We start from the raw sequence: 57,671 nt of genomic DNA on the forward strand, positions 1-57,671 counted from the left end.
CGCTCGCGGAGGAGGACGAACAACCCCTAATGTTATAGAGCTATTCTTAAATAAGGGAGTAAGCATTAATGAAATTGATGCAAATGGTTTGACTCCGCTACACTATACTGCTGGTGTTGATGGGTATTTTAAAGAAATCACTGCAAGGTTTCTAATTAATAGAGGTGCCAATACTCAAGTTAAAGATAATAATGGCAAAACACCTTTAGATCTTGCTAGAGAAACTGGACGTATGGGAATTGCAAGTATGTTAAGTACTACAAAAGTGACGGATGTATCGTTACAACAGCACTCTGGATCGAGTAAATTTCCTAGTAGAGTTTGAGAAGGATAACGGGAGAAAAACTTTATCTATTTAAAGTAGAAAATTATTATAAGTTTTATATTAATTTTAAATTAATTGGTATTAAAAATTTAAGTAATCTAGCTATTTTCAACAACCAAAACCAGCTAGCGTGAGAAGAAGTTTTCTTGGGATGCGTTGGTCTACCAAGTGTACCGTTCGAACTTTTCTTTATAATAATTCTACTATACTATAAAGTCAGCTATATTAGCCTACTTTAACCAAATTTATATATGAACTAGTTTGCCTAGCTTTGTTGTAACAATTTTACGTTTTTATTTACACAACCCTATTTTTACGCAACGTGTTCTCACAAATATACGTACTTTTTTGCATTTTTGAAGAGAGTCAACAATTAAAACTTTTGTGACACTAATTGGTTTACGTTTCTGCTAAAAATATTTTTTCAAAAGTAGTTGTGTTATAAATTCATTATGGTATGCTAACTCAATATTATTTTAGGGGGTTCTTATGTTATTACCAATAGCAGCTGGAGGTGCACTAGTTGGTGGAGTTTATACTATATATAGACAAAGTACAATCATATCAAAACTAGAAGCTCAAAGTAAGCAAATATCAGAAAATCATGAAAATCAGTTAAAAGCAATTGAAGAAAAGTATTCTTCTTTACTTAAAGCAGCAGCCAAAGAGAAAGAAGAGTCAATGAAAAGATCCGAAGAAGAAAAAGAAGGGTTAGCGGTATTAGTAAAAAAGATGGATGAAGAAGGAAAAGAAACAGAGGAAAGATATCAGGAATTATTGAACAAAATGGAGCAAGAAAAAGAAGATTTAATCAAAAAAACAAACAAAGAGAAAGCAGAGCTCAAAGAATTAATTGATGCAGTCGTTCAAGACAGAAAAGAATTAATAGAAAGGTCTGAGGAAGAAAAAGAAGATTTAAAAGAATTAATAAAAAGAATGGATGAGAATAATAAAAAAACAGAAGAGAAATATCAAGAATTAATTAATAAAATGGAGCAAGAAAGAGAGGAGTTAGTTAAGCAAATGCATAAAGAGAAGCAAGGCCTCAAGGAATTAATTGAGACAATGGCTAAAGAAAAAAATGAGTTAATTGAAAGAATTGATAAGGAAAGAAATGAGGATAAGCTAGTTAATCAAGAATTACTTGCAAAGATGAATACAATTCTTTGTCTTCCTGGCGTGAATGCTGTAATACAAAAATGGGAAGAAGCAGGAAATATGTATATATCGAACCATATTCAATCTAGTAATGAAGGTGAATCAAGTAAAACTGTTTCAAAATTACAAGATGATAATAGTTCAGAATGTGAATCTAACATAGAGATAATTGAAAATCCAAGTACTGATATAGATGAAGTAAAGCTAAGCAGTAGCTGCCAAGGAATGAGTAAATAGTTTAACCGAGAAAGTAATGCTGCCTTTTTTACTTATAAGCATATTGCTTTCTCTCTTCATTCTACTACTAATCTATTGTTATTTGAAATGGAAAAGAGGAAAAGTTATGTCTGAAAATTTTGAGATTGATATTGAAGTTGATCAACAGGAGCAAGGTTCAACAGCAGTAGATCATATTACGCTCGAGGATACACTAAAGCTACTGAAGTCTGATGGGTTATTATCTGATCTTGATAATGATCTACACAAAATTCGTACGGGAAAGAAAGCTATAACAGATCATAAGGAATATTTTAAAACGCAGGTTGATAGTAAGCTTAAAAAGCTCTGCACGATATATCATCCTGACTCAGTACGAAGGCGAAATGGATCTGAAGAAGAAGTGCTGAAAGCAACAGCAGTGCAGGCAAAAATAAATCCCGTGCGAGATATACTAGGGCACTTTAATGAAAACTTTTCTCAATATGATGACTTTAAATATAGCTATTTTAGTAAAGTAGAGGTTAATTTGTTAGGTAATGAGGAAAAATTAAGACAAGTAAGCTATACTGTACTAAATAAACTAGGTGAGTTGTCTTATATCAAGCATGAGAAGTTAATACCTAATCTGAATCAATTTTTAAAATCAGGGCAAAGTAGCACGAAAGGATTTATCTCAGGTAGCTTTAATAAATTTCTTAAGGAAAGAAATAATGTTGAATTTTATTTTCGAGAATACTTATATGCTTACAAAGAATTATTCATTGATCTAAAGTCATTTTATGAGCTGTGTAAAGAAGATAATTATATGAAGCCCATTGCAGCTCAAATGTTAAATGAGTGTAGTACTCAGGGTAAAATATTGACTAAAATTGACGACTTTTTAGGTCAAAGTGAATTTCAACACAAGATGTTAATCAACGCAAACAACTTAATAAAATGTGGGTATCCTTATTGCATTAATAATCAAGAAGATTATCAAAAAGCAGATAAGTATTTTACTCTGCCATTTATAGAATATATAAATATTTTAGCTATATGCCATAAGGTTTATTTAACTCAAGAGCCTAGAAGTATAAATTTACTAGCATCATGGGTGCTATCGTTTACGACAGTTTGTAGTACCTCTAAAAATAGTGAAGTTATATGCAAAGCTAATAATGAAGTTATTGAAAATTTAAACGATCTTTTATCATTACATAGACTTTCTCATCACCTTTTGGCTTATTATTGCTATGGTAATGAAGCAAGTAGGGAATCGGCAGCTAAGTCTTTACATATTGACTCATTGAATAAAGAATATGCACTGCAGTTACTCGTTCAAGTGATCGATGTATACTCAGGCTATCTGGAAAGGGAGTTTCCGCCTGAAAAGGATTTTTATGAAAGGATTTTAGAAGTGCAGATGAATTTTTTAGAGACGATGGATAGTCTATACAACGAATTTTACAAAAAAATGGATAAACATGGTGAGCAATTTCTTAAAGAAGATTTAGAATTTCATAGACAAATCGATGGACAAGATTCAGAGCGTCGTCAGTTAGTTTCAGGACTTCTAGTAAAACGTATGGAACGTAGAAAAGCAACTTTTGCAAAAATAGAAAAAATGACAAATGGAAAAATATCTGAAAGTACTAAAGAAGAACAACAAAACAAAACCAGTTGCAGCTCACCTAGCCAACAATGTCCTAAAAATCAAGCTGGTGACCAGCTAGGTCCAGGTAGCAAATTGAGTGAAGCACAGCCAATATTGCGTAGCCATTCGCTTAACTCTTTACATTCTGATAATAGTGATATTAAAATAGACAGCAGTTCACAATGTCGTTAATCTGGCAGGCATAGCTAATTAACAAGCAGAAGCATAGCAGGCTCAGAGGTGTGCACATCAATGTCAGTGAAGTTTGTGGGAGTGTCAAGCTAAAGAATACAAAAGTTAGAAAAATTATTCTTGCATTAGCTTTTATCCGTGCTATGTATTACACATAATATTTTTGATAGATTAGAGGGAAAGCATGTTAACTAAAGGTACTGAACCTAAACAGGCTTTAGGTAATGAAACAAATCCAGGAGATGAAAAATGGTTGGAACAGGAAGAAGGGAAAACATCGCTAGAACAGGAAAAGCAGGATAAAACGGTAGAGAGTGAAAAATTTGCTAAACAGCGGCTAGAACGGGAAAAACAGTTAGAAGAGGAAGAACACCTAGAGCTGAAAAGATGGGAAGAACAGCTAAAACAGAAGGGAGGGGAAGAGTGGCTAGAATGGGAAGAACATAAAAAATGGCTGAAATGGGAAAAATTGGACGAACCGGCGAAATGGCTACTATTGCAAAATTGGCTAGAAGAAAGGAAGTGGCACCAGGAGGATAATGAGCATTATTTGATCAGAGAATGTTTCGAAATACGTCGTAATGATAATGATACTTTGATAGATTCTGCTAAAGGTTTAGGTACTATTAATTTAATGCGTGCATGGTTTTGTGATGAATCTGATTTAACAGAGAATCAAAAGAAGTTAAATACAAAATTATTAAATATTCTCAGCGGATATCCAGATACTGGTGGTAGAGGTAGTTGTAGCTATAGTATAAAAGTTTGTACATTTTTAAAAAGCAATAAGAACAATAAAGATCTGAAAACTGTTCTTAATCTTAAAAGAGGAGAATCTGGATTGACAGTATTGCATGCGGTAGTAAGTATGGCTGCAGAATATGGAGGAAGGTTAGCTGAAGAATATGTATCTGCTGCATGTTCACTCATAGAAGCAGGAGCTGATCCTAATGTACAGAATGATAGAGGGCAGACACCTTTGCATTATGCTGCTATTGGGTCTGGAGGTGATGGTATAGATCGCCTCATAGAAGCAGGGGCTGATCCTAATGCACAGGATATTGAAGGGAAAACACCTTTGTATTATGCTGCTGGCCTTGGTCATGACAGAGGTATAGAATTGCTCCTACGGAAGAAAGCTAAGTGCGATGTACTTGATAAAACAAGGAAAACCCCACTACAAGTTGCAATTGATAATCATCAATACCACGTTAAGAGACACTTCCCAACTGACAATCAAAAGAGGTTGGATAAAGAATTACGTGATATAATGTGCAAACGTTTCCCTATTAATGACAATTGGGATGAAGATGATAATCTCATTGCTGAAGCCGTTAAAAATCTAATTGCTGAAGTCGTTAAAAATCTAAAAGAGTTTTTGGATAAACATGAGGGTGACCAAGATCTAAAAGTGGTTTTAAATTTTTATGATGAAGAAGGAAAATCAATAATGTTGCAACATGCCAGAGATATTTCTTCTGTTTCTGAAGCTGCTACTGAAGTAGAAGACTTACTTTTGAAAGCAGGAGCAACTGACCAAAAAGACTATAACAGGGAAAAATGTTTGCCCAAATCCAGGACCCTATGGGATGATTTAACACCAGACCAGAAGAAGAAGCGAGATGAATTTTTTGCTAAAGTAAATCAAGCTCAAGATATGAAACAACTGGAAGAAGTCGTAGATCAAACTATACGGTCTGGAGTAAGGCTTAACTTTATTGATCCAGAGGAAGTAGCGCAACAAGATAAAGGTAGTTTTACAGATCATGTAATGAAAAAAATTAGTGCATTAAAAGAGAGTTCTGAAATTGCTAGTGGTATAATATATAAATTAGTATCAAAAGGAGCAGTGTTACATAACTTGGATAGACTGGAATCAGGATTTAAGGATCATAAAACCAATATAAAAAGAGCTCATAAAAATTATATGAATAATGCTCTAGAATTTACGAAAATTGTTAAAAATGCGGCTGCTGGTAGAGTAAAAGATGTAAAAATGGATAATTCTACTTTTTACTTAGAATACTCAGAGGACAGCACAATAAATGTTGCAAAAATTACAGATGGAGCAAGGGATTTAGGGTTAGTTCAAGGGGAAATAGAATATGGAAGAGATATAATAAAGATCGGTAAAAGTGAGGTAGAAATTATAACAGCAAATGGCATAAGGAATTACACAGACCTTGCAGATAATAGTGATATAGTATTGACTTTCCATACCAGTCAGGGGAAATTAGACGTTAGATTGTATCCTGACAAACAAGATAAAATAATAGTAGAAGTGAGTAATAAAAAGGAAATATTGGAAAAGTTCAAAAATTGTAAAGAAGAATTAGGTAAGAATTGCTCATTTGGTGGGGATTCAGTATACGATGCTATTGAACAGGGATATTTTGAAAGGTCTGGAAAATTGATGCGTTCTGAAGCAATGAGTCAATCTAATGGACAGAAAAAAGGGAGTTGGTGTGAAAGAATAAGCAGAGCCTCAAACTCAGAACAAACAACAAGCCGTGCTATGAGATAAAATGGATGGTGCTATCAGGTTAATGGCTTAAGAGATTTTCTAAGGAAATTGTCTTGATATTTATGATCTTTCAAGCATACCACTAGCTTTAAGATTTTTTAGGTCAGTTGCCTGGTGTACTACATTAATAGGAACACCTACCTCAAGTAGATTCTTCACCAACTCTTGAAATTCAGCTAACTTTAATAGACTTTAGCATAAAGAAGTTGAACATTTCTTCAGAATTGTGTATAATCATTAATGCTTTTTAGGTTAATTTCTTATGACTTTTTCTAAGTTTCTTGATCCCAAAAATGATATATCGTTCAAGCGTATCTTTGGTACTGAAAAAAATAAGGATATTCTTATTCACTTCCTCAATGATATCCTTGGCTTCACTGGTAAAAATGAAATAAAGGATATAGAGTTTTTAAGTACTATTCAAGACCCTGATATTGCTGCTAAAAAGCAAAGTATTGTTGATGTTCTCTGTAGAGATGAAAATGGACTGCAAGTAATAGTCGAAATGCAGGTCGCTAAAACTAAAGGCTTCGAGAAACGTGCTCAATACTATGCAGCTAAAGCTTATTCAAGACAAGCTGACAAGGGTGATCAATACCATGACCTTAAGGAAATTATCTTCATTGCTATAGCAGATTGTGTACTGTTTCCTAATAAATCTGAATACAAGTCAAAGCATACTATTCGAGATGAAGATACTAATGAGCATGATCTAAAAGATTTCTATTTTATATTTATTGAGTTGCCAAAATTTCCAAAGAATAAGGAAGATCAATTGGAGAATATAGTAGAAAAGTGGGCTTATTTCTTTAGGTATGCAGAGGAAACCAGTGAAGAGGAGCTGGAAAAAATAATAGGGAGTGATTTTATAATCAAAAAAGCCTATGAAGAGCTAAATAGATTTAACTGGTCAGAGAAAGAATTTATTGCCTACGAACAGGAAATAAAACGTATTCTTGATGAACAGGCTGTCCTCGCTCAAAGACTCGATGATGCTACTGAACAAGGCAAAAAAATTGGTAAAGAGGAAGGAAAAATTGAAGGAAAAATTGAAGGAAAAATTGAAGTAGCAAAAACAATGCTGGCTAATAATGTTGATGTTGACACTATTGTCAAGTTTACTGGTCTTTCTATAAGTGAGATAAAAGAATTGCAGAAAGTTTAATAACTTATAGATTCTTCTAAAGAAATTAGCTTATTTGAAATTTACTTGACGTTTTTTGAGTATGTCCTTTTATGTTGGATTCAAAGGAGATTGGATAACAGGCTGCTCCACACTTTTTACTTTCTCGAGCTTGGTGTTGGGATTTATGATATTATATAGCGCAAAACTTACACAAGCTAATCCAACTATCCCGCCAACTACCGCTATAGCGTACATTTTCAATATACAAGCTACAATGCCACAGACTAGTAATACCGCACCAACAACACTAGCCAAGATTGCTTGCCTTTGTTGCGTTGTTTTTGTTGGTGGTTTGTCTTTTTCATCTATGGTAAAACATAGTTCTATTTCAGCGGGATTTGGCTCTTGCTCATTAGTTTCTCTATCGACGGAAGTTGGTTCTACAGTGGTTTCTACTGAATCATTTTGGGCTTTTTCGCTACTTTCAAATATTGGTTGTCCCGTCTCACTATTTTTATTACATAATTTTGTGTCAGTTTCTGTAGCTTTATCAATTACGTGAGTAGTATCTTTATTTGTTACACCATATTTACATACTTCACGCACTTCCTTACTATTTTCATCTTTAGCTGTAGTAGTTTTGGTTGTAGGTGTGGTTTGCTGTTCTATGGTCGTTTTTATGCTAGGAATATCTTCTAAAATTTTTTGCCTTCTTCTCTTTTCTGTGCTGCTAGAAACACTTGGCTCTTGTTCTTTTGCGGCAGCGCTATTTTTGAATTTTTTAGCAATACTTTTCCATATTTTTTTCGGTGTTCTCATGATGTTTTTCTCCTATTTCTTTTGTAAATTAAGATCATAAAACTTTTCCAATTGCTCACTCCACAGCATTGGTATTTCCCTTAAATCAACCAACCTCAAACTACTTGGCTGCCTCCCATTTACTATGTCTTCTTTGATCTTTGGTGCTAAATAATTTAACCTTAAAATTTGTTGTATGCGCCTTGTACCTATATTAATTTTAACGCTCAGCTCTTTCACACTTCTATATTTTCCTGCCTCCAGTTGATGTTTCCACAGATGAGCCCTTACCACTGCTTTCAGTAGCGCATTATTTGTTTTCCCCTCTGGTTCTACTACCGTGCATTTATTTCCTTTCTTTTTTAAACTCATTGGTATAAATTTTTCCTCTGATTCAGAACAGACATCTATTCCATCCTCTCTCATCCATACTGTCTTTATTAATTTCTTCACCTCTTCTTTCTGTTTTCCAAAACTTAAATTTTTCCACTCTTCCGCTTTTTCTTCCAAATTTTCATATAGGCGTTCAGCTCTCTTCATCACTTCTTTTTCTACTTCTCCTGCTACTACTGTTCGGTTCACTGATCCACAATCTTTTCCTCTTAAATGGTTATTGCATATATAATATCGATACCTTTTATTTTCTTTTTTTGAGTATGTCAGCGTCATGTTTACTTTGCAGCATCTGCATCTTATCATCCCCTTTAGCAGCGCTTCCTCATATTTTACTCCTCGATATGGTTGATTCTTTATCAATTCCTGCGCTTTTTGCCATTTTTCTTCTTCTATTATTGCCTCATGCTTTCCTTTATATTGTTTCTCATAATGTCTGATTTTTCCCATATATATCGGATTTGTTATTATTCTCCTTACCGTGGCCTTTTTAAAGATATCTGATCTTGCTTTCGTTCGGTACCCTTGGCTATTTAACTCTCTTGCTAATCCTGCCATTGACTTCAACTCCATATACCTCTCAAATATATGTTTCACCGTCTTTGCTTCTTTCTCATTTATTATTAATTCTTTATCTTTCACATCATACCCTAGCGGCAAAGTTCCTCCCATCCATAACCCTTGTTCTTTCGATGTTGCTATTTTATTTTTTACTCTCTCTACTATCATTTCTCTTTCTAGTTGTGCTGCTCCTGATAACACTGTTTGCACAAATTTTCCCATTGGTGTGTTGTTATCAAATATTTGCGTCACTGCTACAAAACTTATCCGGTGCCTTCTAAAAAATGACGTTACTTCTATGCAGTCCTTTGTTTTCCTTGATAACCTATCGAGCGTATACACTACCACACAGTCCACTTCTCCTGCCTTTACATCTTCAAACAATTCCTTTATTGCTGGTCTATTTAAATTACTCCCTGAAAACCCACCGTCGTCGTACTTTTTTGCCAATGTTATCCATCCTTCTTTGCTCTTTATGTATTTTTCACATGCTACTCGCTGCGCATCTAAACTGTTAAACTTTTGTTCTAGTCCATCTTCATTTGATTTTCTTGTATATATCGCACATCTTATTTCCTCACACACTTTTTTTCTCCTTTTCACGCATGCCAAACAAGAGCGGTCCGTTGTAACTCATTCCCATTATTTTTCCTGCTACTGCTGATAATGATGTATAAAACTCTTCTCTATAGATCAAACCTGTATTTGTTACCATTACAACGTGAACTTCTTCCCCTCTCTCTAATATCAACTCTGTTCCCTCTACTGGCAGTTTATCGCTACTTATTCTTTTTCCCTTCTCTAGTCGATCTGCTAGGTATTCCAGTCTTTTTGCCCCTTTTCTTGATATTTCTCCATACGCTTTCTCCTGCATCCTATATGCTAACCTCGGTACCAGATATTTCTTTGTGTATTTAGGTGCTTCTTCCCCATATACCTTTTTCCATATTTTTCTCAGCTCTACTAATGGTTTCTCATCTAAACTCCTTACTTTTTTTTCTACTTTTTCCATGCCTCTCTCCTGAATTTTTAAAAAGGTTACAGCACTTTTTCATCCACAGTTTCTAGCTCTTCTTTTACACCAACTGCCGTGCTTTCCGATACGATTTTTATTTTTTCTATAAACTCTCTCTGTTTATTTGCCATTTTTACATTCTCTAACACTTCTTTTATCTCTTTATTATTTCTCGCATAATCCATTGGGGTTTTGCCAGATTTATCCTTTTGCTCTATATTTGCTCCGGCTTTTACTAGTTCTTCTACTATTTTTATCCCTGCCACCATGTAGCATAAGTGTTGAAAGTGCTATAAGTGGCATTATATAAGGTGGTTAATGGCATAAATTTCAATGATAATAAAATAAATCAAAAAAGCGCCTTTTTGCCTGTGGTTAGAAGGTTTAAGCGAATTTTTGACGTGGTTTATCTGCTTTCCCAACAACGAAGGTTGATATCAAGAGGAGATTTACATACCATTAATCACCTTGTGTGACTGCACTTTCAACACTTATGCACCATGCAGGCAAGGTGCAACGGAGCAAATTTGCTACTTCGTTCCACTGCGTTTACCTCCACTCCTGCCTTTATCAGCTCTTTTATATTTTCTACACGTTGCCCCATCACTGCTAGGTGTAGTGGTCTATATTTCCCGGCATCTGCTGCATCTACATCTGCTCCCTTTTGGATTAATAATCTCACTTTTTTGGGATCTGGCATTCCTACCGCGTAATGCAATATCGTCCTCCCTTTTGTGTCTTTTTTATTAATATTTTCTATTGAGTTATCTAATACTTCTTTCCACGACTTATTAAATTCTTCTCTTTCTTTCTTACTAAATTTTACCATAAGTTCCTCAGCTATTAATACAATATAAAGTGCCTCCAATTTGGCTCACTTTAGCGCTTAGTAAATCTTGTTTGTTTACTAGCTACTTTTTCACTTAGGGCTGTTTTGGCATAAAAAGCAAGTTTTTTTTTACAAAATATACACATTTTTTCAGCATATTATATTAAGATATAAATCTATATATTTAATATATTAAATAAAAGCCACTTGCTTCTTCCTATTTCTCTTCCAGTAGTAAGGATTCTTTTTCTATTAATTCCACTACTTCCTTAAAACTCATCACTTCTCCCTCCGGGCCTTTATTACACCTTTCCATTATTTCTTCTATTGCCTTGTTTGCTTCTCCATTCATCACTTCTACATCTCTCATATTCACTCCCTTCTTTTCTAGATAACTTGTCACCCTCGGATAAATTTTTGCATAGTTTAGTGGGCTGCATTCAAACCTATCTATTGCATTCATATCTCCTCCTGCTTTTATCAGTTCTTCTATTGTCCTTATTCTTCCTGCTAAACTTGCAAAATGTAGTGGCACTGCTTTGTTATTAGACCTTGCATTTACTTCGCCTCCGTTCTTTATCAGGGCTCTCACATTTTTTCTACGCCCTAAAAATGCTGCTAGATGCAACGGCGTTTCATTTCTATTATTTCTCTCGTTAACGTTTGCTCCTTTTTTTATTAATAGCTCTACTATTTCTGGCTCTGACACTTGTGCTGCTCGGTGCAATATTGTACAACCTTCTGTGTCTTTCTCATTTATTTGTTGAAACTCGTTTACTGATATTGCTTTCAATAACTCTTCAAAAGCATTTTTTGTTTCTTTGTTAAACTTTACCATAATATACCTCAACTATCTATCTTTCATCAAATTCTTTAATCATAGTGTTCATCTTGCCCACCACCCTGCTTATTACTTTGTTAAAATCTTCTATTATTAGCGACTCATCTCTTTTTCTTATTTCTTCTAAACTTACCACCTTCCCTTTTAACTTCGGTAAAAATTTTCTACTCCATACATCTACCATTTCTCCAACTGATTCCACTACTTCATCGCATATTTTTGGTGTATCTCTTACTATACCTCCTTGCTTTTCCAGGAATTTCCTTGCCTCTTTATTCTTTTCATTGGCCATTAGCCAATACATCGGTGTATTACCAAATTTATCCGGCTGATTAACGGCCGCTCCTGCTTTTACTAGCTCTTTTATTATCCTTTCTGCCCATACCATACACGCAAGATGCAGTGGCGTATATTTGCTAATTCCTTCAGTAGCATTTACTTCCGCTCCTGATCTTATCAGCTCTTTTACGTTCTCTAGACGTTTCGCCGATACTGCCCAATGGAGCGGTGTAAAACCTCTGTTATCTCTTGCATTGACGTCCGCTCCTTTCCTGACTAGAAAACTTACTTTTTTTCCTGTCGACATTCTTGCTGCCTTGTGCAGTATTGTTTCTCCTTTTTCATCTTTTTCGTTAATATTCTTAAACGAGTTGTCTAATAATTCATAAAATGACTTATTAAAAGCTTTTCTTTTTTCCTCACTGAACTTCATACATACCTCACTATAAAAACATACGCCAATTTGGCTTTCTTTAGTGCAAGATCATTTTTTTTTGTTTACTTGCTACTATTTAAGTTATGCGTGTTTTAGTATAAAAAGGCAAGTCTTTTTTCACGTAGTACACCTTTTTTAACTAAATACTAATATAGTATATGAAGATATAAATATATATGTTTGGTATATTAAGCATATGGGCTGTTTTTCTTCCCAAGACCTGTTCAAATGTCGATGTTCGTGCCACGTTAGTACACCCGGGTAAAACACTAAAATGTAATTTTCCGGTTCACGTGTTGAATCTTTTTGCTTTGAATCTAAATCGTTTTCATAGTAGAAAATGTGTTCTGCTAAACCATATCTTATAACTTTCTGGTTGGTAAAATCTTCTACCTTGTAGTGGTGAGTAACGCTAAACCTTTCTAAAATTGGCTTGTACTTTAAGTTCCACAGTTGTTCAGACAGTTTACTACTTCCTAGTAAAAATTTACTTCCTTCTTCTTCCACACTACCAACCGGAAAACATGCGTTTATTTCTCCTAAGTTCCAGCTATCTGATAATACTATCTGCGCTTTAGCAAACTTAATCTCAGGTAATAAGCTCTGTGGTAGCGGATATAGCGTTTTTAAATTATTCCACTGATGACTTCTTTCATAAATACCGTTATAATTCTTTGTGTGAGGCTCGGTTTCTCCAAGGATTGCTACATCCAAGCGATATATGTCATTGCTTAAAGCTCGTTCATAATGATCGCGTAGATAGTTTTCTATAATCCTAATAACTGGACCATGAGACCTGAAAAAATTTACTCTTCCAAATGACAACACTGGTCCATCTTTTTCGACCTTTGTACCAGAGTAGTCTGATAATAAGCTGCCAAAAAAACTTTCGTCTAAAATAAACCTATCAACATTGTAATAATCGTTAAAAATTCTCATTAGCCTCGATCTTGCAGGTAGTGATAGTTTTGCTAGTTCTACTACTGCATCTACAAAGAAATCATTTGGTACGTCTCTTATCCCTACCTGCAACTCAAAAAAGTGTTTACCGGGTGGCTCTTCAATAATTGTAATATCTTCTATATTTGCCCACTTTAATGCTATTTTAAGTGACGCTGGTGTTCCTCTTAAACGCTGAAATTTTACTCCTTCTTTTATCGCCTTTCCTTTCCAGCGTAGAATTTCCCCCAATCCATATTCTTCAACCAACCACGGTAATATTTTTTCCCCTAGGCTAAATTTAAATCCTTTTACACAGCTTGGGTCTACTTTGTAATCTATTGCATCAACCAGCGCTTTTTCTTGTTTTGTTGCATTTGGCGGTAATAGCATTAATTCAACTCAACATTTAAACTTCTTAAGGCAGCGCACTCATTCCCCAGTACCACAACATCCTCTTTTGGCTCGATTAATTCCACGTTTTCTACTCCCTCCACAAACAGGTTGGCTATAATCCATGATTTCGTTACTTTCCATCCCAATCTTTTCGTTGATTCAAATTTTTCTATAAATTTCTTCTTCACTGTTTCAACAATATCTGGTCTTTTAATACTAATTCTGCTGTGGATATTTATTTCTATAATATTGCAACCAACTACTGTTATCGTATCTGTTAATACCCTTATATCATCCCTGGTGACTTGCTTTCTTACAATATCAAGTAGTTCTTCAGACGCTATGCCATTTGTGGATAACTCCGTGGATAAAATCGAGATCTCTACACTCCCTGGCACTTTTGATTCAACCAATGCATCCTTTACTCTTCTATCTGCTGAGAGTGCATGATATCGATAATGTTCTTTACTCCCTCCGGTACTCCAGCCAACTATCTTTGCTTTAATTCTTTTTCTGAAACGTTCATCATCTTCCCCTTTTTCCCTTTCTACTCCATAAAACTCAGCTAAATTATCTAGGTCTTCTCCTCCTGCAAACTTCAGTACATTACTTTTTACTGCCTCATTTACTCTTTCTCTCAGCAAAAGTTCTCTCCAGGCTGCTACTTCTAATATCTTCATCGCTGGGTCACTTTCTACTAATGCCGTAAAACTTGCATCATGCTTCACTAATTCTTCTTTCATCCGAGAAAAAATCTCTTCAAAGTTCAGTGGTTCGATAATATTTGGCTGCTCCATCTTTATACCACAACCCCGTCAAAGCGAATTTTTTCTCCTTTTGGTAGATAAATCCCATCCAAAGAAATTGTGACTTTCCCTTCTTTTACTTCTGTGATTTTTACTTTCTCGAGTTTGAACCTTGTTTCCCATTTTTCTAGTGCTTCCGCTGTTGCCGCATAAATTTCTAACGTAAAATCTCTATTTATTGGCCGATCAATTAACTCAAGTAATCTTGACCCATAGTTCCTACGCATGATTCTGCTGCCTATCGGCGTGGTCAGTATGTCAACTATCGATTGCTTTAGATGGTTTAATCCTTCCAATTCCTTTCCCGTGCTAGCATTCATGCCTCTCATTTCTTAACTTGTAAATACATTTTTGCTAACGCTCATCACATGAAAACCACACGATACCAAGTCACCTGTTCTTGTTATTCCCATATCATTAATAAATACGCTGTTTGATCCTTGCATTAGTTTCTCCCCTAGAGTTAAGATATCTCCTTTTCGACACACAGATCTACCGTTTACAAAAACATCGCTGCTTCCACTCATACAAACATGTGCTGGTATTCCACTGCAATAATCTCCTACACAAACGATTGCTTTACCCATATACTAGTTTAGATCTATTCTTTTTCCTTTGAGTTTTATTCCCTTTTTTGTCATTTCTATACTTGATTCCCCAACTTTTAGCGTTATTTTATCTATTACATCTATCTCTAAATGATGTTTATCTTTATCGTACGATAACTTTGTCCCATCTTGAAATTTTGCACTATTTATTTCCTTTTTATTCTCCGGAGGCGGATATTTCTCCTGATAAATTGCCGGTAGCACCACCCCTAATGACAACTCTCCATATGGCGATAATACTATTACTTGCTCATCAATATTCGGCGCAAACCAACTTCTATCTTCTCCTGCTCTTGCCGTTACCCATGGAAGCCAATCGGTTATAAATTCTCCTACTTTTACCCGCACTCTTGCCTTTTCATGGTCTATTTCTTTAACTAGACCTATACGAATAATGTTTACTAGCCTTCTATTTAGCTCTGCAATCGCAAAATTATGGTCTAACATTTTCCCCCACACTGATAATATGCGGTATAATACCAGTTTCTAACCACATTGATTGACCTGTATGTAGCTCGTGAACCCATTCTACCAACCACACTAAATATGCATCCAACTCTGGTTTAAAATTGTCTACTTCCGCTGATAAAAATTCTCCCGGCAAAACATTTTCCACGTTCCAAGTATTTTTATTCACTACTCTTGCAACTTCTGCTGCCAGTAACCTTACAACCACCGAGGAATCCTCGACTGTTCCATCAACTACAATTCTTGCTTCAAATCTTGCTCTCAGCGCAAACTCCTCTGTCCCAGGATCTTTTCCCGCTTCTAAACTCACAAGCTCTACAAATAACGCTGGCGCTAATAATTCTTTTCTTATCGTTGGATACACTTCACATGTCTGTATCGCTGGTATTTCTTCCTTTAGCATTGTACAAATCTTCTGATGTAGATCTCTCCAAAACATACATTATGATCCTCTTAAAATAAAATTAAGTTCATGGTCGAAATACTTCTCAAATACTCTTTCTACTTCATTTTCAGCTAACTCTTTCATTATTTCCCGAGCTTGCGTGTTTACTTTAATTTCATCTATTGGTAACGGTGTCATGTACCTTCTTTTGAATATTCCTATATGACCATTTTTCATTGTTGCTATAAATGCTCCTTCATACATACGGCTTCCTACCTTTGCTCCTATCTTTGTCTGTTTTATACTCCCAAGTTTTGCTACTCCTATCCACTGCGAACTAAGCTTTATTATAGACCACAAACGCTTTCTATTTGCTTTATCCACACTTAACTTTTTTCTCATTGCTTTTTTTGGTATTTGTTTTTCTTCGCTAACTTGTTTGACTGTTTGCGATCTTACCCATAGTGCTGTTTTGTTTAGTGCCCTCACCGCTGCTTTTTCCACTTTCGCTTTCTCTGCATCTATGCTTTGCATAACTTCTTTGATGCTACCGCTAACTTCAACGTTAATACGCATTTGACGCTTGAATTTTCCAGATCATTCCAGAGTTATCTCTGAGTGGCGGTGAGTGTACTTTGTATCTACGGTCACCAATAATAAAGATATCTCCTACTACTGGCTGCAATACATCAAAGACACTCACCTCCAAAATCAATATCTCCCCTACAAATTGTCCTTCACCGATACCATAGAGTTTGTCTGGTTGCTGTTTTAATATCTGCACCATGTACGACTTATCCTTTGACTCATACAAAGCTTGCTCTCCTAAATGTGTAAAACAATCTGCAAATAATCTTTTAATATCTCTAAACATAATTTTTTAGTTGCTTTTTATTCTTTAGTTGATATAATGCTTCCTGTTCGGGGTATTAAAAACAATCTGCACTTAGCTTTACCTCACCTGTTATGCAGCAAGTTTTACAAGTATACCTGGGCGATGGCACATTGGTAGAGGGTTTGATTGGGTATGAAGGTCAGTCCCTCTATCAAATCTTCTTGGCTCTTGTTTTGCATATAACGGTTGCCCTAGTGTATTTACCGTCTCATTAAAGTCCGCTGGCGCAAAGTAAGTAGTAAATGTATTAGCTGTACCAAGTGGAAAACAGTGTCCCGCATCTTTTTCTATAAATCTTCTCACAATTCCTTCAGGATCAGTTGCTTGCCCTCTGTACTCCTCAAATGTTATTCCACAGAACGTAAATCCTGATCTCATGTCGTTCCGGAGTGCTGCTCCTTCTTGCCATCTCTCATATGCCTCTTTTACTTTGGCATGCGAAGTTAGTGCATCAAAAAACTCTGGACTTACCAGCGCATGAATCCCGGTCATGTATTCACCACTTAAGTTGTCCTCAACATGCCTCAATACTTCCAGACACTTACGCTTTACATCGGTGGTTGCTATTCCCAGTGCAAAATTTACTACTTTTGGTGTAATTTCAAATTCGTTATACAGATTTAATAACTCTGACCCATCTGCGTCTAAAATTATTCCTTTGAGCGCCCCCATTCGCAGATGCTCTAACGTTATCGCGTGTTTGTTTCTCATCAACTCCAGATGATCTGTTACCACGTTAGCCAACGCTTTCAATTCATTCTCTGACCCAAATGCCCTTATTCCTTGCACTTCCTCAGGTAACACTACGTCATCATGGGGAATATGTGGTATCGTAAATGTTCTTATTTTTCGTTTTCCGCGTTTTCCCACTGTTGCTGGTGCTCCGGGAACTTGCGTTGGTAATAAACTCAATACTCCGTTTTGCTCTTCTATCGTAATATGTCGGAATCTTACCGATCTACTTGGAAATAAATTTAAGCTTTCTGTTCGACCATAATTTATCGGCAATATGTTTATTGCTTTAGTTATAGCTCTTCTCATAATAGTCGGAACAAATCATAAAAAAGCAGAATCAACAGCTTGACGGAAAGACTGAAAAATAGGGATATTTTTTCTAGCTCTGTTCTTTATAGCAAACCAATGATGCTCAATTTCGTTAAAGTCTGGAGAATATGGAGGAAGATAAAGAATTTCAGCACCTACTCCTTTAGCAAGATCATCGATTTTTTTAGATTTATGGAAAGCAGCGTTATCAAGAATTACAGTTTGGCCAGACCTTAAAATTGGAGTCAAAAACTGCTCAAACCAAGCCTCAAAAACATCCTTGTTGCAGTATCCCTCAAAGGTCAATGGAGCAATGATTTTCTTTTTATTTAGAGCTGCAATCATACTGACGCGCTGAGTTTTTTTACCTGATTTTAGTGAATGAAACCTCTCTCCTTTTCTGCAATATCCGTATGGGTAGTCTTCTGTATTGTCTATCCCAGATTCGTCAATATATACAAGATTTTCAGGATATTTTGTTGCTATAACCTTTGCAAATTGAGCTCGCCTTTCTTCATTTCTTTCTTTATATCCGTAGATCTTTTTTTCTTGTAAAGCCAATATTTTTAAGTGCGCGGTGAATCGTTTGTCGACTGATATTGCCCCAGAGTTTAGCCATCTCTGACTGAGTTTTGCCACCATGGTTTTTTGCAAATTCGGTGAAGACATTCCAGTCGGTAATTTTATGGTTATATCCTACGCTTCCAGGCTTTTTTGACTGAAAATCTCCTGTTTCCTCGCGCCTTTTCTGCCACTCATATAAAGTCGTTTTTCCAATTTTAAATCTCTTGGCAACAGTTGCTCTACTTTCTCCCTCATCCAATGCTTCCATTGCTTTTTTCCTTAAGTCATAACTATACGCTGCTGGCATACAAACCCCACTACCATAAATCCATATCTTACCTTATTTGGATTATTATGAGAAGAGCTATAATTCCGTCATACTAAATGCTGGATTTGTAAATGGATTTTGCATGTTTTTCCCCTTTAGTGTTTTAAGTTGGTTTTGCTCTTCAGTTGAGCAGTTTTAAACTCCCTTACGAATGATGATGCCCCGTGCTTCAAGTTGCTTTATTGCTGCAGCTTTTTGCTCCTCAGTGATATTTCCTGGCCACACCACTGCATGATCTGCTAGCATCGCTATACGTGTAATGATTACTGCTTTGGTGGTTTCCGTTGCATTTACATCACTTGTTATTACACCTATTGCTGTTTGCGTGCCATCTGTCGCTGCTAAGTTTATAATCTTAATTAGATCATCTTTATCACGACCAACAATTGTACCAAGCTTAAGATTCTGCCCTTTTGCTACTGTTATTTGGTCTCTTGAATATAGATTTGATGCCTCATACTTTAATAGGTCACCAAGGTTATTTTGTTCAGTTATACAACTCATAAATGTTTCTCCTTAATTGTTTTACCGCCGCTTTTGTTAGTGTTATATATGGCGGTTGTTTTACCGCGGCGTTTATTATTGCTATATTCCGCGGTAAAAGATAGATTGCTTATAATTGGCTATTCTGGCGTGTTTTGGCTACCTGCATCATTAAATCTTCTGATGAACTTTGTGGTATTGTGCTCAGTATCTCCGTCTTCTTCGTTCTCTCCGCCAGTATCGACATTAATATCTCTTGCGCTTGTTTGGCATTTACATCCTGCTCAATAAATTCTCCTATTTTCTCTGGCATCTTTGATAAATTACATAATCTTATTACCTCTAATACTTCCTTGCGGCAGCTCTCGTACCCTAAACATCTTCCTTGTTCAATTAGATCATCAATATCTATTGCTTGTTCTTTTATCTCAACTTTGTTCATACTATTACTCCTATAATTATCAATAAATTCTGAAAACGTTGTAATTCCATCAGCAAGACCTATCTCCATTGCTTTCTCACCAAAATATAGCCCTGCTTCCGTTGATTTGATTTTTTCCGTGGACAAATTTCTGTTTCGTGCTACGAGCTGGACAAACATCTCATATAGGCGATCTACTTCCTCTTGTAAGCTTTCCAGACTTTCTGATGTTATTGGCTCATGTGGGTTTAAATCGTTTTTTCGACTTCCTGCAAATACTGTGGTATATTTTATTCCCTGTTTTTCATCAAACCCACTTTGATCTATATGACTTGCTATTACTCCTATACTTCCAACTCCTGAAGTTCTCGTTACCAATACTTTTTCAGCACTTGACGCTATCGCATACGCTGCAGAATATGCATCATCATTTGCTATCGCCACAATTCTCTTTTTTGTCCTTGCTTCGTAAATAAAGTCCGAAAGGTCGAATAAACCGTTTACTTCTCCTCCAGGGCTGTCTATATCTAAAATTATTGTTTCTACTTCTTCATCTATTAAAGCTTCTTCTATCTCTTCACGTATCTTCTCATATGATGTCATTCCTAAAATATCGTCAAAAGCTTCTGAATTCTTCGTTAAGATTCCATGTATTGGTATGACTGCTATTCCCTTTTTATTATTTCTTACTGCGTGTTTTATGTTTTTAAACGTGGGATGCTTTCCGGCATGTAATGACAATAGATCAAAACTTCTTTGCTCCATCATTACCGGTCTATTCAGCCACATTGCTTGTTGTTTCATGTCATTTCCGCAAAACTACTTTGTACATCAGAATCAAAACTTAAGCCCAATTCACTCGCACGTCTTTGATCTTCGGCAATTTCTTGGTCTATTTCCTCTACATCATAACCCAGTTCTGAAACCACTTCTGACCTGCTCTTAAACCCATTCCTTACCGCCATTTGCTGTGCTTGCTGGTCTTTTAGCGGATCTACGTAAGCACACCCTTGCGGTATCCATTTTACCTCTTTTGCTGTTTCTTTTGCCCAATTTTCACCTATGTCCAGTTCTCCAGATAGTATTGCTAATTCTAGCCACCTATTCCATACTGGCCGGCAAAGCTGAAATACTACCACGTTATGCTGTAACATCGCGCACTTCCTACGAAACTCTATTAACCCAGCTCTTATTGATGAATAATTGACACCACTTAGATCTCCTGTTAGCTGCTCGTAAGTTATCCCTGTGCCTACTGCTATTGCCCTGAGTTGCTGTTTCATGAATGCTTCATAACTTCCCCCAACGTCTGATGGTTCCGAGAACTTAATATCTTCTCCGGGATCAAGTAATTGCATAGTCCCAGGTTCTAAGCCTGACAGCGCTACTCCATGTTCATTACTCTCTCCTTCTCCCATGATGTTCGCTTCAGGATCAAGTCTGGTAATAAACCCTGCAAACATTGCTGCTGTCTTTTTTCGTACTAATTCTGCATCATCATATTGATCTAGTTCATAGAGCTTTAACAGTACACTGGACAACCATGGTACTCCTCGAATCTGCCCAGGTCTTAGTGGTCTATAGATATGTAAAACATCGTTTGCTGGTACTCTAACTGACTCTCCAAATGATCCTTCACCCGGATGTTCTCGAAAAAGGTAATACGCTTCTCTTTGCCCAAGTCGGTTAAATTCAATCCCGTTTCTAATTACATTACCATTGGCAAGGGTTTGATTGCTCTTATTGTCTAAATGCTCTGACTCAAGTACTTGTAATTGCAACGGCACACAAAGACCATCTTCTCGTTTTCTTGTCCGGAGTCTTACAAAACATTCTCCTCCTTGTATCTTGAAAAAAGCATCTAATGTTTTAAGCTTAAGCGTTAGGTGGAGAAGGGAAGAACTCTGTTCTCCTCCTTAGATATAAAATCTGTACTGAAGATAAGAGTTCCCTTCTCAAAAGTAAAGCAGTTGTGTTAAAAGTCAATAGAAAAATGAAAAATATCAAAGAAATTTAGCCCGTTAAATATAATGTGCTCTTCAATGTATTTTTACATAATATAAGCTATAACTCTTAATTGATGTAGCTGTGTATAAGTACTTATAGTTTATGTGGGCGTACTTATCCACAGCTACACTAACTTACTAGAGAAGTAGACTTAGGGCTATATTCCTCAGTGAACACTCTACCGTCTCTTACCAAGGAGTTAGCAAGTAAAAGTAACTTTCTCATAGCAGCGGTAGAAGCAACTTTATATGGTTTTTTATATTGATTATACAACCTATCAAAAAAAGTTTTTATGTAAGAATTCCATTCCCGCGCACTAAGAATACACATATACAAAACTGTTCTAATTTGTGACCTACCGCCTTGAATACACCTTTTTCCTTTACTAAAACCACTGTCTCGATTAAAAGGTGCAACCCCGGCAAGGCTGGATATTTGCTTTTCTTGAAGCGTCCCTAGTTCTGGTAGATAACAAATCATAGTAATAGCTGTGATTTTACTTGCACCTGGTATACTAGTTATTGATATGTATTTTCTTTTAAGCTCTTGACTTTGATCAATCAACTCCATCATCTCATCTTCTAAGGCTTGGATTTGATTTTGTAAAATGGCAAGTAGCTCTTCCATTTGTTTTATTATGGATATATCAGTTACCTGGTAAGCTTGGGTTTTTTGTATTTTTGCTATTTCTACAAGTTGATTTCTACGAGATAGCTTTTGCCTCAAACAATCAACATTACTAACTTTTAAAGGAGTAACACGCATATCTGTATTATTAATATAACGTGAGATGATACTACAGTCTATTTTATCGGTTTTAGTAGCAACGCCAAGGCTTTTTGCATAATCTCTAACCCATCTAGGTTGAATAACATATACCTCAAAACCATTGCTTAGTAAAGTATAGGCACATAATTTTTCATATCCACCTGTTGCTTCAAGACCAACTTTGCTTACATTATGCAAACGTAAAAAGTCGAGTATTTGATCAATAGCTTGCACGTTATTTTCAAATACTTTATGATATCCAAGTGGATGGATATGAATATCAAGTTTAGCTTTGCTAACATCAATGCCAGCAATAATATTTGATGAATTCATAATTCCTCCGTAAATGTTGATAAACAATATATACTGTATTTTCCACCCTTATATACGAGTCTAAAAACTCAATCAGTTGTTCGGAACTTCAGTATAAACCAGAGAAGAAAACCTTGCTATACTACGGTCCTTATGACCAAGACTGGACACGGTTCCTCTTCTCTGTATGTCTTTACATTACTACTTTGTAGTACTTATAAAAACCTATTTTTAACATATAAGACTATAAGTTAAATGCAGGAAATGTTGATTGGTCATTACCTGGCAAAGAACCAGCTCCTGGAAGTAGTTATCAAATCACTTACCGCTGTCGCACTCATGTAAGCCCTGAAGATATAAGTGAAGAGGGATGTAAAGTAAGAGGTGCCGTTGATAACAGCTTGGTTCTGATTGATTACACCTGGAAAATGCCCCGCTTTGATTTAATTACTATAGATGCAAAAGGCGCAATAAGAAGGATAAAAGGCATAGCTCACCCTTGGCGACCATCGATGCCTAAAGCACCTTCTGGACAACTTTTGCTCTGCTACATTCATCAGACGTGGAAAAAAGGCGAAGGGGTAAAAATAGTGAATAATGCTATTCATGCTGTACCGATGAATGAGCTTGAAGCAATGAAAAAAGGAATAAATGATCTTTATGCACTTGTTGCACAGGAGCGTTTACGCAATGATGCAAATTCAAGAGAACCTACCACCAAAAAAGGAGTATTTGTTGATTCATTCTTTGATGATGATATGCGTGATCAAGGAATTTCGCAGTCTGCAGCGATAGTAAACAAGGAATTAATTTTACCTATAGATGTGGAAATTATTGATGTTGAAAGAGGTAAAGAACCTCATTTGTTGCCGTATGAACTTGAGCCGGTACTAGAACAGCTCTTACAGACTAAAGGAGAAAGAATTAATCCGTATCAAGCTTTTGATCCAGTTCCGGCACAAATTACTCTAAATAAAAATATAGACCACTGGACGGAGGTTACCACGAATTGGAAAAGTCCAATAACCAGAGCATTTAATGTTAAAGAAACAACAGAGCTGATGTCAAGTACTTCATATGAAGCTGAATTTATGAGAGAAGCAGTACAGAATTTTGAAATTGAAGGTTTTGAGCCAGGTGAAAGGCTTAAGGAGGTAAAGTTTGATGGTGTTGTCATTCAGCCTACTGCATAAGAGGTAAAAAAATATGCTCACAACTAACAACCAGGGAAAATTAAAGGGAAAGATAAAAATCCCAGCAAATATTCCAGCAGGTACTAAATTAGTACAGTTTTACGGGGATAAAGGAAGCTATGGAGAAGCAACGTATACTGGTAAAAAAACAATTACCATAGAGGAAAGAAGAAGAGTTATCGCAGCAAGAAGAGTTGATCCTTTAGCGCAAACATTTACTCTAAATGAAAGTAGGCACATAGAAGGCGTGGAGCTATGGTTTGTAAATAAAGGCAAAAAACGTGTTGTTGTGCAGATTAGAGAAACAGCAGTGGGAATGCCCTCGCAAACTGTCATTGCTGAAAGTTATATTGAGCCGAAAGATATAAAAGTAGATGGCACAGCAACACGTATAGAATGGCCACCAGTGTTTTGCCATGCAGGACAAGAGTATGCAATAGTACTGCTTACTGATGATCCTTGTACTGAAATAAAGGTAGCAGAGCTTGGCAAATATGATGCAGTAAATAGCCGTTGGGTAACAAGTCAGCCATATCAAGTAGGAGTATTACTTTCATCTAGCAATGCAAGCACCTGGACTCCACATCAAAATTTAGATTTAACGTTTCGACTACTAGCTGCAAAATTTAGCGAAAATTCTCACGTTATTGATCTTGGCAAAGTTACAGCAACCAATACTTCAGATTTAATTGTTTTGACAAACGTCGAAAAAGTAGCATTTGATACCAATGTAGAATTTATCTTAATAGATGAAGAGGGAAAAGAAAATTTTCTATCTGATAACTTGCCGCTCGCGCTGCGTGAAAGACTATCTGGAGAGTTAACAGTAAAGGCAAATTTAAAAGGGTCAAAAGAAAGAAGTCCTGTTCTCTATCCTGGGTTACAGCTAGTTCTAGGTAATCTTTCAGAGTCTGGAGATTATGTTACAAGAAGCATTACAGCAGGAGCTAACACTAAAATTACCATAACGTATGATGCGCTAATACCTGGCACTGCAGATGTAAAAGCATATGTAGAACAAAGCGCCAAAGGATGGCAATTAGTAAATTTAACATCAGGAAAACCAATAGGGGAAAATTGGGTAGAGAGAACTCATGTGCTATCAAACTTTAACGCCAATGAGACAAGGATAAAATTGGTTTTAAGTGGAACAGTTGTCTATCGGCCAAAAGTCAAAAATCTACGAATCATTGTCACGTAGCAGAATGTCAGATGATAAAACAAGCAGAGGATATCCTTTGCCACACCCAGAGAATATTGCAGTGGAAGATGTAGTACGTATTCGCAAAGCGATAGAAAAAATAGATGAAGATATGAGTGAGAGAGAAAATGAACTTAAGAGTAATTTTGAGCGGTTTAACTTTGAAACTTTTTTAAATTTTTGGGAATGAAAGAAGCAATAGAAGTATTACACCAAAGGATAAAGGATTTAGCAGTAAGTAGCACACCTGATCAACTGGCATATCTTGCAAAATCACTGGAATTGATAGCAGATAAAAAAGCTATTTCTGACATTGTGCAAATGACTGAAGTAAAAGGAATAATTGATGCACTACAAAAAAGACTTAAGGATTTAGCAGCAAATAGTACACCAGATCAGCTTGCATATCTTGCTAAAGCATTGGAATCAATAGTCGACAAAAGTGCGGTTTCTGAAATTGTGCAGATGACTGATGGTAAGCTAAAAGAACTTCTTGATAGTGCAAAAAAACACCTAAATGATATAAACAGCAATAAAACAAACTCAATATCAGCAATAACTGCAGTAAAAACAGAGTCTGTTAATGAAATCAACAAGCTTAGGGATAATTCCTTAAATACTTTAAAAGCATCATCAGATTCACATATATCGCTACTTGATACGAGAAAGAATGCCAATATTGCAGCAATAAATAGCATTAGTAATAGTCATAAAGATGGTCTTAAAGGTTTAGTAGAAGATTTTCGTGCTGTTAATAATGTACCATCTGGCTCATCAATTATTAGGGAAATAGAAACTCATGATAACCAATTAAAAACATCCCTTATAAACGAGATAAAAACTAGAGATGATGAGCTGAAAGTGTCGCTTACACAAGAAATAAGAAAGCGCAATATGGTTGAACCAGGGTCATTACCTTTCTTATTTGGTGTACTTGGCAGAAAAAATAATTACTTTGGCCACGGAACTTTTACAACAGAGCTTGGAAGGTGGAGTAGTGATATAACAAAAACCGACTATATGTTGCAATTACTAGCAGGTAGCCATACATACGATACAGATTACGTTAGTTTTTATCGGCCAAGACAACTAAGTTTTATAGAGGGAAGTAAAGGAACATTTATTTACGGAGAGTTATGCACAAAAAGTTTTTCGGGTAGTTATGATGAGATATACTATTACCCATATGCTGCACTTGGAGTAGTATTTATAAAAAATACAACGAATATGAACATAAATAAAACAATAGAATTTGTTGGATCATCATACTCTAGTACGGAGTATGGGGGTGCAGGACTATTTGTGGGAACACCAGATAATACCAATTCTAATAAATCAAGAATTTCAAGAATAATATGGAAAAATGTTTACCAATACACGAGTTCTGATAGCAAGTTAGCTGGATCTGGTAATGTGGAAATTCCAGCAGGAAAAACAGTTGCAACATTACTTTACACATCATCTTACCTATGTTCCAGAACACAAGTCAGTCAAGGTATGCTTGCATCAAATTATGTATACAACTATGGTCAATTTATCCAGTGGGGAATATATAACATACGTAGCAATTTTCTAACCACAGGGCTTGAGGTGGATGTAGAGAGAACACTAAAGGCTTGGCAATGTCCAGGATTATCTGAAACTTATGAGCTCTGGAGGTAGCAAAGAATGCCAATTTATATTAGATTTGAAAATAACAAACAGATAGAAGTAACAGTACTTGAAAATAAGCCAACTGGGAATGATTGGTATGAAGCACCAAAGAATTTCGACTGGCAAAAAAGTTATTGTTTAACAGAAGGAGGAGAAATTGCTCAGTGTACTAAGGAGTTGCTGGATAATGCGAAGCTTTGTGCATTTGATAGTATGCGTTTTTATTATGATAGCTATATTAACCAATATGCAGGGAATTCTCACCAAAAAGCTAAATCTTATGAGATTCAAGCAGAAGCCGCAAAAAACATTCTAGCAGCACCAGAATCTATAAATAAAAAAGATGCAGCAATTATAGAGCCTTTAGCAAGAGTGAGAGGAATTTCAGTAGTAGAGATGGCAAAAATAATTCAAGAGAAGGCAAAAAAAGCAGTAAAAGAAATAATGAAATGTGAAGAATTGGAAGACATCGCCAAGAAGAAAATTAAAGAAGTCAAAAGTGAAGAAGAGCTACAGACTTTGCTCGATGATTTCAGGAAAAAAATGCAAGAAAGTTAAAAAGGGAAGAAATGCCAGAAGAATTTTTACACGGAGTAAAGGTTATTGAGGTAACCTCAGGAGCAAGATCAGTACGTACAGCTAAATCATCAGTGATAGGTGTAATTGGTACTGCCCCTGAAGCTGATGAGCAAAAATTTCCACTCAATAGTCCAGTATTAATAGCAGGAAGCTTAAAGGAAGCAGCAAAGCTTGGGAAAAGTGGAACACTACCTTCTGCAATAAACGGAATATTTTCCCAAATTGGTGCAACAGTAGTAGTTATTCGAGTTGAAGAAAGTGAAGCTATTCAAAATATAATTGGTGGAGTTGATGAAGAGACTGGAAAATATCAGGGAATTCAAGCATTCCTCAGCAGTGAAAGCATAATACATGTTGCCCCAAGAATACTAATTGCACCTCAGTTTACTCATCAATTGCCTGAATCTGAAAATCCTAAAAACCCAGTAGTAGCAGCTTTGATAGGAGTAGCAGAAAAGCTAAGGGCAATAATAGTTGCAGATGGACCAAATACCAATGATGAAGAAGCCATAAAATGGAGAAAAAGTGTAGGTAGCTCAAGAGTTTACGTTGTTGACCCATGGGTTAAGGTGTTTATTGAAGGAAAAGAAGAAATTTTGCCGTCTAGCCCATTTGTAGCTGGTTTAATAGCGAAAGTAGATAGCGAACAAGGATTTTGGCATTCACCTTCAAATAAAGAAATAAACGGTATTGTTGGCACAAGCAGGCCTATTGATTTTACGCTCGGTAATACAAATTGTAGAGCAAACCACTTAAATGAAAATGAAGTAACAACGATAATTCATCAAAATGGCTATAGGCTTTGGGGAAATAGAACATGTTCAAATGACTCAAAATGGGCTTTTCTGTCAGTGAGAAGGACTGCAGATTTAATCAACGATAGTCTACTTCGAGCTCATTTATGGGCAGTTGATCGCAATATTACCAAAACTTATATAGATGATGTGATTGAGGGGGTAAATTCTTATCTTGCAAATTTAAAAGCGCAAGGGGCGATTATTAGCGGAAAGTGTTATGCAACTCCAGAGCTCAATACACCAACAAATATTGCAAGCGGAAAAGTGTCTTTTGATTTTGAGTTCACGCCACCATATCCAGCTGAACAGATTACTTTCAGGTCACACCTTGTGAGTGGCGCAATATTGTAAAAGGAGAAAGAGAGATGCTACCAAAGATCCTAAAGAATTTTAACGTATTTGTTGATGGTCGTGGTTATGCAGGAAAAATAGATGAAGTAACCTTGCCAAAACTTACCATAAAAACAGAAGAATACAGAGCTGGTGGTATGGATATTCCAATAAATATTGATATGGGCATGGAAAAGCTTGAAGCAGATTTCACTTTTTCTGAATATGACTCTGAGCTCTTTAGACTTTTCGGATTGATAAACAATAATGCTGTTTCTCTTACTTTACGGGGAGGATTACATAACCATCCTGGAGGAAGTTTAGAACCATCAGAAGAAGATCAAGCAGTAACGAAGAGCTTAGCAGCAGCATGTAGTACTGTAAGCGTTAGATTATTTGATCATATTATCATCACAAGTAGTGGCTATTTTAGTTTTAGAGAAAACGGATTGTTATAGCAGAAAGTATTTGCAAATCTACTCACTATAATTTATAATGAGTAATAGAATGTATAATAACAAAGTTTATTGTACACTTAAAAAGTATTTTTAATATGAGGTTTATATGACTAGTAAAGATCAGAATAAAAAGACTAATGTTAATCACAAGAAAATATTTGGTGCTCTTGAAAGCGTTGATATAGAGCAGTCTAAATTTGTGAGTAAAATTAATCACCAGAAGGAGATAAACCGGGAGACTTCCCCTAGCAGAAACATTCAAATCAACTACGGGAAAAGCCTTGACTATGTTTATGGAACAAAACCTTTAAATGATCAAGCAGAAGATTTAAATCCATTTGCTTCAGCTTTGCAAAAAATAAAGCCAAGTGCAGAAAAGTTGAGCTGGCTTAAAAGTGCTGTGGTAAGAGCAAAAAGTCCAAATGAACTGCACAAGGTTGTAGACGAAGCACTAGCTGCTGGAGCAAGGCTAAATGCATGTAATGATGGGGAATGGAGTTTCGCAGAGTATGTAGTATTAGGTACACATTTTCATAAATTTGATAAGGTTGATCGTAAAAAGCTAATACGTAAATTAATGCTAAGCGGTGCAGAGTTTCATGATACTTTATTGGAGAATAAATTGATAGGTGAAATCTATAATGAGCTACAGCCAGAAGTTCAGCCACAGATAGATAGGCAACTAGAAGAACTGGAAAAAGCTGGCGAAAGTGCTGTTCAAGAAGGAGAATTAATAGATATCGAGATAGACAATACAACATCGTATATAGAGTTCTCTGAAAATAGTAAGATAGAAGTAGCCAAAATACTAGAAGCAAACAGAAAGTTAGGAAGTAATATTTTAAAAATTGGTAATGATGCAGTTGAGGTTAAAAGCGAGAAGGGAGGTACAAGAAATTACGTTGATGTATCAGGTGGAGGCTCTATTGTATTAGAATTTCCTACGAGCACTGGTAAGCTTAATATCATATTGTGCCATGATGTAAAAAAATATGATCAAGTACAAGTCAGAGTAGAAAACAAGGAAATGTGGGCTGAATTACAACAAATAGGGGAAGAAATTGGAAAAAATTGCCTTTTCGGGGGAGTAAAACTTAAAGAAGCAGTAGAGAAAGGTAGTTTCACTAGATGTGGCATATGGAGTGAAAAGCAGAAGGAAGTAAGTGAAAAATTGTTTTCATGGGTAGACAAAGTACGTGAAAATAGTAAAGAAACTTGTAGGGCACTTTAATTTAAAGGTTCCAGAGTCTGGCTATTATATCTGGAGCCTTTGAGCTATAATAGAAAATATTATATGCAAGGTTCTTTTTGTGGAAAAAAGTCTAGATTATAAAGTGGGAGAAAAATTAAAAAGCTGGAGGTTAGAGCGAGGGTACACTCAGAAAGATTTAGCAGAGAAAATTGGTGTAAAATACTGGGTGATATTGCAAAAGGAGCTTACTGGAATAGGAGCATGGAAAGTGGTAGTTTCTCTACCATGCCATACAATACGTATCTGCAAGCAATCACGCATGATTCGGTGTGCTACTACCTTATCAATCAGACAACGAACAAAAGATTTTCTTTGCTGACGTGACAGAACTGACTTATGCCAAATTTCTGGTAGTTTCTTACCTACATCTAAAAATATTGTTTTCAGTTCCTCGGATAATTGAGGAGTAGGTTTACTTGGATACTGACGTTCAAATGTAATTTCCGCTTGCTTGAGTTCATTCAATGCCTGTTCCCAACGTCTTTCAAGTTCTGCAGCTACAAGACGATTGTCAGGATCAACTTGATTAAATTGTCGTTCTGCCAATCTTACTTGGTATCTTAAGCGTTCTAATTGTTGTAAATGAGCTTTATTAATTTCTTGTTCAGATTGTAGCTGCGAGTTAATAGCCTTAGTATAAGCATCTAGCTCAATTTGACTAAGTGCTGCAAAAAATTTAGGAATTACTTCATTATCAATAATATCAGCAGGTAAAAACTGACATGAAGGGGAAAGATCACGTTGATGTTGGTAACTGCATTTATAATGATTTCCTCCTTTATACTGTACTATCATTTTGTGTCCACATTCTCCACAATAGATTATTCCATGTAATAATGCTGCACCTGGTCTAGCTATTCCACGTGTTCTACAGCGACGGTAATCCGCATGATTATCTTTAAGTATGATCTGAATCTTTGTAAAGGTTTCCCAATCTATGTAAGCTGGGTATTTATCTTTAATTAGAACTTTCCATTCTTCCATTGGTAGTCTTTTTGTTGTTTTATTAGCAGAAGATAGTTTGTGACGCGTAGTACAAGAACGACCATAAGCAAATGCTCCAGCATAAGCAGGGTTTTTGAGCATTGAGATAATTGCGTCAAAAGTTGGTTTTTTCCAATGCACTTCTTTAAAATTGTCATACCTAGGAATGGTAAGTTGGTTATTGTTAAAATACCTTACAACTTGTGCTGCTGTTCGTTTTTCTAGAAAAGTGTCAAAAACAAGCTTAATATGCTGCTGAACTTCAAGGTTAGGATCCTTACTCACGGAATCATCAATGTTACGAACGAAACCCACTGGAAGAGATAAGGCTAAATCTCCTCTGGTTGCCTTATTTACTAGTCCAGCATTTAGTCTGGCTCTTATAGTAGATAACTCCATTTCAGCAAGCTGTCCTTTCAGACCAAGTAACAACCGACCATTAATAGTACCAGGGTCATACACACCATCCCGATCAGCTATCAAACACTGTTTATAGCCACATATATCCAATAACGGATACCAATCAGAACAATTACGTGACAAACGAGTCACATCGTAGGATAGGATAATCCCTACCTTTGATAAAGTGACTTTAGCGAGAATCTCTTTATACCCTTCACGCTTTTCAGCACTAGCACCTGTTAAGCCGAGATCATTATCAATAACAACAATATTATCAGCTTTCCACCCAAGATCAATAGCTCTTTGTTTCAGCGCATACTGTAACTCCAAACTTTCTTGATTGCTCAGTGCTTGATGAGGTGTTGATTGTCTTATGTAAATTATCGCTTCGCGTGTTAAATGTTGTGCTGTAATTAGCTCTGATGTATTCATGGATGACCTCTTTGGACACTAATAATATGTTTTCTAAAATTTCTGATTTGAGACATTGCGGCATTTTTTTCCACACTCTATTTGGTTTACATGGCATAATTTATACTCCTTTGCTAAAGAAACAAATTCGTATAATGAATCCCATGTTAATTTACTTGTGAGAAAATCTTGCTTACTGGCTAAGTTGGTAGCAAGAAACGGGATACGCAGAATTATGTTATTACGATGAATAACAAATACATTACTACTACAATGGGCTCTTGAACTGATAAAGGATATAGGAAAAGTTCTGCCAAATAGCGGATGAGTTGGATCTGTAACTGTAATCTCTTTTTGGTTGTTGAATGGGGTATTAAGGTGGTTGATCGTGTGAAATTGCAACAGATGCTGCGTCAATCAGTAACCCTTGCTTTATTATTTCCCTCACATATAGAGGTACTCTATCTATAGTTCCACAATCTTGAATATACTCATATATTAAATGACCACTTCGATCTAAGTATACCACTCGTAAGCTTTCCTTTCTTGACTGCCCTATTGCTGCTTTAAAGTATTTTAATAGCTCCTCTCTGTTATCAAGAATCGACAGCTTTTTCAGCTTACCTTTTAATATCCTATCAAAAATCTCTTTCAGGCAAAAGATACTTGCTATTGCTCCATCGTCCATTCCTGTAACATTTTTTAGTTCATGAAAATCAGCATTAATTACCCTTCCTAAACTACTAAAGAGCTCCATTAGCCTTTTGGCAACTTCTCTTCCTTCTGTACACGCAGATAGATTATTCTCCAGTAGCTCATGGTCAAGCAAAGATCTACCTCTGCTTGATAGAATACGAGTTTCTAATTTCTCTCTTCTCTCACTATTATTCATAAAAACCTCCAAGATCAACATTATATACAAATTCAACGCCAGCTTTCTGACGCAGCAGTTCTCGAGGAATAACCCTTTTGAACTCTAAATTTGCAATGTTGTCCTTGTTGCTTGGGCACTGGGATGACACCGTCTGTTACGCAAATTACCTGCTAATTGCAATGTTCGTACAGCTGTGCGTCAGCTACTTGGATGACAGGAGAAAAAGGCACTGGGATGACAAGAGAATGAGGTACTAGATTCCAGCGTCACGCGCTGGAATGACACCATTTGCTGTACTTACAGCTCAACAATTTCAAAAAAATCTATCAAAAAGGAGGATTATCATGTCTACAATAGTTTTATCATCAATTTTTGGTCAAGTCGGCAGCATTTTTGGTCCAATTGGCCAGATTATCGGCTCAGAACTCGGTGCTCTTCTTGGTGCACAGCTAGATGGGGCAATGTTCGGCCTTGATGCCGAGCAAAAAGTAACGCATGGGGCGAGACTAAAAAATCTGCAAGTGCAAACCTCAACCTACGGTAGAACGATCCCAATTATCTATGGTACTGCTCGTGTTGCAGGGAACATTATTTGGTCACAGCCAATAAAAGAAGAGGCGATAACCACCAAAAGTAAAATTGGAAGAGGTATGAACGTTACATATAATTACTATGCAACGCTTGCAATTGCGATCTGCAAGGGGAAAGTAGAAAAATTAAACAGAATCTGGGCAGATACAACATCACTTAGCTTTGATGAAATAGATTATACTTTTTACCGCGGTACAGAAGACCAAAATCCTGATCCATTTATGTCGTCAATCGAAGGTGTGCCGGCTTATAGGGGAATATCTTACATAGTCATCAAGAATTTTCCTTTAGCAGACTATAATAACCGCGTTCCGGTATTCACATTTGAAGTGCAGACTATATTAAAGCCTAGCGGATTTTCAGTAGTAGAAAATATTCAGAATATCAATATAATACCAGGCTCAGGAGAGTTTGTATATGATACAAAAATACAGAAGAAAATCGCGCAAGAGAAAATAAGCAGCAACCAATATATCCCATATGGGCTGGCACAAAGGGTAAATCATAACAACCACACTAAAAAGAGCGATGCAGTGCTTTCTTTGGATCAATTAAAGGGAGATTTACCAAATGTTGAGTGGGTATCGGTAGTAGTCAATTGGTTTGTGAATGATCTGAACATTAAAGATTGTAAAATATACCCTGCAGTTGAATTTCAAGATGATTCCGCAATATTACCTGATGATTGGCAAGTAGGGGGTGTAACCAGAGATAATGCTCAGCTAATTTCAAAAGATGCGAGTGGAAACCCAAGGTATGGTGGCACAGTTAGTGATGCAGCGTTGATAAGATATATAGAAGAGTTACGCAGCAGAGGCTACAAGGTGATGCTCTATCCAATGCCCTTGCTTGACACAAAGAACAAAGAGTGGCGAGGAAAATTGAGCGGGACTCCTGGGGATATAAGTGATTTTTTTGAGAATCAATATAACAAATTTATAGAGCATTATGCAAGCATTGCCAAACAAACTAAAGTGGAAGGGTTTATCATCGGTTCTGAACTTGTGCGGCTTACCAAAATTAGAGATGAACAAGGTAATTACCCTGCCGTTATAGAGCTAGTTAAGCTTGCAAAGCGAATAAAACTTGATCTTGGAAAAGAAGTAACAGTTACCTACGCCGCAGATTGGAGCGAATACCATTCATATGATGGTTGGTATAATATGGATGAACTGTGGTCTTCACAGTTCATCGACGTTGTTGGCATAGATGCTTATTTTCCACTGACTGATGGTCCAGAGCCTCCTTTTGGTTATTCCGCGGAAGATGTAATGGGTGGTTGGAGCAGTGGAGTGGGGTATGATTATTTCTATGATTACTCAAAGATTGAGCCTGAAAAAGTAAAGTATAACGACAGCAGGTATGCGTGGAAAAATATAGAGAAATGGTGGAGTGAAGCTCACATAAACCCCGGTGGTAGTAAAACAAAATGGCAACCAAAAATGAAAAAAATATGGTTTACCGAGTATGGATTTCCCAGTATGAACGGCTGCACTAATGAGCCAAATGTGTTTGTTGACAAAGGCAGCATAGAGAGCAAATATCCACGATATTCAAACGGAGAGGTAAGCTTTCTTTCACAGAAAATTGCAATTGAAGGAACGCTAAAGAAGTGGCAAAGCTCAGAAATGGTAGAAAAAATGTTTCTCTGGGCATGGGATGCAAGGCCATTTCCTTACTTTCCCAATTTATGTGATGTGTGGGCTGACTGCCATAACTGGCAGACAGGACATTGGATTCAGGGAAAGCTTTTACAGCTTAATATTTCCGATGTTTTATCGGATCTATTACAAAAAGCAGGTTTAAAGAGCGATCAGTTTGATACAGGTGGCGTCAAAGGGTTATTGTCTGGATATGTGATAAACGACCAGCAACCCGTACGTTCTATTATTAAAATGCTGCAAAGTTGCTATTTTTTTGATGTGGTTGAACAGGACTCTAAACTGAAATTTATCCAAAAGGGCAGGGCAGTTACGACTGGAATACCAATTGGTGAAATGGTTTTCAATAACAGTTCAAAGTCGATGCAACTTGTTAATATTAGTCAGCTGGATTTAAACAATAAAGTTAACGTCGTTTATTTTAATCGCAATTTTGGCTATCCAATTGATGTTAAATATGCTAAGTTGCCAAAGCAAGGCACTGCTATAACAGTTGAAATACCGCTCATTATGGAGGAGGGGGAGGCGCAAAATATAGCTGAGGTTTTACTTTATTCTTCGTGGCAAGAGAGAAATATATACAATTTCAAGCTGCCGATAAAATATGCGTGGCTTGCGCCAAGTGATGTCATAACGATTTTAGACGGTGAGAAAAAGCATACGGTGAGAATTATAAAAACAAAATTTGAAAGCATGTCCATTCAAGTAATTGGCGTTGGTTATGATCACTCTATATATAAGCTTTCTTTTCCTTCAACAAGGTCACTTATGCTGAAGGAATACCCTCCTTCTCACATCAGCAAAACCATCGTAGAAATGATAGATTTACCGCATGTTAAAGGTAATAGCGCAAGCTTTACTTTAATTAATGAGGAAAAGAATTGGAAAGGAGCAACACTCTTTATTTCGTACAACGATAAGGATTATAAGCCTATCGCAAGCACAAATAAGCAGTCTACTTACGGATATGTAATGGAATCTACCGATGAGGGGCTTGTAATAGTATTACGTTTTGGTAAGCTGCTAGGAATTATCGATTCAAATTCAGCATTAATCGGAAAAGAGATAGTGAAATTCCAGAATGCTGAACTCATAGATAAAAATAAATACAAATTGAGTGATCTTACCAGAGGACAAAAAGGCACTAAAGATGCCACAGGTGAAAAATTTGTTCTACTTGATGATTCAATAATATCTTTCGAAGTGCAACCAGGAAAACAACTTTTCCTTAAAGCAGTGACTTATGGTGATTCATTAGATAACACGGAGGCAAAGGTCCTGAACAATTGATGCTCAGTATTTAAACTTAAACTTGAATAATTGAAGATAAGATATTGAAATTCAGGCTTTTTATGATTTTAGCTTAAGATTCCAGTGTCAAAGCACACAACTGTACGAACATTGTGATTTGAATCCATAAGGGAGGATGTCATCCAAGTAGCTCCTTTCTCGTCATCCAAGTAGCCTCCTTCTCCTGTCATCCCAGTGCCCTGACTACTTGGATCCAGAAAATTTAACTTTAAATAAGTGGCTGCATGCATAATAAAGACTAGATCCCAGTGTCTGGGCACTACCCTACTGGATAGAACCTTCACAGGCTTTTTCTCGAATAGCTACCCTTAATTTCAGTAGTTAAATTAATATACTAATGAAAAAAATATATTATAATTAATTATATTTAATCCAGTAAATCATTAAGTGAAAACAGCTCTTTCGCAAAATATCATCTCTCTTATTATGATATTGTCTGTAGCAATTGTCGATATGGCAACAGACCTATACTCAGTTGCACTACCAAGCATTGCCAATTATTTTAAAGTAGAAGGCAGTGTAGTGCAGCTTACAATTAGCTTGAATCTCGTTGGATTTGCGGTATCTGGATTAATTTATGGGCCATTGTCAGACCATTATGGTAGGCGTCCAATGATGCTGATTGGTATGACAATTTTTACTTTGGCAAGTATCATGTGTTATATAGCCGACAGTATTGCGCTCTTGATACTAATTCGCTTCATACAAGGAGCAGGGGCTGGTGTTGCAGGTGTTGTTGGGTATGCAGCAATAAGGGATATGTACTCGGGTAGTGAATACTCGAGAGTAATTTCAAAGTTAAATATGGTAGTGGCACCCTCACCTGGAATAGCTCCAGTGGTGGGCGGTTATATAATTTCACATGGGTATAGTTGGAAATTTTTGTTTTTTATTATGTCACTTGCGGCAATTGCTATGCTTATTTTTATTTACTTTAAGTTACAAGAAACACTCACTGTGAATAAAAATGAAACCAGTATAATTACTAATATCTTCAAGCAATATATATCAATATTTAGAAATTATCGTTTCCTTGGGTTTTCAGCCATTCATGGATTAACTTTCATGTGGCTTTGGGCATATGTTGCTAACTACCCGTTCATATTTGAATCAATGGGCATTGAAGTACAGTATTTTGGCTACCTCATATCGATCATAGTCATATTTTACATAATTGGAACTTTAATTAATAGAAGGTATGTACCAAAAGTAGGGGTGAGCAAAATGCTAATAATAGGTTTGGTGTTACCGATAATATCCGATAGTTTATTGGTATATTTTTATTTCGCGGACAAGTTAAATATATTAATTCTTCAAGTTGCCTGGATTCCAGCCAATATTGGGCTTGCATTAATAATCAGCAATAACGTAACTTCTGCTTTAGAAACGATCAAAGGTATAGGGCTTGGTAGTGCAGTCCTCTCCTTCTGCAATATGATGTTTGGGGCTATTGGAATATATATAGTAGGAAAATTTTTTCGCTATGGTATTTTACCAAATTTACTATTAACAATAGCATGCTCTACAATTGCAATTCTTATGTACAGCCGGCTCAAATGTACTGAAAAACACGGGCATTATTTGCGTGATCCAGGAACATAGAGTTCATGAATTATTAACGCCTTTATCATAACAATATAGTTTTTTTTACAGAGAGGTGTGGGATGAGTAATGTAAATGAAGATAATGAAGATAATGAAGATATAAATGCTGATTTATTTCAGGCTGCTAAAGAGGGTAATATTGATGAAGTAAAACGTCTAATAAGTGAAGGAGCAGATGTTAATGCAACAGATCAATATGGAAAAACTCCTTTACATGGGGCTGCTCAAAATGGCTATAAGGATATAGTAAATGCTCTAATAGAAGCAAAAGCAAATGTTAATGCAGAAGCATTTTTTAATATGACTCCTTTACTTTTTGCTGCTCAAAATGGCCATAAAGATATAGTAGAAATTCTATTAAATAAAGGAGCAGGTGTTAATGCAGTAGAAAGTTTTAAAGGAATGACTTCTTTATGGCTGGCTGCTCAAAATGGCCATGAAGGTGTGGTAGAAGTGCTATTAACAGCAAAAGAAATTGATGTTAATACATATCCTCAGGCATTACGTTCTGCTGCTAGAAATGACCATGAAGGTGTAGTAAAAGTGTTATTAACAAAAGAAAAAGAAATAGATGTTAAAACTCTTTCTGAGGAATTACGTTTTGCTGCTAAAAATGGTCATGAAGGTGTAGTAAAAGCGCTACTAACAGCAGAACAAATCGATGTTAATGAATTTTTTTGGGCATTATATTTGGCTGCTCAAAATGGCCATGAAGGTGTAGTAAAAGCGCTACTAACAGCAGAAAAGATTAGTGTTTCAGCAAAAGATAATCTTGGAAAAACTACTTTGCATTGGGCTGCTGAAAAGGGCTATGTAGAGATAGTAAACACTCTGTTAGGTAAAAAAGCAGAGGTTAATGCAAGAAATGATAGGGGAGAGACTCCTCTATATTTAGCTCTTAAATACAGTCATGTAGATGTAGCAAAAGTTCTTTCAGAAGCAAAAGGGATCAATATTAACATAGCAGACAAAGATGGAAAAACTCCTTTAGATTTTGCTATTGAGAATCAACACAAAGATATAGTGCAGCTTCTATTAAATAAGTTGACAGATGTTGATCTGGCAGATGAAGATGGAAGGACTCTTTTACATTGGGCTGCTGAAAAGGGCTATACGGATATAGTAAACACTCTGTTAGGAAAAGGAGCAGATGTTAATGCAAAAAATGATAAGGGAGAGACTCCTCTATATTTGGCTGTTGAATACGTTCGTGTAGATGTAGTAAAAGCTCTAATAGACGGAGGAGCAGATGTTAATAAAGCACGTGGATTCACTAATTTAAATGATGAAACATACGCTCTACTAAAAAATGCTGCTTTACTTGAGGCTGCTAAAAATGGTGATATTACTGAAGTAAAACGTCTAATAACTATAGGAACAAGTGTTAACACACAAGATAAAGATGGAAGTACTCCTTTACATTTGGCTGCTGCAAATGGTCATACAAAGATAGTAAGTGCTCTAATAAAAAGAGAAGGAATTAATGTTTATGCAAAAGATAACAAAAACAATGCTCCTTTAGATCTTGCTCGTCAAAATAATTACAACGAGGTAGTAAAAGTTCTAGAACAAGCACGAAAAAACATCGAAGCTTTGTGCTCAGTTGTCAAAAATGGTAATGCGCAGGAGGTAGAAACGCTGTTACAAAGTCTATTACAAGGGCTACTTGGTGATAATCCATCTATAGGAGCAAATGTTGATATAGTAGATGAGGATGGAAATACTCCCTTACATTTGGCTGCTTTACTTAATAAAACAGAAGTGGTAGAAATTCTAATAGAATACTCAAAAGATGTTAACATACAAGATAAGGATGGAAGGACTGCTTTACATTTGGCTGCTGTAAATGGCAATAAAGATGTAGTAAAAGCCCTATTGGATGAAGGGGCAAATATTAATGTAAAAGATAAAGATGGGAAAACTCCTTTTGATTTAGCTAAAACAGAAGAAATAAAAGCTCTATTAAAAAAAGCCGCAGAAAAACCTGACGATGGTTCAGTTGATGAGCCATCGAAAGATAGTGAAGGGGATCAAGAAGAAGATGCTGGTACACAACAGAAAGAAAAACAAGAAGGTAATGCTCAACCAGAATCAGATATTATAGGACAAGATTCAGACAATAACAAAGAAGAGGAAAAAATCAACACCACCAGTGCAGGACAAGGAACTGATGTAAAAACCGGAAGTGCACAGCCTGTTGTTCCTACACAAACAGAAGAACAGCCGAGCTCTTTTTTTGGTAGTTTGTTTAGTATACTTATGAAGCCTTTTTCATTAATTGCATCATTTTTTGGTGGGGTTTTTTCATGGTTGTTTGGGTCTGATGAGCCAACACAATCATCATCTGAATCTGACCAACCAGTTGTATTAGAATCACCAAGTGATTCAGGAGACAATGACATAATATAGCTAAAGGTTTACTAGATTCCAGCGTCACGCGCTGGAATGACATCCTCTCTAAGTAGCCTCCTTCTCCTGTCATCCCAGTGCGTGACACTGGGATCTCATTTTACTTTATGATGATGTCATGAAAGTAGCTGACACTGGTTTCCATCCAAGAGGGCAGTGCCCAGACACTGGTTCCTTTATGACGGTGTCATCCCAGTGCCCAGACACTGGAATCCAGAAAACTTAACTTTATACCAGGTAATAAGCCAGTGTCTGGGCACTGGGATGACATCCTCCTAGTAGAAATCACTTTTGTAATTGCAACATTCGTGCAATCTTTAGCCACAAACATTAAGAAATTTACCAAACGAAAAAAAAGGCAAAAGAAGCCCCGTGGTTGGCTAATTACTTACATTATACTTTCAAGTATGGCGTTTTTTTATTCTAAACACTTAATAACCGCGATTCAGTTGCTTTTAAACCGCAACTAATCTAAATTATAAACGTTAAGAAATTTACTAAACAGAAAAAAAGGCAAAAGAAACCCTAGGGTAGCTAGTTATTCACTATCCATTTTTTAAGTTGGCGTTTTTTTATGTTTTAAACGCTTTATAAGCGCGTTTCAGCTTATGTAGGTAGAAGTTTGATAAGACATAAGGTGCACATAGTGCAAAAAATTAAACATGAGACGCCAGATACGTGAGTTTTTTTGTCATTTAATCTGTACAGAGAAGATAAATAAATAGCTTCAGTTTCATGATAAGGGGACTGGCGGAGTTTGTCAAGGAAGTTTTTTCGTTTCTATTGAATGACAGTTGTGACCTATGCAAGAAGTCTATTGACTTTGAGCGCACTTTAGCCTATACAATTTCAATATCTTAAACTGTCAAACATGCCCGATCTAAAGACAATGATGTTAAATTTTGGCCCTCAGCACCCAGCTGCACATGGAGTGTTGCGCCTTGTTTTAGAGATGGACGGCGAAGTGGTTGAGAGAGCTGATCCTCATATTGGGCTTTTGCACCGCGGTACTGAAAAATTAATAGAACATAAAACGTATCTTCAGGCCTTGCCATATTTTGATCGCCTTGACTATGTGTCACCAATGTCACAAGAGCATGCGTATTCACTATGTGTAGAGAAATTGTTGCAATGCGAAATTCCGATCAGGGCAAAGTATTTACGTGTCTTGTTTTGTGAACTGACAAGAATACTAAATCATTTACTGAACGTTTCTTCTCAAGCGCTTGATGTTGGAGCAATGACCCCTCTTTTATGGCTCTTTGAAGAAAGAGAAAAAATACTGGAATTTTACGAAAGAGCTTCAGGCGCAAGGTTTCACGCAGCTTACATCAGACCAGGTGGAGTTGCAGCAGATGTTCCAGAAGGCTTGATTGAGGATATTGCAAAGTTTATAGAGCAATTTCCAAAGTATATAGACGATGTTGATGAACTTTTAACAGAAAATAGGATATGGAAGCAACGCACTGTAGGAATCAGTGAAATATCAATTAAACAGGCACTTGACTGGGGCTTTAGTGGACCAATGCTGCGTGCTGCTGGGCTTGCTTGGGATTTGCGAAAAAGCCAGCCATATGAAATATATGATCAGCTAGATTTTGATATACCTATTGGCCAAAATGGCGATTGTTATGACCGTTATCTAGTTAGAATGGCAGAGATTAGGCAGTCTGTTAGCTTGGTGAAGCAGTGTATAGAGAAAATGCCTGGAGGCCCAATAAAAACTGAAGATAGAAAAATTTCTCCACCGCCAAGAGCAGAGATGAAAAAATCTATGGAAGCTCTGATTCACCATTTTAAACTTTACTCAGAAGGATATCACGTACCAAAAGGTGAAGCTTACACAGCTGTTGAGGCACCAAAAGGTGAGTTTGGAGTGTATATAGTTTCAGATGGTACCAATAGACCTTATAGATGCCGAATAAGAGCACCTGGCTTTGCACATTTACAAGCTTTGGATTTTATGGCAAAAGGACACATGCTTGCCGACGTTGCAGCAATTATTGGCTCACTCGATATAGTTTTTGGTGAGATTGATAGGTAATTATTGTAAAATAGTAACTCAACTAATGGTCAATACATCTTCTATTAAAAATTGTACAAATTCATTGCCATTCCAGTAATTCATAGAGATTTTACCCAAAATGGCTTTAACATTACCCTGCATGATAGCAGAGCCAAGGTGAGTATTTGCAGAGCGAAATGCAATAGCTCTTATCATAACATTATCATCAGCAATAAAACATTTTATATGGTCAACTCCTATAACTTCAGGCTTTCTTATCTTTGCTCCCTGAATGATAAACCTTGGTTCATGATTCCCAACTCCAAATGGTCCCAAGCGTTGCAGTTGGTTCCACAGAGATAAGTTTATTGCTTTAGCAGTTACTATACTATCAGCTTTTAAAGTTTTCTCATTTATAGAGTTTGAAAATCTTTCAGTAAAAAAATCATGCAAATCATTTATTTTGTCTTCTTTAATTGAAAATCCTGCCGCCATACTATGGCCACCACCTTCAATAATCAAATTTATAAACTTTGCGGAAAGGACTGCAGCACCGATATCAACTCCCAAAATTGATCTACAGCTTGCTTTTCCTATTCCGTTATTTAAAGATATCACTACTGTTGGCAAGTGAAACTGCTCCTTTAGCCTTGATGCAATTATACCAATTATTCCCTGGTGCCAGTTGCCGCTTATCATTATAAAATTCGCACCTGATTGGGTAGACTTTTCCGCTTGTGCTGTAGCTTCCAAGAGAGCCTCATTTTCTAACACTTTCCTTGCATTATTCAAATCTATTAATTTTAGCGCGATTGAATGTGCCTCTTCATCATCATCGGTGGAAAGCAACCTTGCACCGAGCGATGCTTCTCCAATTCTTCCTCCAGCATTTATGCATGGCCCAATACTAAACCCTAATCGTGAAACACTTGGTTTTTCAAGGATCCCCAAAGCATCAAATAAAACACGTAAGCCAACGTTTTTTCTTGCTGACATAACTTTTAATCCTTGTGAGACAAATGCTCTATTGAGGCCTGTAATCTGCATAACATCACAGACAGTTCCCAGGGCAACTAAATCCAGCAGATCAAATAAATCTGGTTCTTTTTTGTTGGTAAAAAATCCTTGCTCACGTAGGCTTTTATTAAGAGCAATAATCAGCAGAAATGACACTCCAACTGCTGCAAGGTTAGTATAAGGAGAGCTTTCATCAAGGCGGTTTGGGTTAACAACTGCTATGGCGCTTGGTAACTTTTCCGTACCAAGATGATGATCGACAACTATAATATCAAGACCAAAGACCTTTGCATCTTCTATTGGTTGATATGCAAGCGTACCGCAATCAACGGAAATACATAAATCGATCCCGTTTTTTTTAAGTTGTAATAAAGCATCTGTGTTTAATCCATAGCCCTCATCAACACGATCTGGAATGTAGATTATAGAGTGTATATCGATTGCTCTCAGGTACCTGTTAATCAATGCTGACGACGTTGCACCATCAACATCATAGTCACCAAATATTGCAATGTTTTCATTATTTTTTATTGCCCGTATTATACGAGAAACAGCTTTATCCATATCAAGAAGGTGAAAGGGATCTGGTAATAGCGATCTGATTAGTGGATATAAGAAGTCGCTTGCATTTTCTATATTAACACCACGAGTAACTAATATTCTTGCTAGTACTTCTGGTAACTCAAATCTCTGTATAAGAGTTAAGATTTCCCTTTGATCTGCTTCTTGCAACTTCCACAATGCATTTGTTATGCTGCGCTTTTCAATTTCAAGTAGCATATTCTTTGTAAATAAAACTACTTTACCAGAACTTTTAAGTTTGTTCTATAATTGTATTAGACTTCTGCATAACCTAAACTAAGCAGAAAAAAGATACAAGGATGATGTCATGAGTGCGCCAAGCAAAGTGCGTAAAGTCCAGTTGGTGAAAATCCAGGCAAAGCCTAGCCAGCAGCCTGGAACAAACCACTATGCTGCGCAAGGTAACGAGCGTAGTAAAGCTAGTGGAATGGACAACGCAGGGTACAACGAAAGTGAAGGTAATGAGTCCCGAAATTCTCGATGAAATAGAGGTCGACACTTTTCATGTAGTGGAAGACAGCAAGAAGGGTAACAATAAGGCAAGTTATCACTCACTCTATCGGGATCTGAGGCCGTATCATGTGTTGAGATGGAGTTTTCGTAAACTTGGGAGATCCTTTGCATTCCTATTAAGGTACGTTGGAACAAAGGCGAGGACTGACGGAAGATGCAAAGGAAGTCGGACTGACTGATAGTACTCAGAGTGTCACATACAAGGGGAAGCGGTCAGCAATATAGTGACTGGTTTAGGGATTGCTATGCCAATACAACAGAGGTTGGAATAACGTGCAAGGAAAACTAAAACAGATAGCAGTAAGAGCCAGGCAAGATAAACGATTGAAATTTACATCGTTAATTCATCTGATAAACGCAGAGAATCTTGCTGAATGTTATAAAGAACTAAAGCATAACAAGGCATGTGGTATAGACCAGGTGACAATAGAAGCGTATGGAGAAAATCTCGAAGAGAAGCTTAGAACTCTGGTGGATAGTATGAAGAGGAAGCAATATCAACTGCAACCAGTGAAAAGAGTATATATACCAAAAGCTGGAAGCAAAGAGAAACGCGGTCTCGGGGTACCATCAACAGAAGATAAGTTGGATGCTGAAGAAGATATTAGAAAATATTTATATAGCGATAAAACTTAATCAGGAGGATTTAAAACTATGACTTCTACCAAACAAGACTGGAGGCTAGCAAGAGGACAATTTTTACCACTTTTCTTTTTCCTTATGCTACTTTCCCTTAACTTGACGCGTATGGTCGGTCGTACACGCCCGCTATTCCTATAGTGAGTAGAGTTATCTTCCCTCTTGTTTCTTTTATAACATATTTTTAACTTACAACTGCCGCGGTATCTCTAGATCCCGCTAACAAGTAGCGGGATGACGAGGTTATCGTCATACCACCGCGAACCGTCATACCGCCGCGGTATCTCAGCCGCTAACAAGTAGCGGTATGACGGTTGTCGTTTAGCCATAAATATTTAAGAAATTTACCAAGTGAAAAAAAAGGCAAAAGAAGCCCTAGCCATTGTCTATTTTCAGTATTGGCGTTTTTTAAGTCTTAAACACTGCAATTTAGCTGCTTTTAAGTGCAACTAACCTTAGCTTAAATGTTTAAGAAATTTACTAAGCAGAAAAAAAGGCAAAAGAAACCCCGTGGTAATTAGTGTTCATTTCCTAATCCTGCAAATTGGCGTACTATACTGTCTTAAACGACTTATAAGCGCGTTTCAGCTTGTGTAGGTAAAAACCTAGAAATATTGTGAAGACATAAGGTGCACATAGTGCAAAAAATTAAAAATAAGACGCCAACTACGTTGTTTTCTTGCTGTTTAATCTGCACAGATGAAGATAACTGAATACCTTCAGTTTCATGATAAGGGGGCTGGCGGAGTTTGTCAAGTGATTTTTGCATTTCCATGCTACTTGGATGACGAGGAAGGAGCACTTACATATTTATGGCAACCTCATTACCTGCGCTCAAACAGTTTTTCAATATCACTCAATTTCATTTCTATATAAGTTGGTCTTCCGTGGTTGCATTGCCCGGAATATGGGGTTTTTTCCATTTGTCTTAACAACTCATTCATCTCCTCTAACCTCATTTTCCTGCCTGCTCTAATTGATCCATGACAAGCGATAGTTGCCAATATTTTGTTCACTTTATCTTCTACTGGCAATGTATCTTCTATTTCCGTTAATCTATCGACTATATTAATTAGCATCTCTTTTACATCTATTGCTCCCAAAATTGCAGGGATTTCTTTTACTATCACTTTATTTTCTGGTTTGATTTCAATATCAAAACCCATTTCAAATAACTTATCTTTATAGATTTCAATCATCTCCATTCCAGCTTGATTTTTGATTTCAACCGTTTCAGGAAGAAGTAGTTTTTGTCTTTTTATACTTGATTTTTGTTTTAAGCATTCATATACTAATCTCTCGTGGGCTGCATGCTGATCAACTATAATCAATTTGTCTCTTACCTCGGCAATAATGTAAGTATTATAGACCTGACAGCGTGCAAACCCGAGTGGGTGGCTCTCTATCAAATCAACTTGCTCTAACACCTTTTTTTCTAGAACCATAGTCTCCGTTTGTGATGGGAATTTCTGTATGCCGGTATAATCAAACGATTTTGACTGTTCTGATAAGCCTTTTGCTTTTTCATTTGGAGAAGCAAATTCTTTTATTAGTTGATTTTCAAAAGGGCTTGGCCTCCTTTCGTAAAATTCTTTTTGAACATTAGACTTATCAAAAGGATCTGATAATGAACCTTTCAAAAAACCCTCTATCGTATTAGTAGTTTTCTGGTCACTAGCTGGAATGACATCAAAGGTGCCTATCCTTCTTGACAATGCTTTGATTAATCCTCTTGTCACTATCTCATATATGAGCTTCTTATTCTGAAACCTTACTTCTGATTTATTTGGATGCACATTTACATCTACTTGATCATAAGGTATCTCTAAATGTAACGCTGCAAAAGGATATCTATCGCTTGGAATAAAATCATGATATGCATACCTAACTGCACCAATAAGTAGATTATCTTTAATTGGCCTTTCATTAACAAATGTATAGATCTGGGTTGACTTACCACGATTGACGGTCGGCTTACAGATGTGTCCCGTAAGTTTAATGCCGTCTTCTTCTTCATTGACCTCCAAAGAATTGCCCTGAAATTCTTCTTCTACTTCACACAATCTGTGAAATAACGAAGTCTGCTTAGCGTATTTTAAGAGCTTTTTATTACCTGAAGTGAGAGTAAACCCTATATGATAGTTAATCATTGCTAGGTTATTTACAATATCAACAATGCTTTGAGTTTCTGCTCTTTCGGTTTTTAGAAATTTTAGTCTATTTGGGGTAGCGAAAAACAAATCTCGTACTTCAATATGTGTCCCTTGTGATAAAGAGTAGGGAATAAGCTCCCCCATCTTTTCTCCACCCTCATAACTTATAGACCATGCTTCACTTGCTTCTCTTGCCTTAGACGATAATTTTATCCTACTTACTGCTGCAATTGAAGGCAGAGCTTCTCCTCTAAAGCCAAGATGCTTGATTTCTATCAACTCACTGTCGCTTAATTTTGAAGTAGCATGGCGCATAAACGCAAGTTCTAAATCGTTTTTTTCTACTCCGTTACCATCATCTGTCACAATAATAAGGTTACGCCCACCACTTTCTATTTTGATCTCTATTTCTAAACTTCCAGCATCTATTGCATTTTCCACTAATTCCTTTACTACACTTGCTGGCCTTTCTATCACCTCCCCCGCTGCTATACGGTTTATGGTTTTTGTGTCTAAAAGAATTATTGCCATAGATTTATTATGAAACTGGTTTTTCTTTTACTTCTTTGGTCTGTCTCTCTCTCCACTTTTTTAACCTACCTGCAATTTCACTGTTGGAAATTGACAATATAGATACGGCGGTAATGGCAGCATTATATGCTCCATTTTCTCCTATAGACATGGTTGCAACTGGAACACCCTTTGGCATTTGAACTATAGAGAGTAGACCGTCCAGCCCATTTAATTGTTTACTATGCACAGGAACGCCGATAACTGGTAAACAAGTTAATGACGCAACCATACCAGGTAAATGAGCTGCACCTCCTGCACCAGCTATAATAACCTTAAAACCTTCTTCTTGTGCAGATTTAGCAAAATTGAAGAGCCTTTCTGGTGTTCTATGTGCAGATATTATGAATATGTCATGTGAAACTTCTAATGCTTTTAACATATCGACGGTATGGACCATAGTGGTGTAATCTGACTCACTTCCCATAATAACAGCAACATCTTTTTTTATTTTTGTCATATTCAACACAATTTTACTTACTAACTAAATAATGTTCCAGCTAAAAAGCAACAAATATTTAAGTCATATTATAAATAGAATATATAGAATTCTCGTTAAAATAGAAATTTTAAAAATTTAAATAAATATCTATATTAAGATATAGAGTATAAACTTCTTATGTAAGATAAATTTATAAAATAATTATTTTTGTATTTCAAGCTTTGTAATTTTAGCTTGTTCTTTCTATAAATGGTTTTTTCAGATAGGCTGATGGTAAAATAGTAATTTAAAATTACTAGAAACTTGATGAAAATATTAATATATAATCAACTTAAAGTTTTAAATATTGATATCATATAATTATTGACAAGTTATATGATATTAATATCTTGATATATTAAATATTATGTTATAATGTTTAATAAAGTTAATTGATATGTGAGTGTAAAAATTATGGAAATAATATCGTTAAATAACTTAGACAGTGCAGGAATAAAAACAAAGTTGCTTTATATAATAAATAAAATTATAGAAAAAAATGCTTGGACTCAGGCTTTTGCAGCTGAGAAACTTGGTATTGATCAGCCAAAGGTATCGCAAATTAAAAATGGTAAAATAGATGGTTTTTCTTTAGAGCGATTGTTAGGATTTCTAAAAAAACTTGATCATGAAATAACAATCACGATGACAGAAAGCCAAGAAATAAAATCTGAGGCAGAAAAAGTAAAACATGAAGTTGAATCGCAATAGATACAAAGTTGACAACTTGTTTTTTGTGATATAGTATAAAACTTATTAAGGTAGTATCTTATGGCTGAGTCTATTGTAGAAAAGTGTACAGAACAGGTAAGTAACCGTTTCAAATTGGTTCTATTGGCAAGTCAAAGAACACATGATTTAAATACAGGGGCAAGTAATCCAGTTCAAACAGCTCAGTTTAAAGACCATAAAAATACCATAGTTTCCTTACATGAAATAGCAGAAAAACAGGTGGATACTCATGAGCTGTTTAACCTTTTGGTAGGTAGATGCAAGGAGTACATGAAAGGAAATATGAATAATGTTTACAGCAGTAATACAAGTAAGCTAGCGAATTTATTAAATTTTTCTGATAACACAGATCTTGATGCAAGTCAAGAAAGCCAAGATTATGAAGTGGATGGTGAAATAGATGATGAAATAAATGATCAAGATGGCGATGAAGAAGTATCCGTTTAGAAATCTACTGAAGTTACATAGTCTTTAAATGATTCACATTGCTATCTATACACTGTTGTTCTGTATGAGTGTAATGTTGTGCCGCATAGTGTCTAAGTCAAGTGATGTGTACAATAAGGTTTTAGCGTTCAATAATTTCTCAACGCAAGTAGTTGTGCTCATAACAGCAATATCAATCATTCTGAATAATTTTTTTTTAATTGATATAGCATTGTTGTATGCTAGCGTTAGCTTTATATCAACTATAGCACTAATGAGATTAATGTTGTTTTAATAATTTATGATAGGATCCGTTCTTATATTTTTAGGCATTTGTTTAGTAATCATTTCAAGTGTGGGAGTAATTAGATTTCCTGATTTCTATACTAGGTTACATGCAGCAGGTATTACAGATTCTAGCGGTGCAACGTTATTGTTAATTGGTTTTGCTTTGCAGAATGGATTTTCAATCAATACTGTTAAAATAATATTATTAATTCTTATAATATGGGTAGCTAGCTCAACTAATGGCTATATTTTAGCGCGCACTTATTATAAAGTTAAGAAAAAAACTGTTAAAGAAGGTTAAGGTGTTAGAAATATTAAATGTAGTGCTACTTTTGTTGTTACTAACAGTTACGGTTTTTATAGTCTTCTCGCGACATTTAGTCGTAAGTGCTGTTCTAATGTGTGTATTTAGTTCACTTATTGCGCTTATATACTTAATTATGAATGCACCTGATGTTGCAATTACTGAAGCTTCTGTTGGTGCGGGGCTCAGTACGGTTTTTACGTTTGCAGCACTCTCCTTGATAAAGAATCATAAAGTAAATCTATCTCATAACCCTATAACGCTTTTTTTTATGTTATTTCTGGCTGTATGTTTGTCATATTTTATGATTCAATTGCCAGATTTTGGCAGCCACAATGCTCCGATCCACTTGCATGTTGCTCCTTATTATGTGGAAAATACCGAAAAAGTTACCGGTATTCCTAATATAGTGACAGCTGTTTTGGCAAGCTTTCGTGGTTATGACACGTTTGGAGAAACTATAGTAGTTTTTACTGCTGCACTTTGTATAACGTTGATATTAAAAGAAGAAAAAGAAAATGATTAAAGATCCGATATTAAATGCAGTAACATTTTTGATGATACCTTTTATCATTTTATTTGGTTTATACATACAATTTCATGGTGATTACACTCCGGGTGGAGGTTTTCAAGCAGGAATAATTATTGCCTCCGGGATAATATTATATTCAATGCTATTTGGTGTATCTACAACTCTAAAAGCAATACCTTATTCTGTGATTAGATTGATTAACGTGTTAGGTATTTTAATTTATGGAGGAACGGGCGTTGCAACAACTTTACTTGGCCAAAATTTTTTATCTTACGATATCTTGTCAGCCAATAATAGAACCGGTCAAAAATTGGGTATTTTTTTGGTGGAATTAGGTGTAGTATTTACTGTCTGCTCCTCTATGTTAATTATATATATAAATTTTGCTCGTAGGAAAAAACAATGACTTTATATAATTATACAATTATTATTATATTAATGGTGCTAGGTTTATATATTATTATAAACGATAAAAATTTAATCAAGAAAATGATAGGGGTAAGCGTCTTCCAAGCATCTGTTTTGTTGTTTTATATATCTCTAGGGTATATAAAAAGTTCTTTGCCTCCTATATTGGTTTCAAATTTTTATTCATATAGCAATCCTATACCCCATGTTTTAATGCTTACTGCTATAGTGGTTGGAATTGCAACATTTTCAGTTGGATTGTCCATAGCAGTAAAAATGGAAGAAAAGTATGGAACAATTGATCAAGACAAGTGTACATAAATTAACAGTATCTTAAACTATATGAAGTAACAAATAGCCACAAGTTAAAAGTAAAATTATAGACTTGCTCGTTGTAAGTTTATTTGTTAATAAGAAATAAAATTATAAACTATAAAGGTAATGATGTCAACTATTAATGATGCAGAAGATAAGAAAAAAATTATCAGAGATCTTGTAACTAAAAGTATAAAAAAAGGTGGTTTGATCACCTTTGATGATATAAATGATAAATTATCAGATGAAAATTTTTCGTCTGACTTTATAGATGATGCTATATCTTTATTGCAGGACTCCGGAATTAATGTGCTTGAAAGTAGCGAAGATGAAGAAGATATTCCTTCCAACAGTGATGATAGTAAACTTGATGATGATGACACATCGCCAAATGTTACTGCAACTTTAGTACAAAATGATGATCCAGTGAGGATTTATTTACAAGACATGAGCTCTGTAAAGCTTTTGTCAAGGGCAGATGAAATCGAGATAGCAAAAAAAATTGAATCTGAAAAGCATAACATGTTACGTGCAATAATTGAAACATCAGTAACATTAAAGGTGATAAAAGTATGGCGTGATGATTTAAGTAGTGGAGCTCTCTTACTGAGAGAAATTATAGATCTAGATGCAATTTATAACTCTGATTTTAATGTGGTACCCAAAGAAGAGAGTGAAGAAAGTGCTGAAGATGTTGAGGATTCTGAGGATGTTTCTGAAGATGCTGAGTGCTGTAGTGATGATGAGAAAGATAGTAAAAAAAGTGATGATGAGAAAGACGGTGATAATGAAGATATAAATTCAGCGAATTTAAATGTTTCTATTCTTGAAATGGAAAGTGACTTATTGCCAAAGGTCATAGTTGCATTGGATGAGATAATTACTTTAACAAATGAAGCATTGGTATTAAGAAAAAATTCTAAAGATTCCTCTGATGAACTAGAGAATTTATATAATCAAATATGGTCTATAGCATTACAAATTAAGTTAAGTGCTGCTGCTGTTGCCAGAATTACACAAGAACTTTATAAGATAAATAGATCCATCACGCTTGAAGAGGCTAATTTTATTGCTGAGGCTAGAAAATACGATATTGATAGAGAAAGTTTCTATAAAGTTTATGATGACGTGCTTTTAAAGCACGAATTGAAAAAGATAAGTCTTTTAAAGATCAATGAAAATCAGTCCTCTTTTACAGGTGAATTAAAAAACAAATTTTTAAGGTTTATAGACGATAACTCTGAACATATAGCTAGTACCTTGAACGGTATTAAGCAGCATATACAAGAAGATAACGTGCAAGAATTTAAGGAGCTAATCAGGAGAATACAAAAACACGAACGAGAAGTCTCTGAAGCAAAGCAAGAGATGATTAAGGCTAACTTAAGGCTAGTAGTTTCCATTGCTAAGAAGTATTCAAAAAGAGGCCTTGATCTGCTTGATTTGATACAAGAAGGCAATATTGGTCTTATGAAGGCCGTGGATAAGTTTGATTACAAACGTGGATATAAATTTTCAACTTATGGCACTTGGTGGGTAAGACAATCAATCACTAGGGCAATACCTGAGCAGTCTAAAGTAGTTAGAATACCAGTTCATATGGTGGAAATTATCAGTAAAATCAACAGAGCATTAAGAAAAATGACTCATGAGATGGGAAGAGAGCCGACGTTAGAGGAATTGAGTGTAGAACTGACAATGCCACTGGAAAGAATACGCAAAGTTATGAAAATAGCAAGGGACCCAGTAAGTCTTGAAGCTCCAACAGGAAAAGATGATAGTAGTACCTTCGGTGATTGTATAGAAGATAAGCGCGTTTCCAGACCAGAGGATGCTGCAATACTTGCTGACTTGCGTGGCATTACAACCAATGTTCTTGCAACTTTAACACCAAAGGAAGAAAGAATTCTAAGAATGCGTTTTGGCCTTGGTAAAGATGGGAAGGAACATACCTTAGAAGAAGTAGGAAAAATTTTTAATGTAACACGTGAGAGAATTAGGCAAATAGAGGCAAAAGCACTGCGCAAGTTGAAACATCCAAGCCGCGCTAGAAAACTTAGAGGGTTCTTTTAAGTATACGTGTCAAGTTAAGAAGAAACTGATTTTGCCCGGAAAAAGTGGAGAAAAAGTCAGAGCGTTTTTAAAATAAAACGTTTTTTCAAAAAGGTATGATATGAAGGAAATACACAATAAAGTTTAAAATGGGGGTTATAAAAAAGTTGCACCGCTATTTTTTTTTATGAATCTAATGAAACAACATGCTAATCTACGGTAAATATTATGACAAACAAAAATGACAATTCTAATTCAAAGTATAGAAATTTTTATGTTCTGGGTGATAGTTTATCTGATAATGGCGCAATCATTGGAATTTTAAATAACTTATCCTTTGCAAAAAGCGTAAAGTTTGATGACCCTTTTTATCAAGGAGGATCTTTTAGCAATGGCCCTACTGCTGTTGAATATGTAGCAAAATATTTAGATTTAGACGAATTTAAACCTGGGTGGAGTTATTCATTTTTTGGTAGATGCCACGAACAGCAAGGTCAAAACTATGCAGTTTCATGTGCAACAGCGTCTGAAATTTTTGACCCTATTTTTTCTTATTTCTTCAATAAATTTCGTTTAGCTAACCAGCTAGATGCGGTAATTAAACATCATCCAGATATAGGTAAAGAAGATTTGTTTTGCATCATGATCGGCGGAAATGATGTTATGGTTGCCACTGCTTATGACGATACTAAAGCGGAAGAAGTGTTGGAACAAGCAGTGAGTGAAATATGTAATGCACTTAAGGTTCTAAATGAACATGGTGTTAAGCATGTAGTTGTTGCAAACGCACCTGAAGTTGGCTCAATACCAGCTTTTAATAGAGATGAAGAAGCAAGGGAACTAGCTACAAAGCTCACAGAGAGTTTTAATGCAAAATTGGCTAATGGCTTAGATTGTATGAAGAAAAGTACAGATCTTGAAATCAAAGCATTTGATCTTAACTCTAAAATGAAAAATATGCTTGGCGAATACAAGAGCAAAGGTTTAAATTGTCAAGATGCATGCACATCGAACATTGCAGACCAAATTGGGAGATTTAAAAAAAATATAAAAATACTCTTAAAGTTGATATTTAAAGGGGAACTTGACGTTCACTATAACCCTGGGTGTAGCGAAGAAACACTAAAGGATTATTTCTTTTTTGATTATTTCCATCCAACTGCAGAACTTCATCATGAAGTTGGTAATGAAGTGTATGAGTTGATTTGACACAGTTTTTTGAACATTCCCTAGATCCCAGTGTCCCTATGATGTCATCCCAGTGCTTGACACTGGGAACCAGAAAAGTTTGCTTGTTCACAAGCAAACTAGCACAGAAAGTGATTACAACATTTTCGATGAGATTATATGGAAAACTGGATCCCAGTGTCTGGGCACTGGGATGACATCGTTTACTATGTGCCATATTGCAATGTTCGTACAGCTGTGAGTCACGCACTTTGCTTCAATATTTGCACATTAGCCACTCCTCTGAACAGATACAGTCAGTTTAGCTATAATTTCCTAAGTCTGCTCACAATCTCTTGACTTGACACATATGTTTTTTTCCCAAATGTTACTATCTTCCTCCTTTTCCTTTCTCAATTTGTGCAACCATTTCCTTAACACTTACTTGTGTGGAAGGAGGATTTTTGCTGACATGAGATTTTGGATCAGATTTTGCTGTTATGTGTTTCGTTGCAGATCTTTTATTTTCTGTTGGAAATGAATGAGATTGTTTTTTCTTCACACCGATATCCGCTTGTGCTGCTGGGGTGGTTTTGCTTTCAGCAAGCCGTACATTAGCATTTCCTTTTACTTGATTTTGCTCAAATTTTTCTTTTAATGCCTTTACTTTACTGCCCATCTCGCGATTAGCTCCTCCTTTCATAGTAGCTGCTGCTACTTTTGGTATCGCCTTACCAGCAGCTTTTTGTGCTGATTTCCTATTGTCTTGATTTTCAGATTTTAGTGGTACTCTTTCAGCTGATTTTTTAAGAATTACTTCTACTACTTTTGGCTCTGTGTTTACTTTTTGGCTTAGATTTTTAGGCTTTGGCAGTACTGCAGGTTTATCTTTGACTACCACTTTCGATTCTTGTCTAACTTCTTGACCAGTAGTAAACATTTTTTTTGGCACTTGCGGTGGTTTTGGTGGTTTTGGTAGTACGAGGGATTGAGGTTGTTGTTTCTGCTTACGTTTTCTTTTTGCTTCTATATGTTCTTTAGAAACTGTTGCATAAATTGGCTCTTCTTTGGGCGATTTTGAACTCTGCGAATTTTCTATTAAAATTTTACTCTTCTTCTCTTGATAATTTGATATGTCTTCATATTCATGCTCTTCATTTAATGAACTTCCATAGCCTGAATCTCCTGCTTGTAGCCCATATAAAGGATTTTCTTCTTGCTTTGACGCTGTTCTATCCTCTAAGTTCACTCCATACAATCTATGTTCCTCCTGATTTTTTTTACTTTGCTCTAAATCTGAAATTTTCTTTAAAACATTTAGGTATTCGAATGTTATTTTTTCAGCAAGACTGGGCAATTTATCATTAGCAAAATTTCTTATATCGTTATCCTGAATTGAAGCATCTTTTCCCAAGATTTTATTAAATGTTTCCTTGAATATTCCAAAAAACCCTGATGGCTTTTTGTTCACCGGTTCTATATAATTACTCAAGTCACTACATATAACAAACTTAGCTACATCTTCTGCTTTATCTGTAAAACTCTCTAATGTCTGGGATAAATCCCTCACTGTTTTATTATATTGTTCACCAATGTTTTTCAGCTTTATAGCTTCTATCAAGGAGTCGAGATTTTTTTTATAGTTCTCACTTTTAAATGGATCATTCATACTAATTACAGCTCATTATTTATTAAAATATAGATCTAAAATATTAAGATCTAGTAAATATTACTTTTGTAATTCATGTAGAACTATAGCTATAATAAGTAAGATTTCCCTACGTCATACCGCCGCGGTATCTCCAGATCCCGCTAACACGCAGTGAGATGACGAGGTTATCGTCATGCCGCCGCGAACCGTCATACCGCCGCGGTATTTCTTAGCATAGATCCCGCTAACAAGTAGTGGGATGACGGTTCTTCAAATTGTCAAGGTGTCATCCCAGTGCCCCTATGATGTCATCCCAGTGCCCAGACACTGGGATCCAGGAAACTTAACTCTACACCAAGTAAATGTACAATAAGAACTAGATTCCAGACTGGAATGACATCATCTTGGATAGCGTCACGCACTGCCCAGTTCATGTTAGCCATAAATATTTAAGAAATTTACCAAACGAAAAAAAAGGCAAAAGAAGCCCTGGGGTTATTATCTGCTTTAAAATATTGGCGTTTTTTATGTTTTAAACGCTTGACAAGCAAGATTTAGCTGCTTTTAATTGCAACTAACCTACGCTGCAAATGTTTAAGAAATTTACTAAGCAGAAAAAAAGACAAAGAATCCCCGAGTTAGGTGTGCAGTAGAGACACAAAGAATGTTCAAGTAAGAGCAAACTAAGTGCAAAAGCTACGCAATAGATGAGGGTGGGCCCCTCGAACCGGTTTGCAAGAGCAGGCTTCAAACAGCCATAAGCTGCTTTGGTAAGGTAGTGAGCGTTATGGAAAAGGCACAATTATGTGTCATGTGTGAAATAGAGAGACGAACGCAAGTGAACCACTGATGAAGTGTCGAAAGCGTAGAGACGACGTCAAAACCAGGGGGTAGTCGTTAACCTGGTACCGGGAGCTTGTTTACTGGGTAGCGGCATAGAGGTGGCGTGAATCTATTTTAGGCTATTGCATGGAACTACGGGAACCTGTCGTTTCGATGATAAGGGAGAAGTCCAAAGAGCTGATCTCTGAGGATGAGAGTACCGATGCGAAAAACAGGGGCGCGTAGTAGCGAAGGAGTTTCTGTAATGGAAATGGAGTGAAGGGATTTAGTTTTAATTGTTTTGTTAACCGTAATGGGAGGAATTAATGAATAAAACAAAGTCTTTTGATATACCAAAGCAACTGATTTGGAAAGCTTATAAACAAGTATCCAAAAATAAAGGTGCGGCAGGTGTAGATGAGGTCTCGATAACAAAGTTTGAGGAAAATCTAAAAGACAATCTATACAAACTATGGAATCGGATGTCATCCGGAAGTTATTTTCCAGAGCCTGTAAAAGCTGTAGCAGTACCGAAAGATACGGGAGGAGGA

Annotated in this window: 58 protein-coding genes and 3 pseudogenes (2 of these 61 running past the window's edge); 31 read left to right on the forward strand and 30 right to left on the reverse strand. The window is 36.1% G+C overall.

Translation table 11 applies throughout. The features are described from left to right. The 5 genes from ABWU58_RS01360 to ABWU58_RS01380 form a co-directional block, all read left to right on the forward strand. Positions 1–325: the 3' portion of an ankyrin repeat domain-containing protein gene (locus ABWU58_RS01360; protein ID WP_353283370.1), read on the forward strand. It extends 920 nt beyond the left edge of the window; only the last 325 of its 1,245 coding nucleotides appear in the window; the start codon falls outside the window, past its left edge; the stop codon is at positions 323–325. A gap of 489 nt (positions 326–814) precedes the next feature. Then, positions 815–1,720 (forward strand): hypothetical protein, encoded by a 906-nt coding sequence (locus tag ABWU58_RS01365; protein ID WP_265016118.1) that lies wholly within the window; start codon positions 815–817, stop codon positions 1,718–1,720. A 106-nt stretch (positions 1,721–1,826) separates the two neighbouring features. Next, entirely contained in the window at positions 1,827–3,527 is a 1,701-nt protein-coding gene (locus tag ABWU58_RS01370) for a hypothetical protein (protein WP_353283371.1), read from the forward strand. 184 nt (positions 3,528–3,711) lie between these two features. Further along, positions 3,712–6,051, forward strand: coding sequence for an ankyrin repeat domain-containing protein (locus ABWU58_RS01375; protein ID WP_353283372.1), 2,340 nt, complete (start codon positions 3,712–3,714; stop codon positions 6,049–6,051). 262 nt (positions 6,052–6,313) lie between these two features. After that, positions 6,314–7,216 (forward strand): Rpn family recombination-promoting nuclease/putative transposase, encoded by a 903-nt coding sequence (locus tag ABWU58_RS01380; RefSeq protein WP_265016110.1) that lies wholly within the window; start codon positions 6,314–6,316, stop codon positions 7,214–7,216. Between the two features lie 69 nt (positions 7,217–7,285). Here the strand turns inward: ABWU58_RS01380 and ABWU58_RS01385 are convergent, their stop codons facing one another. The 21 genes and pseudogenes from ABWU58_RS01385 to ABWU58_RS01485 form a co-directional block, all read right to left on the reverse strand. Then, positions 7,286–7,996 (reverse strand): hypothetical protein, encoded by a 711-nt coding sequence (locus tag ABWU58_RS01385; RefSeq protein WP_341816933.1) that lies wholly within the window; start codon positions 7,994–7,996, stop codon positions 7,286–7,288. Positions 7,997–8,008: 12 nt separating this feature from the next. Beyond that, positions 8,009–9,514 carry a recombinase family protein gene (locus ABWU58_RS01390; protein WP_353283373.1) on the reverse strand — a complete coding sequence of 502 codons (1,506 nt, stop codon included), beginning with the start codon at positions 9,512–9,514 and terminating at the stop codon, positions 8,009–8,011. Next, the gene (locus tag ABWU58_RS01395) at positions 9,507–9,941 is read right to left on the reverse strand and encodes a DUF2924 domain-containing protein (protein ID WP_265031282.1); all 435 of its coding nucleotides are present in this window, start codon (positions 9,939–9,941) and stop codon (positions 9,507–9,509) included. Before ABWU58_RS01395 ends, ABWU58_RS01390 begins: the two co-directional genes overlap by 8 nt. 26 nt (positions 9,942–9,967) lie before the next feature. Beyond that, a complete protein-coding gene (locus ABWU58_RS01400; RefSeq protein ID WP_410542045.1) occupies positions 9,968–10,213 on the reverse strand; it encodes a hypothetical protein in 246 nt (81 codons plus the stop codon). A gap of 215 nt (positions 10,214–10,428) precedes the next feature. Then, a complete protein-coding gene (locus ABWU58_RS01405) occupies positions 10,429–10,812 on the reverse strand; it encodes an ankyrin repeat domain-containing protein (RefSeq protein WP_353283374.1) in 384 nt (127 codons plus the stop codon). A gap of 178 nt (positions 10,813–10,990) precedes the next feature. Beyond that, positions 10,991–11,611, reverse strand: coding sequence for an ankyrin repeat domain-containing protein (locus ABWU58_RS01410; RefSeq protein WP_341823706.1), 621 nt, complete (start codon positions 11,609–11,611; stop codon positions 10,991–10,993). A 16-nt stretch (positions 11,612–11,627) separates the two neighbouring features. Continuing rightward, positions 11,628–12,326 carry an ankyrin repeat domain-containing protein gene (locus tag ABWU58_RS01415; protein ID WP_341823705.1) on the reverse strand — a complete coding sequence of 233 codons (699 nt, stop codon included), beginning with the start codon at positions 12,324–12,326 and terminating at the stop codon, positions 11,628–11,630. A 138-nt stretch (positions 12,327–12,464) separates the two neighbouring features. After that, a complete protein-coding gene (locus ABWU58_RS01420; protein WP_265031286.1) occupies positions 12,465–13,661 on the reverse strand; it encodes a phage tail protein in 1,197 nt (398 codons plus the stop codon). Beyond that, a complete protein-coding gene (locus tag ABWU58_RS01425) occupies positions 13,661–14,461 on the reverse strand; it encodes a baseplate J/gp47 family protein (RefSeq protein ID WP_265031287.1) in 801 nt (266 codons plus the stop codon). Before ABWU58_RS01425 ends, ABWU58_RS01420 begins: the two co-directional genes overlap by 1 nt. Positions 14,462–14,463: 2 nt before the next feature. Further along, positions 14,464–14,799: a GPW/gp25 family protein gene (locus ABWU58_RS01430; RefSeq protein ID WP_265031288.1), complete on the reverse strand. Its 336-nt coding sequence runs from the start codon at positions 14,797–14,799 to the stop codon at positions 14,464–14,466. Between the two features lie 3 nt (positions 14,800–14,802). Continuing rightward, positions 14,803–15,057, reverse strand: coding sequence for a PAAR domain-containing protein (locus ABWU58_RS01435; protein ID WP_265031289.1), 255 nt, complete (start codon positions 15,055–15,057; stop codon positions 14,803–14,805). 3 nt (positions 15,058–15,060) lie between these two features. Further along, on the reverse strand, positions 15,061–15,525 hold the full coding sequence (locus ABWU58_RS01440) for a phage baseplate assembly protein V (protein WP_353283375.1): 465 nt from the start codon (positions 15,523–15,525) through the stop codon (positions 15,061–15,063). Continuing rightward, complete coding sequence (locus ABWU58_RS01445; RefSeq protein ID WP_353283376.1) at positions 15,512–15,985, reverse strand: hypothetical protein; 474 nt, start codon at positions 15,983–15,985, stop codon at positions 15,512–15,514. The genes ABWU58_RS01440 and ABWU58_RS01445 overlap by 14 nt, the downstream gene beginning before the upstream one ends. A gap of 3 nt (positions 15,986–15,988) precedes the next feature. Beyond that, a complete protein-coding gene (locus ABWU58_RS01450) occupies positions 15,989–16,507 on the reverse strand; it encodes a phage tail protein (RefSeq protein ID WP_353283377.1) in 519 nt (172 codons plus the stop codon). After that, positions 16,497–16,805 (reverse strand): hypothetical protein, encoded by a 309-nt coding sequence (locus ABWU58_RS01455; RefSeq protein WP_353283378.1) that lies wholly within the window; start codon positions 16,803–16,805, stop codon positions 16,497–16,499. The genes ABWU58_RS01450 and ABWU58_RS01455 overlap by 11 nt, the downstream gene beginning before the upstream one ends. Before the next feature lie 90 nt (positions 16,806–16,895). Further along, a complete protein-coding gene (locus tag ABWU58_RS01460) occupies positions 16,896–17,867 on the reverse strand; it encodes a major capsid protein (RefSeq protein WP_353283379.1) in 972 nt (323 codons plus the stop codon). A gap of 15 nt (positions 17,868–17,882) precedes the next feature. Then, positions 17,883–18,741, reverse strand: a protein-coding gene (locus tag ABWU58_RS01465) for an IS630 family transposase (RefSeq protein ID WP_353283380.1) whose coding sequence is annotated in 2 segments (ribosomal slippage) — positions 17,883–18,417 and positions 18,416–18,741 — 861 coding nt in all. Because the reading frame shifts where the segments join, the coding sequence is not laid out codon by codon here. Between the two features lie 156 nt (positions 18,742–18,897). After that, positions 18,898–19,266 carry a head decoration protein gene (locus tag ABWU58_RS01470; protein ID WP_341816895.1) on the reverse strand — a complete coding sequence of 123 codons (369 nt, stop codon included), beginning with the start codon at positions 19,264–19,266 and terminating at the stop codon, positions 18,898–18,900. Positions 19,267–19,375: 109 nt separating this feature from the next. Continuing rightward, entirely contained in the window at positions 19,376–20,470 is a 1,095-nt protein-coding gene (locus tag ABWU58_RS01475; protein WP_353283381.1) for a S49 family peptidase, read from the reverse strand. Next, positions 20,467–21,513, reverse strand: a pseudogene (locus ABWU58_RS01480) (phage portal protein); the annotation flags it as partial. The pseudogene ABWU58_RS01480 and the gene ABWU58_RS01475, both read right to left, overlap by 4 nt. Before the next feature lie 289 nt (positions 21,514–21,802). Further along, positions 21,803–22,774: an IS110 family transposase gene (locus ABWU58_RS01485; protein ID WP_353282680.1), complete on the reverse strand. Its 972-nt coding sequence runs from the start codon at positions 22,772–22,774 to the stop codon at positions 21,803–21,805. Positions 22,775–22,995: 221 nt separating this feature from the next. Between ABWU58_RS01485 and ABWU58_RS01490 the strand changes: the two are divergent. The 9 genes and pseudogenes from ABWU58_RS01490 to ABWU58_RS01530 form a co-directional block, all read left to right on the forward strand. After that, positions 22,996–23,946, forward strand: a pseudogene (locus tag ABWU58_RS01490) (DUF4815 domain-containing protein); the annotation flags it as partial. Positions 23,947–23,959: 13 nt separating this feature from the next. Further along, entirely contained in the window at positions 23,960–25,147 is a 1,188-nt protein-coding gene (locus tag ABWU58_RS01495; RefSeq protein WP_353283382.1) for a hypothetical protein, read from the forward strand. A gap of 4 nt (positions 25,148–25,151) precedes the next feature. After that, positions 25,152–25,337, forward strand: a complete 186-nt coding sequence (locus ABWU58_RS01500) for a hypothetical protein (RefSeq protein WP_015588504.1) — start codon at positions 25,152–25,154, stop codon at positions 25,335–25,337. Then, positions 25,334–26,809, forward strand: a complete 1,476-nt coding sequence (locus tag ABWU58_RS01505) for a hypothetical protein (protein WP_353283383.1) — start codon at positions 25,334–25,336, stop codon at positions 26,807–26,809. Before ABWU58_RS01500 ends, ABWU58_RS01505 begins: the two co-directional genes overlap by 4 nt. A gap of 6 nt (positions 26,810–26,815) precedes the next feature. Continuing rightward, a complete protein-coding gene (locus ABWU58_RS01510; RefSeq protein ID WP_353283384.1) occupies positions 26,816–27,358 on the forward strand; it encodes a hypothetical protein in 543 nt (180 codons plus the stop codon). Between the two features lie 11 nt (positions 27,359–27,369). After that, positions 27,370–28,527, forward strand: a complete 1,158-nt coding sequence (locus ABWU58_RS01515) for a phage tail sheath subtilisin-like domain-containing protein (RefSeq protein WP_353283385.1) — start codon at positions 27,370–27,372, stop codon at positions 28,525–28,527. Positions 28,528–28,541: 14 nt separating this feature from the next. Then, a complete protein-coding gene (locus ABWU58_RS01520; protein ID WP_353283386.1) occupies positions 28,542–28,964 on the forward strand; it encodes a phage major tail tube protein in 423 nt (140 codons plus the stop codon). 106 nt (positions 28,965–29,070) lie between these two features. Beyond that, positions 29,071–30,195 (forward strand): hypothetical protein, encoded by a 1,125-nt coding sequence (locus tag ABWU58_RS01525; RefSeq protein ID WP_353283387.1) that lies wholly within the window; start codon positions 29,071–29,073, stop codon positions 30,193–30,195. A 79-nt stretch (positions 30,196–30,274) separates the two neighbouring features. Then, a pseudogene (locus ABWU58_RS01530) lies at positions 30,275–30,400 on the forward strand (helix-turn-helix domain-containing protein); the annotation flags it as partial. Here ABWU58_RS01530 and ABWU58_RS01535 read toward each other — a convergent pair. Both ABWU58_RS01535 and ABWU58_RS01540 read right to left on the reverse strand, forming a co-directional pair. Beyond that, complete coding sequence (locus ABWU58_RS01535) at positions 30,343–32,034, reverse strand: recombinase family protein (protein ID WP_353283388.1); 1,692 nt, start codon at positions 32,032–32,034, stop codon at positions 30,343–30,345. The pseudogene ABWU58_RS01530 and the gene ABWU58_RS01535 sit on opposite strands and share 58 nt — an antisense overlap. A gap of 352 nt (positions 32,035–32,386) precedes the next feature. After that, on the reverse strand, positions 32,387–32,905 hold the full coding sequence (locus ABWU58_RS01540) for a JAB domain-containing protein (RefSeq protein ID WP_353283389.1): 519 nt from the start codon (positions 32,903–32,905) through the stop codon (positions 32,387–32,389). Positions 32,906–33,231: 326 nt separating this feature from the next. On the opposite strand from ABWU58_RS01540, the gene ABWU58_RS01545 reads away from it, so the two are divergent. Further along, positions 33,232–36,429: a glycoside hydrolase TIM-barrel-like domain-containing protein gene (locus ABWU58_RS01545; RefSeq protein WP_353283390.1), complete on the forward strand. Its 3,198-nt coding sequence runs from the start codon at positions 33,232–33,234 to the stop codon at positions 36,427–36,429. A 68-nt stretch (positions 36,430–36,497) separates the two neighbouring features. Here ABWU58_RS01545 and ABWU58_RS01550 read toward each other — a convergent pair whose 3' ends face one another. Continuing rightward, on the reverse strand, positions 36,498–36,680 hold the full coding sequence (locus ABWU58_RS01550) for a hypothetical protein (protein WP_353283391.1): 183 nt from the start codon (positions 36,678–36,680) through the stop codon (positions 36,498–36,500). Positions 36,681–36,876: 196 nt separating this feature from the next. Between ABWU58_RS01550 and ABWU58_RS01555 the strand changes: the two genes are divergently transcribed. After that, positions 36,877–38,052, forward strand: a complete 1,176-nt coding sequence (locus ABWU58_RS01555; RefSeq protein WP_353283686.1) for a multidrug effflux MFS transporter — start codon at positions 36,877–36,879, stop codon at positions 38,050–38,052. A 62-nt stretch (positions 38,053–38,114) separates the two neighbouring features. Further along, complete coding sequence (locus ABWU58_RS01560; protein ID WP_353283392.1) at positions 38,115–40,463, forward strand: ankyrin repeat domain-containing protein; 2,349 nt, start codon at positions 38,115–38,117, stop codon at positions 40,461–40,463. Between the two features lie 187 nt (positions 40,464–40,650). Here the strand turns inward: ABWU58_RS01560 and ABWU58_RS01570 are convergent, their stop codons facing one another. Further along, complete coding sequence (locus ABWU58_RS01570) at positions 40,651–40,794, reverse strand: hypothetical protein (RefSeq protein WP_353283394.1); 144 nt, start codon at positions 40,792–40,794, stop codon at positions 40,651–40,653. 540 nt (positions 40,795–41,334) lie between these two features. Between ABWU58_RS01570 and ABWU58_RS01575 the strand changes: the two genes are divergently transcribed. Continuing rightward, complete coding sequence (locus ABWU58_RS01575; RefSeq protein WP_353283395.1) at positions 41,335–42,507, forward strand: NADH-quinone oxidoreductase subunit D; 1,173 nt, start codon at positions 41,335–41,337, stop codon at positions 42,505–42,507. Positions 42,508–42,525: 18 nt separating this feature from the next. Here ABWU58_RS01575 and recJ read toward each other — a convergent pair whose 3' ends face one another. Beyond that, complete coding sequence (recJ, locus tag ABWU58_RS01580; RefSeq protein WP_353283396.1) at positions 42,526–44,265, reverse strand: single-stranded-DNA-specific exonuclease RecJ; 1,740 nt, start codon at positions 44,263–44,265, stop codon at positions 42,526–42,528. Positions 44,266–44,374: 109 nt separating this feature from the next. Here recJ and ABWU58_RS01585 point away from each other — a divergent pair, with 109 nt between their 5' ends. Both ABWU58_RS01585 and ABWU58_RS01590 read left to right on the forward strand, forming a co-directional pair. Further along, on the forward strand, positions 44,375–44,551 hold the full coding sequence (locus ABWU58_RS01585; protein ID WP_353283397.1) for a hypothetical protein: 177 nt from the start codon (positions 44,375–44,377) through the stop codon (positions 44,549–44,551). A gap of 302 nt (positions 44,552–44,853) precedes the next feature. Then, on the forward strand, positions 44,854–45,216 hold the full coding sequence (locus ABWU58_RS01590; RefSeq protein WP_353283398.1) for a hypothetical protein: 363 nt from the start codon (positions 44,854–44,856) through the stop codon (positions 45,214–45,216). An 827-nt stretch (positions 45,217–46,043) separates the two neighbouring features. On the opposite strand, the gene mutL is transcribed toward ABWU58_RS01590, so the two are convergent. Together mutL and purE are read right to left on the reverse strand one after the other, a co-directional pair. Further along, positions 46,044–47,903 (reverse strand): DNA mismatch repair endonuclease MutL, encoded by a 1,860-nt coding sequence (gene mutL, locus ABWU58_RS01595; protein ID WP_353283399.1) that lies wholly within the window; start codon positions 47,901–47,903, stop codon positions 46,044–46,046. Between the two features lie 7 nt (positions 47,904–47,910). Further along, positions 47,911–48,402, reverse strand: a complete 492-nt coding sequence (gene purE / locus ABWU58_RS01600; RefSeq protein ID WP_353283400.1) for a 5-(carboxyamino)imidazole ribonucleotide mutase — start codon at positions 48,400–48,402, stop codon at positions 47,911–47,913. 435 nt (positions 48,403–48,837) lie between these two features. On the opposite strand from purE, the gene ABWU58_RS01605 reads away from it, so the two are divergent. The 10 genes from ABWU58_RS01605 to ABWU58_RS01650 all read left to right on the forward strand — a co-directional run bounded on the left by ABWU58_RS01605 (position 48,838) and on the right by ABWU58_RS01650 (position 54,865). Continuing rightward, on the forward strand, positions 48,838–49,134 hold the full coding sequence (locus tag ABWU58_RS01605; RefSeq protein WP_010081926.1) for a helix-turn-helix domain-containing protein: 297 nt from the start codon (positions 48,838–48,840) through the stop codon (positions 49,132–49,134). A gap of 60 nt (positions 49,135–49,194) precedes the next feature. Continuing rightward, positions 49,195–49,602, forward strand: a complete 408-nt coding sequence (rpoZ, locus tag ABWU58_RS01610) for a DNA-directed RNA polymerase subunit omega (protein ID WP_353283401.1) — start codon at positions 49,195–49,197, stop codon at positions 49,600–49,602. A 28-nt stretch (positions 49,603–49,630) separates the two neighbouring features. Continuing rightward, positions 49,631–49,876 (forward strand): monovalent cation/H+ antiporter complex subunit F, encoded by a 246-nt coding sequence (locus tag ABWU58_RS01615; RefSeq protein ID WP_320109922.1) that lies wholly within the window; start codon positions 49,631–49,633, stop codon positions 49,874–49,876. 6 nt (positions 49,877–49,882) lie between these two features. Further along, positions 49,883–50,170: a monovalent cation/H(+) antiporter subunit G gene (mnhG, locus tag ABWU58_RS01620; protein ID WP_265026105.1), complete on the forward strand. Its 288-nt coding sequence runs from the start codon at positions 49,883–49,885 to the stop codon at positions 50,168–50,170. A gap of 1 nt (position 50,171) precedes the next feature. Next, positions 50,172–50,699 carry a DUF4040 domain-containing protein gene (locus ABWU58_RS01625; protein WP_353283402.1) on the forward strand — a complete coding sequence of 176 codons (528 nt, stop codon included), beginning with the start codon at positions 50,172–50,174 and terminating at the stop codon, positions 50,697–50,699. Further along, positions 50,692–51,111: a Na(+)/H(+) antiporter subunit B gene (locus ABWU58_RS01630; protein ID WP_353283403.1), complete on the forward strand. Its 420-nt coding sequence runs from the start codon at positions 50,692–50,694 to the stop codon at positions 51,109–51,111. Before ABWU58_RS01625 ends, ABWU58_RS01630 begins: the two co-directional genes overlap by 8 nt. After that, positions 51,108–51,434, forward strand: a complete 327-nt coding sequence (locus ABWU58_RS01635; RefSeq protein ID WP_353283404.1) for a cation:proton antiporter subunit C — start codon at positions 51,108–51,110, stop codon at positions 51,432–51,434. Before ABWU58_RS01630 ends, ABWU58_RS01635 begins: the two co-directional genes overlap by 4 nt. Before the next feature lie 123 nt (positions 51,435–51,557). Beyond that, complete coding sequence (gene rpoD, locus ABWU58_RS01640; RefSeq protein WP_353283405.1) at positions 51,558–53,501, forward strand: RNA polymerase sigma factor RpoD; 1,944 nt, start codon at positions 51,558–51,560, stop codon at positions 53,499–53,501. 207 nt (positions 53,502–53,708) lie between these two features. Next, complete coding sequence (locus ABWU58_RS01645) at positions 53,709–54,689, forward strand: SGNH/GDSL hydrolase family protein (RefSeq protein WP_353283406.1); 981 nt, start codon at positions 53,709–53,711, stop codon at positions 54,687–54,689. Then, positions 54,686–54,865, forward strand: a complete 180-nt coding sequence (locus tag ABWU58_RS01650) for a hypothetical protein (RefSeq protein ID WP_353283407.1) — start codon at positions 54,686–54,688, stop codon at positions 54,863–54,865. The genes ABWU58_RS01645 and ABWU58_RS01650 overlap by 4 nt, the downstream gene beginning before the upstream one ends. A gap of 173 nt (positions 54,866–55,038) precedes the next feature. Here the strand turns inward: ABWU58_RS01650 and ABWU58_RS01655 are convergent, their stop codons facing one another. Then, a complete protein-coding gene (locus ABWU58_RS01655) occupies positions 55,039–56,316 on the reverse strand; it encodes a hypothetical protein (RefSeq protein ID WP_353283408.1) in 1,278 nt (425 codons plus the stop codon). 290 nt (positions 56,317–56,606) lie between these two features. Further along, a complete protein-coding gene (locus tag ABWU58_RS01660; RefSeq protein ID WP_353283409.1) occupies positions 56,607–56,741 on the reverse strand; it encodes a hypothetical protein in 135 nt (44 codons plus the stop codon). Positions 56,742–57,446: 705 nt separating this feature from the next. On the opposite strand from ABWU58_RS01660, the gene ltrA reads away from it, so the two are divergent. Further along, a protein-coding gene (ltrA, locus tag ABWU58_RS01665) for a group II intron reverse transcriptase/maturase (RefSeq protein ID WP_353283410.1) crosses the window boundary here: on the forward strand, positions 57,447–57,671 show its 5' end (the start). It continues 885 nt past the right edge of the window; the window shows 225 of its 1,110 coding nt (coding positions 1–225); the start codon lies at positions 57,447–57,449; its stop codon lies beyond the right edge, outside the window.

It is taken from the genome of Wolbachia endosymbiont (group A) of Pogonocherus hispidulus, assembly GCF_964028195.1.
In the GTDB taxonomy this organism is placed as follows: domain Bacteria; phylum Pseudomonadota; class Alphaproteobacteria; order Rickettsiales; family Anaplasmataceae; genus Wolbachia.

Coding starts and splice junctions, on each gene's coding strand:
- ABWU58_RS01365 (WP_265016118.1), top strand. CDS start 815: ATGTTATTACCAATAGCAGCTGGAGGTGCACTAGTTGGTGGAGTTTAT.
- ABWU58_RS01370 (WP_353283371.1), top strand. CDS start 1,827: ATGTCTGAAAATTTTGAGATTGATATTGAAGTTGATCAACAGGAGCAA.
- ABWU58_RS01375 (WP_353283372.1), top strand. CDS start 3,712: ATGTTAACTAAAGGTACTGAACCTAAACAGGCTTTAGGTAATGAAACA.
- ABWU58_RS01380 (WP_265016110.1), top strand. CDS start 6,314: ATGACTTTTTCTAAGTTTCTTGATCCCAAAAATGATATATCGTTCAAG.
- ABWU58_RS01385 (WP_341816933.1), bottom strand. CDS start 7,996: ATGAGAACACCGAAAAAAATATGGAAAAGTATTGCTAAAAAATTCAAA.
- ABWU58_RS01395 (WP_265031282.1), bottom strand. CDS start 9,941: ATGGAAAAAGTAGAAAAAAAAGTAAGGAGTTTAGATGAGAAACCATTA.
- ABWU58_RS01400 (WP_410542045.1), bottom strand. CDS start 10,213: ATGGTGGCAGGGATAAAAATAGTAGAAGAACTAGTAAAAGCCGGAGCA.
- ABWU58_RS01410 (WP_341823706.1), bottom strand. CDS start 11,611: ATGGTAAAGTTTAACAAAGAAACAAAAAATGCTTTTGAAGAGTTATTG.
- ABWU58_RS01415 (WP_341823705.1), bottom strand. CDS start 12,326: ATGAAGTTCAGTGAGGAAAAAAGAAAAGCTTTTAATAAGTCATTTTAT.
- ABWU58_RS01420 (WP_265031286.1), bottom strand. CDS start 13,661: ATGCTATTACCGCCAAATGCAACAAAACAAGAAAAAGCGCTGGTTGAT.
- ABWU58_RS01425 (WP_265031287.1), bottom strand. CDS start 14,461: ATGGAGCAGCCAAATATTATCGAACCACTGAACTTTGAAGAGATTTTT.
- ABWU58_RS01430 (WP_265031288.1), bottom strand. CDS start 14,799: ATGAGAGGCATGAATGCTAGCACGGGAAAGGAATTGGAAGGATTAAAC.
- ABWU58_RS01435 (WP_265031289.1), bottom strand. CDS start 15,057: ATGGGTAAAGCAATCGTTTGTGTAGGAGATTATTGCAGTGGAATACCA.
- ABWU58_RS01440 (WP_353283375.1), bottom strand. CDS start 15,525: ATGTTAGACCATAATTTTGCGATTGCAGAGCTAAATAGAAGGCTAGTA.
- ABWU58_RS01445 (WP_353283376.1), bottom strand. CDS start 15,985: ATGTTTTGGAGAGATCTACATCAGAAGATTTGTACAATGCTAAAGGAA.
- ABWU58_RS01450 (WP_353283377.1), bottom strand. CDS start 16,507: ATGCGTATTAACGTTGAAGTTAGCGGTAGCATCAAAGAAGTTATGCAA.
- ABWU58_RS01455 (WP_353283378.1), bottom strand. CDS start 16,805: ATGTTTAGAGATATTAAAAGATTATTTGCAGATTGTTTTACACATTTA.
- ABWU58_RS01460 (WP_353283379.1), bottom strand. CDS start 17,867: ATGAGAAGAGCTATAACTAAAGCAATAAACATATTGCCGATAAATTAT.
- ABWU58_RS01470 (WP_341816895.1), bottom strand. CDS start 19,266: ATGAGTTGTATAACTGAACAAAATAACCTTGGTGACCTATTAAAGTAT.
- ABWU58_RS01475 (WP_353283381.1), bottom strand. CDS start 20,470: ATGAAACAACAAGCAATGTGGCTGAATAGACCGGTAATGATGGAGCAA.
- ABWU58_RS01485 (WP_353282680.1), bottom strand. CDS start 22,774: ATGAATTCATCAAATATTATTGCTGGCATTGATGTTAGCAAAGCTAAA.
- ABWU58_RS01495 (WP_353283382.1), top strand. CDS start 23,960: ATGCTCACAACTAACAACCAGGGAAAATTAAAGGGAAAGATAAAAATC.
- ABWU58_RS01500 (WP_015588504.1), top strand. CDS start 25,152: ATGTCAGATGATAAAACAAGCAGAGGATATCCTTTGCCACACCCAGAG.
- ABWU58_RS01505 (WP_353283383.1), top strand. CDS start 25,334: ATGAAAGAAGCAATAGAAGTATTACACCAAAGGATAAAGGATTTAGCA.
- ABWU58_RS01510 (WP_353283384.1), top strand. CDS start 26,816: ATGCCAATTTATATTAGATTTGAAAATAACAAACAGATAGAAGTAACA.
- ABWU58_RS01515 (WP_353283385.1), top strand. CDS start 27,370: ATGCCAGAAGAATTTTTACACGGAGTAAAGGTTATTGAGGTAACCTCA.
- ABWU58_RS01520 (WP_353283386.1), top strand. CDS start 28,542: ATGCTACCAAAGATCCTAAAGAATTTTAACGTATTTGTTGATGGTCGT.
- ABWU58_RS01525 (WP_353283387.1), top strand. CDS start 29,071: ATGACTAGTAAAGATCAGAATAAAAAGACTAATGTTAATCACAAGAAA.
- ABWU58_RS01535 (WP_353283388.1), bottom strand. CDS start 32,034: ATGAATACATCAGAGCTAATTACAGCACAACATTTAACACGCGAAGCG.
- ABWU58_RS01540 (WP_353283389.1), bottom strand. CDS start 32,905: ATGAATAATAGTGAGAGAAGAGAGAAATTAGAAACTCGTATTCTATCA.
- ABWU58_RS01545 (WP_353283390.1), top strand. CDS start 33,232: ATGTCTACAATAGTTTTATCATCAATTTTTGGTCAAGTCGGCAGCATT.
- ABWU58_RS01550 (WP_353283391.1), bottom strand. CDS start 36,680: ATGCATGCAGCCACTTATTTAAAGTTAAATTTTCTGGATCCAAGTAGT.
- ABWU58_RS01555 (WP_353283686.1), top strand. CDS start 36,877: ATGATATTGTCTGTAGCAATTGTCGATATGGCAACAGACCTATACTCA.
- ABWU58_RS01560 (WP_353283392.1), top strand. CDS start 38,115: ATGAGTAATGTAAATGAAGATAATGAAGATAATGAAGATATAAATGCT.
- ABWU58_RS01570 (WP_353283394.1), bottom strand. CDS start 40,794: ATGTTTGTGGCTAAAGATTGCACGAATGTTGCAATTACAAAAGTGATT.
- ABWU58_RS01575 (WP_353283395.1), top strand. CDS start 41,335: ATGCCCGATCTAAAGACAATGATGTTAAATTTTGGCCCTCAGCACCCA.
- recJ (WP_353283396.1), bottom strand. CDS start 44,265: ATGCTACTTGAAATTGAAAAGCGCAGCATAACAAATGCATTGTGGAAG.
- ABWU58_RS01585 (WP_353283397.1), top strand. CDS start 44,375: ATGAGTGCGCCAAGCAAAGTGCGTAAAGTCCAGTTGGTGAAAATCCAG.
- mutL (WP_353283399.1), bottom strand. CDS start 47,903: ATGGCAATAATTCTTTTAGACACAAAAACCATAAACCGTATAGCAGCG.
- purE (WP_353283400.1), bottom strand. CDS start 48,402: ATGACAAAAATAAAAAAAGATGTTGCTGTTATTATGGGAAGTGAGTCA.
- ABWU58_RS01605 (WP_010081926.1), top strand. CDS start 48,838: ATGGAAATAATATCGTTAAATAACTTAGACAGTGCAGGAATAAAAACA.
- rpoZ (WP_353283401.1), top strand. CDS start 49,195: ATGGCTGAGTCTATTGTAGAAAAGTGTACAGAACAGGTAAGTAACCGT.
- ABWU58_RS01615 (WP_320109922.1), top strand. CDS start 49,631: ATGATTCACATTGCTATCTATACACTGTTGTTCTGTATGAGTGTAATG.
- mnhG (WP_265026105.1), top strand. CDS start 49,883: ATGATAGGATCCGTTCTTATATTTTTAGGCATTTGTTTAGTAATCATT.
- ABWU58_RS01630 (WP_353283403.1), top strand. CDS start 50,692: ATGATTAAAGATCCGATATTAAATGCAGTAACATTTTTGATGATACCT.
- ABWU58_RS01635 (WP_353283404.1), top strand. CDS start 51,108: ATGACTTTATATAATTATACAATTATTATTATATTAATGGTGCTAGGT.
- rpoD (WP_353283405.1), top strand. CDS start 51,558: ATGTCAACTATTAATGATGCAGAAGATAAGAAAAAAATTATCAGAGAT.
- ABWU58_RS01645 (WP_353283406.1), top strand. CDS start 53,709: ATGACAAACAAAAATGACAATTCTAATTCAAAGTATAGAAATTTTTAT.
- ABWU58_RS01655 (WP_353283408.1), bottom strand. CDS start 56,316: ATGAATGATCCATTTAAAAGTGAGAACTATAAAAAAAATCTCGACTCC.
- ABWU58_RS01660 (WP_353283409.1), bottom strand. CDS start 56,741: ATGGCTAACATGAACTGGGCAGTGCGTGACGCTATCCAAGATGATGTC.